The following is a 55,294-nucleotide window of genomic DNA, read 5'->3' as shown; positions in this document are numbered from 1 at the left end:
AGTGGCGGGACAAACGCAAGGCGGTGTTCTTCCTCGATGAAATCCAGGTCGTTCCGAACTGGGAACTGTTCGCGCGCCGCCTGCTGGACACCGAGAAGATCGATTTGTTCCTGTCGGGCTCGTCGGCCCGGCTGCTCAGCCGCGAAGTCGCCACCAGCATGCGGGGACGGGCGATGGAAGCGCTGGTGCATCCCTTCAGTTTTCGCGAGTATTTGAGATACCATGGCCGCGAGCCTGAGGGCAACACTACGAGGGAGCCCAAAGCTTCCCGATCCAAATTGGAGCGAGACCTGCGTGAGTATCTCAGTAATGGGGGATTTCCGGAGGCGATGGGTCTGGGGGGGCGGGATCGATTCGCGCTTCTGCAAAACTACATAGATGTGGCAATCCTTCGCGATGTTATCGAGCGATACGATGTAAGCAACCCGCAAGCGTTACGCTGGATGGTGAGGCAGCTACTGGGGAACGCCGCGGGCGAATTCAGCATCAGCAAGTTTTACAATGACTTGAAGTCACAGGGCTTGGCGGTCTCGCGAGATACGCTGCATTTTCTGCTTGGGGCTTTGGGAGACGCATTCCTTGTTCGTATTATATCGCTGGCGACTGACTCGGAGCGCAAACGGATGGTCAATCCGCGCAAGGCCTACCCGATAGACATGGGACTTATACCGGTGTTTGATCGGTCCGGCAAAGAGAACCGTGGGAAGGCGCTGGAAACCTGCGTGCTTCTTGAGTTGGAGCGTCGCGGCGCCGAGATTGCCTACGTAAAGACGCAACGCGGGTATGAAGTGGACTTTCTGGCCCGATACCCCGAGGGGCGTCAAGAGTTGATTCAGGTCTGCGCTGAACTGGATGATCCGGAAACGGCCGAGCGGGAGTTGCGGGCGCTGCAAGAGGCCGCAATGGAACACAGACGAGCAAGTCTTCATCTGATCACCCTGTCGCGTCCGACCACACGCGAACTGCCCAAGGCCGTTCGGCTGCACATGGCGGCCGACTGGTTGCTGCAGTTCAATTGAACACTCTCTGCGATGAGTATCTTCGAACTGCATGAAAAGGTGCTTTCCGACTACCGCGACTTTGTGCGGTCGTTCTTCCTGGTGGCCGATGACCGGGCGCGCGCCTTCATCGACAAATCGATCAACGACGATGCCCAATTGTGGCCGGAGTTCCTACTCCAGGTCAGCCCCTCCTATGCCCGGGCGGCCACCATCGATGAATTGTCGCAGCGCGGGACGATTCATTCCGAGACGGCCCGCATCTTCCGCACTGCGACAGGTGAACCCTACAACCTCTACCAACATCAGGTGGAAGGTATCGAGCGGGCGTTCGCGGGCAAATCCTACGTCGTCACCAGCGGCACCGGCTCGGGCAAGAGTCTCACATACTTCATCCCGATTGTCGATTCGCTGCTACGTCAACCCAACACTGGCGACCGGGTGGCGGCGCTGGTGGTCTACCCGATGAATGCGCTGGTCAATTCACAGTACCAGTCACTTCTGACGCTCAAATCCTTGTACGAGTCCCGTCACAGTCGGCCGTTTCCGGTCACCTTCGCCAAGTACACGGGCGATACCACCGCCGAAGAGCGCGAGGCGATGCGCAATCATCCGCCACAGATTCTGCTGACCAATTACGTGATGGCGGAACTGCTCATGGTCCGTCCTGAGGATCTGCGCTTCCTCGACCGTGTCGGGGGCGGGCTGCGATTCCTTGTCTTTGATGAATTGCACACCTACCGCGGCCGGCAGGGAGCCGATGTCGCCATGCTGATCCGCCGGCTGACGGAGCGGTCCGCCGCCAAGGACATGATTTGCGTCGGGACCAGCGCCACCATGGTTGCGGATCGCGAAGCGACCCCCGTGCAGCGACGGGAGGCGGTTGCCACCTTCGCGTCGCGGGTCTTCGGACGGGTAGTCGCGCCGGACAATGTCATCGAAGAGACGCTGATCACATTCACCGAGGGAGGCATTCCCTCTGTCGGCGAGTTGCGCTCGTCGCTGGCGACCCCGGTTCCCGGGACGATTGCGGAGTTCCGGCGCCATCCACTGGCGCGTTGGGCGGAATCCGAGTTTGGCGTTGAAGACGAGTCGGGTGGACGACTCAAGCGGCGACGTCCGCAGGAGATGAAAGGGGCGGCTGAGCGTTTGTCGGCGATGACCGGTGTCGATCACGAGACCTGCGAACGGCGGTTGCGCGAACTGCTCGTCCGGGGCGGTGAACTTGAGCGCGAGGACGGCGGCCGTGCCTTTGCGTTCAAGCTCCATCAGTTCATCGGGCAGGGGCGGGCGTTGTACGCGACGCTTGAAAGCGCCGAGACTCGGGAATTCTCACTTGAAGGACAAATCGTTGGTGGCCAGGGGAAGATCTTCCTGCCGATCCGATTCTGCCGCCATTGCGGCCAGGAGTACTACCATGTCCTGATCGATGACCACATGACCCGACTCCTGCCGCATCCCTTGGGCGTGGCGCCGCTGGATGATGACACGCGTGCCGGCTATCTGATGCTGGCGCCGTCGCCGGATGATTGGACGCCGGACCAGATCCCGGACGAGTGGCGTGATCGCAAGGGGCGGATCAAATCGACCCACAAGGATCGAATCCCGCGCGAGGTCTGGGTCGCTTCTGACGGCACCTGCCACGCCAACGCCATTGAAGGCGCCATCAAGATGTGGTTCCAGCCGGCGCCATTCTCTCTCTGCCAGTGTTGTGGGGAGTTCTACGCGGCGCGCGGGACAGAATTCGCAAAACTGGCGTCGTTGTCCAGCGAACAGCGCAGCAGCGCCACCACCGTTCTGGCAACAGCGCTTCTGCGGCATTCCGGAGCCAAGGGTCTGCCGCAGGACAAACTGCTCACCTTTACGGACAACCGTCAGGATGCGTCGCTTCAGGCCGGGCACTTCAATGACTTTGTACACATGGCGCTGTTGCGATGTGCACTGCATGCCGCCTTGGTGGAGCATCGAGAGTTGGGATTTGATCGTGTGGCTCGGGAAGTGGTCAGCCACAGCGGTCTGACGGTCCGCGACATTGCCAGCAATCCGGACCTGGATCCGAGTGCCCCGGCCGCAAAAGACGTCTGGCAGGCGTTCACGGAGCTCACCGAATACCGGCTCTATGAGGATTTGCGACGGGGTTGGAGGGTTGTCCAACCCAACCTCGAAAACGTCGGGCTGTTGCAGATCGTCTACCGGGGGCTGGATGCGGTCTGTGCCGACGACGATCCATGGCGATTTGACGCCACACTGTTGGCCATGAAGCCGGAAGAGCGACTCGTCATAGTGCGGACAGTGCTCGATCACTTTCGCCGGAAGCTGGCCATTTCCTGCCAGTGCCTACACGAGACGAACCAGCAGCAGATCCGAAAGCGGGCCGAGCAGCATCTCAATGAATTCTGGGGCTTGGATGAATCATCACCCGGAATGCGGACGGCAAACTGTGCCGTCCTCTGGGGGCAATCGAATCGGGATGTGAAAAACGCCGTGAGTCTTGGCAGTCAGGGGAAACTCGGGAGATACCTGGCGGAGCAACTGAAGTTGAAGGGGGCTGCGTATTCGGCCACGCTTGATGAGTTGCTGGCGTTGCTGGTCGGCCAAGGCTTCCTGGTGCGTCTCCCGTCAGTGGATGATCATCAGCTGTTTCAACTGGATGCGGCGTGTCTGATCTGGCGTCACGAGGACGGCGCCCCGCCTCCGCCGGATCCCCTCTACTCCAAGAAAGCATCGGGTAAGTCGTACCGGACCGCTGCACCGCCGGTGAACCGCTTCTTTCAAGCGTTCTATTCCGGTGACGCGAGTGTCCTCGCCGGTATGGAGGCGCACGAACACACGGCGCAGGTGGTCGAACCGGGCGAACGGGAGCGACGGGAACGGAGATTCCGCTGGGAGGAATCGGACGTGAACAAGGTGCGCGATCTTGGCCGGCGGCTTCCGTACCTGGTCTGCTCCCCGACCATGGAGTTAGGGATCGACATCGCCGATCTCGATCTGGTGCATCTGCGAAATGTCCCGCCGACGCCGGCGAACTACGCCCAGCGCAGCGGCCGCGCAGGGCGGCAAGGTCAACCCGGGCTGATTGTCACCTACTGCGGCGCAATCAACAGTCATGACCAATACTTCTTCAACCGTCGTGAGGAGATGGTCGCCGGGAGCGTGCGTCCCCCGCGACTTGATGTCACGAATGAGGCACTCGTTCGGGCACATGCCCATGCTGTGTGGCTGGCTCAAGTGCGCCTGCCGTTGGGCGACTCCATCGAGCGCGTCATCGACACGGGTGTGGACGATCTGCCCCTCAACACCCATGCCTCAGCGGCGATCCAGTTGAACGAGGCCGGGATCCTTGAAGTCTGCGAGAGACTTCGCGCAATTCTGCAACATGATCTCGACGATCTGATGGCAGCGGGGTGGTATTCGCAAGCGTGGATCGAACAAACGGTCCGAGACGCGCCACGACAATTCGATCGGGCATTTGATCGTTGGCGGGAACTCTTCAAAACGGCGACGAAACAGTTGCAGGAGGCCCAGCAGGATAGATTCCGGGCACGCCGGCCAGAGGATCAGGAGCGGGCGAGACGTCGCGAGAGTGAAGCCGAACGGCAGAGGAATCTTTTATTGCAGATCAGCACGAGTAGAGAGGAAGGGGACTTCTATCCGTACCGTTACCTCGCCAGTGAGGGGTTCCTGCCGGGATACAACTTTCCAGCCTTACCGGTGAGGGCATGGGTTCCCCGCCGACGCAAGGGCGGGGAGTATATCTCCCGGCCCCGTTTCCTCGCCTTGCGTGAGTTAGCTCCCGGAAACATGCTCTATCACGAGGGGGCGAAGTGGCAGGTCGATGGATTTCAATCTCCACCCGGAGGATTGGAAGAGCGTCGGAGCCAGAAACGCATCTGCAGCACCTGCGGGGCATTTAATGACACATCTTGCGATCTGTGTCTGCATTGTCACATCCGCTTTGACGGCAGTAACAGCCAGTTGGTCAAATTGTTGGAGATGCCCAATGTGCGCTGCGTTCGTAGAGAGAGCATCACCTGCGATGAGGAAGAGAGGATACGTCGAGGGTATGACCTTTCGACCGCCTTCCAGTTCGCCCAAGGGGAAGGTGGCGCGCTTCGGATTAAAGAAGCCGATGTCTACTGTGGCAGTGATGCTGTGCTGAGATTGATTTACGGTCCCGCGGCAACTCTGCTGCGGATTAATCATGGATGGCGGTCAGCCAGCCAACCGGGATTCCTTGTCGATTACGAAACTGGAGACGTGCTGACTGCTGGCTTGCCGGCAGCTTCCGGACCGGCCCAGCCCCGCCGTATTGAAAACACCAGGCTATTTGTGCAGGGAGCTCAGAATCTATTGCTGATTCGCCTCGTACGGCCTGAACTTCGTGATCCGCAGATCGAGTCCACCATCCAATATGCCATTCAGCGCGGTCTTGAAACAGTCTTCCAACTCGAAGAGGCCGAGATCTCTGGCGAAAGAATCGGCGCCGGCGAGCAACGATCGATCCTGCTCTACGAAAGTGGCGAAGGTGGCGCCGGAGTGCTGCAGCGGCTGGTGTCGGATTCTGCTACCATGTCCAGAATTGCAGCGAAGGCGCTTTCACGTTGCCACTATGACGCCGCAGGCAATGATCTGCGTCCGGAGTGTCACGCGGCCTGCTACCAGTGTCTGATGAGCTATGGAAACCAGCATGAAGCGCTCCTGCTGGATCGTAAGCGTGCTTTGGCACACTTACTCGATTTGGCGCAGAGCAGGACGTTATCGCGGATCAAGGGCCGCGATTGGTATGCGCATCTCGAATGGCTCCGCTCACTGACAGACTCTCGGTCGGAACTTGAGCGCACGTTCTTGAAGACGCTCGCCGACGGTTTCCACCGGTTGCCCGATGAGGCTCAGAAGCACATCGAGGAGCCGAACTGCATTCCCGACTTCTTCTACGAGCCGAATGTCTGTGTGTTCTGTGACGGGACGCCTCACGACGAAAGGGAGCAGCGCGAGAAAGATCGAACAACTCGTGAAGCACTGGCGAACCGCGGATTTCAAGTGGTGGTGATGAGGTATGACAAGGATCTGATTGACCAGATAATGACTCATGCAGCCGTATTTGGCGCTCGCAAAGTTGCAGAGGGTGCCCCATAGCTCTTGGATGGTGGAGCAATTGAGGCTCCTTGGGCGAAGGGCACGACGGGCCAGTTCAGCAATTCGAGGCGAGGGAGAAGAATGACCACCGTTGATGGCCACTTGCTCATTCGCGATCGACTGGTGAAGCGTGGTCGCGAGTTGTTCGACGCTCCCAAGAAGCCGATCGATTTCACGGTCGTGCCGGAGGCAAACGCACTTCTCAATGACATTGCGACCTATCCTCATGCCTTTGTGCTGGCCTGCGTGATGGATCGGCAGGTGAAGGCGGAGCGGGCGTGGCTCATCCCGTACAAGATCAGTCAGAAGATAGGCGGGTTCTCGATGGATCGGCTCCGGCGGCTATCGGAATCCGAGATAAGAAAGCTGATGACGAAGCCAGAACCGCTCCACCGATTCGTAGACAAGATGCCCGTTCTACTTCACGCCGCGATTAAGCGAATTGACCAGCAGTACGAGGGCGATGCATCCAGGATCTGGCACGGCAGGCCCTCAAGCTCGGAAGCCGTGTATCGGTTCCTTGAATTCGACGGGGTCGGGCCGAAGATCGCGACAATGGCAGTCAACATTTTGGCGAGAGAGTTCAAAGTACCCTTTAGCGACTACTACTCGATTGACATCTCCGCAGACGTGCACGTCCGTCAAGTATTCGCTCGGCTGGGGCTGACCGGATCCGATCCGACCGTGGAGCACGTGATCTACAAGGCAAGAGCACTCTACCCCGACTTTCCGGGGATTATGGATCTCCCTTGCTGGGAAATTGGCAAGAACTGGTGCAGACCGACGAGGCCGGCGTGCGGGGAGTGTTGCATGAACACGATCTGCCCAAGTGCGCCGAAAGCTTGAGCGTCTGTCGCACGGAATGGAATCCGCGCTTATTGATAGTTGTGAGTGGTTACGCAGCTTAGGATTTAAAGGGACATACCAGAGCATGAATCTCAGGATAGTCGTCTGGAATTGCGCCATGGGTCTCCATCGAAAGTGGGATCGTCTGCTTGGGCTACAGCCAGATCTCGCAATCACTCCGGAGTGTGCCGAGCCAAGTCTAACCTGGTCGCGTCGAAAGTCGGGGCCGGAGTGCGAATCACGGTGGGCGGGCGACAATCCGAACAAGGGGCTCGGCGTGTTTGCTTTTTCAGGACTGCGATTGGAACGTCACCATCTATTCAACCCGAATCACAAGTATCTTCTCCCAGTCGTGGTATCGGGATCCCTCAACTTCTCGTTGCTTGCCATATGGGCCTTCGGATGCCGCGCCCCGGGCTCGGCGAAGCGATTGGGGATACCGACGGCTGTGCTGCTTGAGGATTACGAGCAATTGATGTCGCAGGGCCACGTGGTTGTCGCTGGCGATTTCAACAACTCGGTTTGTTGGGACAAACCAGGAAGACAGGGTAACTTCTCCAACATCGCATCGCGTTTGGAGGGACATGGCTTCACGAGCGCATACCACTCATTCGTCGGCTCGCCGTATGGAGCGGAGCCTCACCCGACCTTGTTCTGGCTGACGGGGAAGGGCGTGTACCATATAGACTACTGCTTCCTGCCGCAGTCATGGTCACTGACGTCAGTCGTGGTTGGGAACGGCAAGGAATGGACGCCAGTCAGCGATCATGCGCCGTTGATTGTGGATTGTGTGCCGACGTAGGTTTACCCCGCTCCGGCGACGAGGGGTGGTTGACTCCTCGATCGAAGTGAGCCAGTGCTATGCCGACCCTGAATCGCACCGCCATCGTCCTTCGACCAAAGCAGCCATTCGTCGACTGGATCAATGAGACTGAGCCCGACGATCGGCCGGTGACGCTCGAAGAGGTCGCGGAGGACAATGTCGTCTACCTGATTCCCGAGAACCGGGACGATGATGTAGATCGTGCAGTGAGGAAGTACTGGCGGGAGATCTTCGAGGAAGAGCTGTTCGGCTGGTGCACCGATGAGTCCCTGTGGCCGACACGGCTGACGTTTGCGATGTTTAGGGAGTGGTTCGACATTGAAGCGCATTCCGTCGTGCGTGATGTCGGTGGGGATGATCTGGTCATCGAGGATGAGTGAGACACGCGGTGACGAGAGGGGGCGGGAGGCAGTTGAACTCAGGAAACGTGTCTCTTAGCCTTTACCATCAACTTGTCAAACTTGCTTGCCGACGTGCAAATTGAGCTGACATGTGTGAACAGCAACAAACATCGCCGAACCAGTTTGTCGACCAGCTTTGTGAGAGGAGGCATCAAGCCTATAAGGCCTCTCCCGGTGACATTCGAGAGCACTTCGGGATTGAGCAAGTCGTGCTTGCTGGCGGGTACGGCTATCGTCAGATTTTGGAGCTTGTACAAAACGGTGCGGACGCAATTTTAGAAGCACATGAATGCGGCACGGATCTTGAGGTCCCCTGTAAGATTGAAGTGCTTCTCGATGGTTCAAATCTCTATGTAGCCAACACCGGAGCACCTTTTAGCGAGGATGGCATTGACGCATTGTTGCGATCTCATTCCTCGCCCAAGCGAGGCATGCAGATCGGACGGTTTGGTCTCGGATTCAAATCTTTGCTCCGACTTGGTGGGAGGATCGACATCACCAGCGGAAGTTTCGCATTTGGCTTCGATCCCGAGCGATGCCGGACAGAGCTGAAAGATCGATACAAGGTGCAGGAGGCACCTGGGCTGCGTCTCGCCTGGTCACTTGAGGAAGACCGAGCAGAGGAACTCAGAGGCAAATTCCCATGGGCGACTACTGTAGTCTGCGCTGAGATTCTCTCCCGAGGATTCCGTGAGCACTTGGGAGAGGAGATCGATGGCTTCCCAGCTGAATTCCTACTCTTCCTGCCGGTTCCGGTTCAACTTATGCTCGCGAACAGCGATAGTCCGGAGTCGAAGAGAGAAATACATCGCGTAATTGAAGGGCAGGACGTAGTACTCCACGAAGGTGAGTCGAAGTCACGCTGGAGAGTAGTGGAACATGTCGTCCCAATTACCGACCGACGTGCCAGGGAAGACGCGACTCATGTACATAGCCGCGATAAGGTGCCTTTAGCTTGGGCGATGCCCGTTGAAGGTAAGCGTGAAGAGGCTGGGGGATTTTGGGCATTCTTTCCCACGCAGACACCGACGTATCTGGCTGGCATCCTCAATGCACCCTGGAAGCTGAACAGCGACCGCAACGCCATCATCTCCGGCGAGTGGAACACCGCCCTCATGCAGGAGGCTGCCAAGCTAATCGCCGACGCGCTGCCAGAGCTGAGTACTATGGATGACGTCGGTCGGCCGCTGGATGCATTTCCGCGCCAAATTGACCGTTCGGATGAGATCGCCAAGCCTTTGGTCGAAACGCTGTGGGATGCACTGCAGGAATCTGCCGTGATTGCGGACAGCTTGGGCACTCTGCGTCGACCACAAGAGCTATGGCGGCATCCGCGAGACAATGCAGACCTTGCTCGTCGCTGGTGCCTGCTCGCTAACAGCGATAGCCTTAAACAAGTGGTTCATCCTTCATGCCTTGAAGGGCTGCGTGCCAGCCGGCTGCGGGCACTTGCGGAACGGATTGCGCACAAGGAGAAAATGGGCTCAGCGCTTCCGCGACTTGAGCAATGCGATGCAGAGAAGTGGTTCGCCGAGATCTCATCACTGGAGATAGACAGAGCCGTTCAGGTCCTTCGGCTTACCGCCGCATTCGCAGATGACTGCAAGCCAGGAGAGTGGTCGCAGATTCGCCCAAAACTCGCACTCATTCCATCCGACGAAGGCAAATTGTTGACGCCGGATCAATCGGTGTTTGCGCCTGAAGGCACGATTGTTCCTGATGGTCGTCATGCAGTTGACAGTCGACTGTTCGCAGTCGCAGATGCAAGGCGAATTCTCACGGATGTGCTGAAGGTGAAGCCTCTAGACGACAATGTGTGGGTAGTCGTCTTGAACGAAACTCTGCCTCGAATGCAACTGTGGCAGACACCCCCCGACGGATTATGGTGCGCATTTTGGAATCTGCTGCGATCGGCGCCTGAAAAAGCCCGAGCGCAATTCATGTCACAAAACGCCGCACGAATCCGGGTCAAGCGGCGAGATGGCAGATGGGCCCTACCCTTCGAGGCGCTAATTCCGGGTGCACTTGTAAGTTCCGACGATGCATCTGACAATCGAATGGTCTTGGTGGACGATGTAGTCCACGCTGACGACGCGGAGCTGTTGGCCGAATTGAAAGTCTGCGAATTCCCTCAGGGTGTGGTGTCCGTCGACAACCCCGACGGACTTGGCGATTGGCTGAGCCATTGGCGATCCCATTATAAGCGGAGCGAGAATGAGCGGGCGTCCTGGAAGTACCTCAAGCCTTACAATCTGAAATTACCAGCGGGATGGCACTTTCTGGCGCAGTTGGCAGGCCTTCCAAATGCAAGGCTCACCGAACACTTCTTGTCCTTGCTGGGAGAGGACGGGTTGCCTGTGACAGTCCGGTTCGGACATTCCACCGTGTCCACCTATTCCAGAATTTGCGTCTCTCATCCACTTCTATGGCTCATGCTCCGCCACGGAACATGGAATATCGAAGGCACGACGATTCCACTCGTTGCCATAGTAGACCGCAGGGACGAGCCGTCGATTGTCCAGATACTGGGCCAACAATTTCAGCCTGCGTTCGACAAGCTGGGGGATGCGATTCCGAAGGTCACAGCTACAACAGATGACATTCGCGAAATGTGGCAAGCGCTGATCAGGATGTCTGCAACGCCCGCAGTATTGCGGGATGATTCCTTGCGGGATCTTTGGTTGGGTGCGGCACGGGACGGAGTGGTTCCACAGTCATTGCCGACAGATCAGGGCGAGATCCCATTAGCGCACGTTTTCGTGACTGAGTCTCAAGATCTTGCCAGCCGAGCTCGAGCGCAGGGAAATATTGCCATTACTCTCGATGCTCAGGCACTATCGCTATGGTTGGCAAACGGAGCTCGTGACCTTGCAGAGTTAATGAAACCGGAGTGGATTCAGCCGACAGGCCCGGCTGAACTCTTGATCTCTGTATTCCCTGAGATGTCCGAAGTGTTGAAGCCTGAGATCAAGGATTCCGCCCGTTGTCAGCCCGTAGCTGGGCTGACATTGATGATAGCGGGGGCCTTCAGCCCGCTGTACTGCTTGTTGTGGGAAGGAATTCTATTTCTCGACGGTCCGCAACTTGCATTGCTGTCTCGAGCCGAGAGGTTGCAGCATCTCTTGTCTGAGGCGGGGTCGGCAGGGTGGCTGAGTCACGACCCTGAGGAGTGCTTGTCTATACTTGGCGACGTTGAATTGGAGCGACGTCGCAATCATGTTTCCCAAGGAGCGTCCCTCGCCGAGCGACTTTGGCGTGCCGTAGGCGAGCGAGAGGAACCTTTGAGGCAGGCACTTGGCTACGTTGGGGGATTGGATTTTCTTCAGGGAGTGACAGCGCTTCGACTCGCCGAACTGGTTCTCGCACAAATTGGCCCAGCGACACTGGCCACCCTCAAGGAGACCCTGGAGAGTGAGGGACTGAAACCTCCTATACGCTGGAACACCACAGGTGCGCGCGCATTTGTTGCCAGCATCGGTTTTCCGGCCGAGTTTGCCGCGTCTCCAGAATTGCGTCGAGAACCGGAGGAGTACATCAGCGGACCAATCGAGCTACCCGCTCTCCACGACTTCCAAGATGAGGTCGTTCGAGGCATTCGCGACCTGATTGCTAGCGGTTCAGGGCGTCGACGAGCAGTAGTGAGTCTGCCAACGGGTGGAGGCAAGACACGAGCCACAGTACAGGCCGCGGTTGAATTTGTTCTCAAAGCGGAAGACGTGAATCGTAGCGTCATTTGGGTCGCACAGACTGACGAACTCTGCGAGCAGGCTGTTCAAGCGTTCCGACAGGTTTGGCTTAACCTTGGGGCTAAACAGACCGATTTGCGTATCGTCCGACTGTGGGGAGGCAACCCGAATCCAGCATTCCAAGAATCGGGTAAGCCGATCGTCGTTGTTGCGTCGATACAGACGCTGAACCACCGGATGGGAACTGAAGGGTTGACTTGGTTCCAAAGACCGGGCTTGGTCGTGGTGGACGAGTGCCACTACGCAATCGCCCCGAGCTACACCAACCTTTTGCGGTTTCTCGATGCAGCAACCCCGCGGCAGGGAGCCCCATCAATAGCCGAACCCCCCATTCTTGGACTCAGCGCGACCCCGTTTCGTGCGGATGACGAGGAGAGCGAACGGCTGGCGCGTCGCTTCGACAGACGCTGGCTGCCTAAGGGGCAAGCAGATCTCCACCGACATCTTCGGAGTCAGGGCATTCTGGCTGAAGTATGCAGCGAATCATTGGACAGCGGAATCGGTCTGACTGCTAAAGAGATTGAACAACTCTCCAACATCCCTGACCCATGGGAGGGAGTTGACTTCGAGAACATTGTCGAGACCATCAACCAACGATTGGCCAAGAGTCAGCAACGTAACGAGAGGATAGTGGAGTTCATCCGCGGCGCCGCTCAGAAGGCAATTCTCCTCTTTGCCAACTCCGTGGTCCACGCACAGGAGATGGCAGCCAGATTGAATCTCAAGGGGGTGTCGTCAGCTGCGATCGGCGGAGAGACCCCGATGACATCACGACGTTTCTTCCTGTCGCGATTCCAATCTGGCGATATCCGTGTCCTCTGCAACCACTCGGTTCTCAGTACTGGTTTCGATGCTCCAAAGACCGATATGGTGCTCATTTCTCGTGCGGTATTCAGCCCTGTTCGCTACATGCAAATGGTCGGCCGAGGCTTGCGAGGCGAGAAGAATGGAGGGACAGCCAGCTGCCGAATTGTCACTGTTCTCGACAACCTCGGTCGATTCCAAGAAAGACACCCATACCACTACTGCGGTCGGTACTTTATGGATCATCCAGCCAACCTGCCATGACCCTATCGAGCACGCCTCCCGCCCAGAGTGTGCATCGACGACCTATGAGTTCGTACACCGTTTCACTTGCCCCACCATTTAGATTCGGTTACAAAGACTTACGCAGTGACGGACGGGGCTGACCCATGGAACGGGTCGGTCCTTTTCGCGAAAATGGGGGTGCTTGCTAAAGTGAATGGCGGGCGGCGGACCGATGGCTGAATTCCCGGCGAACGACTGAACGTAATCCTGAACACTCCATCGCCCATTCGATGGCTCAGGATCTGCCAGCGTATCCTCGATCCCGTGGCGCTGGGCAAAGTGCATTAAGACAACACCCGGCCCCGTGGGCCCGCCGCTGCCCCTGCTCACACAGATCGATTACGGGCAGGGATCGACATACTGGGTCAAGCGATCGGCGCCGCGGAACGCGACGTTCACAATCCGAACCACATCGGTCACGCTGGTAAAACCGTTTCCATCGACATCCGTCCTCTCGATACCGCATCCAGGATCGATGATTCCGGATGCCCCACGGAAGGCCACATTGACTGTGGTCACGACATCCTGCACGTTCGAGATCACGCCGTCGCACGCCGGATCGTACTTGCAGGGGCATGTACACGCCGCCGCAGAGAACTCCACGTTGATGACCGTGTCTCGTGCGATAGCGACGCTGCTCAGCACAACCGTATCGGCCGTCGGGCCCGTGGCTCGAATGAACCGCAGAGTGTAAGTGCCACCCGGGATGAGAGTCTCGTAGTACCCGTCGGCCCGCGAGACGCCATCCGTCGTCGGAACCCACGTCGGACCGGACTCCGCGCGCAGCGTCGCTCCGCTGACGGGGGCGCCGCCGGTCTGGGTCACCGTGCCCGTGACCAGGAATCCTGTGCCCAACGCGACATTCAGAGTGTGGTCCCCGCCGGGGTTGATATTCGTGAACGACTTGGCGGCATAGCCGGACGCCACGGGTGGGAAGAAGACCAGCGTGTGCGGCACAAAACCGATGATAATCTGGTAGAATCCCGCCGCGTCCGTACGGTCCCCGGGCTGGAACGTGCTCACTCCCGAACTCTGCAAGATGGCATCGACATTGACGCTGTCAATCGGCGTTCCGCCGCCTGTGACCGTACCGCTCACCGACAGTCCCGTATCCAGGGTGACGGGGAAATTCACATTGGACGTCACCGCCACCGAGGTGAACCGTTTGGCCTGCAGGCGACGCGTCTTCGGAGCCTCGAACTCCAGATCGTAGGTGTTGCCCACGACGACCATCTCATAATTGCCGAAGAAGTTCGACTTGTCGCCCGATGCGAGCACCGTCGCTCCCGTGGAGCTGAGGAAGACATCGATGTCGCAGGCATCGACATTGGCGCCGGTGCCGCTCTGAATATGTCCGCTCAGGATCACGCCCGCCGGCACGGCGGCGTTGACGATCGTATCCATGGCTACGTGGATTCCCGTTTTGATGACGGATGCCAAATGTGTGGCCACCGGCGGCTGGAAGTGCATTTCATAGTTCCCCACAGGGACAATAACTTCATAGAAGCCGGCGCCGTCGGTTCTGTCGCCGGGCGTCACGAGTTTGGCGCGTGTGCCGGCGTCGATCACGTCGATGTCGCAGCTGGCCACGGCTCCTCCCGGACCGCTCACGCTGCCGGACAAACTCAGGCCCGCTTGGAGCGTGAAATCGATCGTCGTATCCTTGTTGACTGGGATGGAAAACCGACGCTCCGCGACCAGGCGGTCGGCGACGTCCGGCTCGACGGTGATATCATAGGTGCCGCGCGGCACGGTCACGATGTAATCACCATTATTATCGGTGTTATCGCTGGGTGTCGTCAGGCGGGTCTTGGTGGCGGCATCGTCGAAGTCAAGATCGGCGCCCGTCACGGGTTGCGAAAACCCATCCCATACCGTGCCGTTCACGAAGACGCCCGCGGGCAGGGACACATCAATTGTCGAGTCGTTGACGATATTGACATTGGTCAGGGACCGGGCGGCCAGCCGCGACCCGGCGTTCTGATCGGCGTAGACAATGTTCTTCAGTCCGGGAGCGATCATCACACCGTAGTTGCCCGAGGCGTCGGTATTGTCATTCGGCGTAAACTCCAGCGTTCCGGTGAGGGCATCGATCACATTGAGATCGACGTTTGGCACCGCGGCGCCCAGCGTGTCGAAGACCGTGCCATCGAGGACCTTGCCGAAAGGCCGCGACACATTCAACGTGACGGTTGTATTGATGGTGACCGCGGTGTAACGCGCCGGCACTATGCCACCCGGCGCCACCGGGGTGACGAACTCGACGTCGTAGGTGCCGTTCGGGACCAGCACGCCGTAATTTCCGCCGGCGTCGGTCAGATTGCCCGTGACGACGATTGGATTACCGGTCGACGACTCAAAGAAATCGACCTTTACGTTGGCGACACCGACATTGTTCGGGTTGGTCACCTTTCCGGTCAGAATCCCTGCCTGCGCGCTCTCGGCGACCGCGGTGAACAGGATTGCGCCGGCGATGAGGAACCCCGAACGGACTTGACGCGGCTTCATTATTCACTCCCTCTCTCAGATGCCATGACACGAACGCTTGACGGGCTGAACATCCGGGCGGTCCAGGGCATCCGCTCCGGCCGCCGCAACGATTTAGAATCTGTATTCCAAGTTGATCTGGCTGAGAAACGCGGCGTGTTTCCTGGATTTGAACGGTAATTCCTCCCAGAAGGGCGGAAATAGCGCCTCCTGCGGTTCGAAGTAACCAAGGACCCCTTTGACGTCCAGCACGCCGAGCAGGCCTGTCATCCCAATGATCACATCGATCTCCCAGCCGACGTGCGGATAGGGAAACAGTTCCTTGACCGGGCGGTTGTTGGACGGATCAATACCGCGGCCGCCAAGATCGTAGAGCGTCAGGTCGGTGCTCTCCAGATCACGCGACACCGTTGGCGAGTATTCCGACTGCCGATATCGGTGATAAACCACATCGACTGACAAGGAAGGGGTCAAGCCCACGCCGGCCCCATAGGTGAGGATGTCGAGGTTTGCCAGTTCGGGATCAAAGATCTCGCCGTAGTACTGGAACGAGACGACGCCGCCGAAGGCGCTGGTGTTGTCCTCATAGCCGGTCTGAATGAACTGGTGGTCGACTCCGGTTGCCTTGGGATCGTCTGAGTTCCCGGAGCCGCGCGCATGAGCCACGGTGACGGAGACGCGACGCGAACCCAGCTGCCTGGAGGCGGTGAGTCCCAGGTCGGTTGCATGGGCGTCGAATCGCCGCCCCTTGTCCCATCCGCCCAGCCAGGCAAGTTCTCCCCACGGACGAAAACCGAAGTAGTTCCCCCGCCACCGCACCCCCGTCCAAATGGGTTCACGGCCGCGCGCATCGGTATCCGTCCGCCAGAGGCGGTACGCTCCGAGCTCGGTGGATGCGTTCACTCGACAGTGCAGGTGGATCAGATAGTCTTTTGTCGTGCGGTATTTGTTGCCGGTGGAATTGTCGAGCGAGTTTATGTAGGCCGCTTCCGCGACGACAGGGTACAGCGGATACGCATAGAACCGCAGCGCGTCCAATTGATCATCGAAGATCCACTCTCGGTATTCGTCGAAATCCTGCCGGCCAATTTGAACGGCGAGCGGCAGAGAGAACGCATCGCGCCAGAGGACAAACGCCTCGTAGAGTTGAATGACTTTCTCTTTTGGCCTGCGGCGCAACGGCGCATCTTCGATGACCGCCGTCTGCCGGGCGCGGAGCTTGGCAAATGCCGTAAGCCGGGCGGGCCCGCGCGCGGTCAATTCAAGCCGGACACTTGGCTCGGCTTCACGATACCGATCGCCGGTTGAATCGCCCGCGGTGAAATCATTCTCGATGCGCTGAATGACTCCCAGCTTGCCGCGCGACCAGATCCAGCCGGCGTTCCACCACGGCCCCGGTTGCCGCGGGTCGCGCGCGGTGACCAGTTCGTCGAACAACCGTTCAGAAGCGGAACGCATATGATCATCAATCCGCGTTGTCGGGGAGACCGCCACGACAAGTCCCGCCACGGATACGGAGTCGATCGCGCCGTCGCGGCCGCGCCACAGACCGGAGACGGGGCCCTCAATCTTGCGGCGGCGGTCGATGTTTTCCGTCTCAATGCGGAGGGCCGACCAGTGTTCCGGGTCGGAGGTGTCAATCTTCACCTTCACCCATTGTCCCCGCCGCAAATTCGTCACACTGCGCAGGCCGGCCGGGACGCGGGTCTGCGATGAAATCGCGACAGTCCGTCCGGCGATACGCATCTGGGATTCCTCTGTCGCGATCCCTTCGATCGGGGCGCGGAGGCTGAGGGATACGGTTTCCCCTTCATCGATTGGCTGGCCGGTGATCAGGAGTGTGCGCGCGGTCAACGGCACACGATGCTCGTACGGCTTGATTGCAACGATCGTACCAGGGGGCAACTCCGGGACCGTCGCCGCCGGAAGCGGCGACGCGCTCAGCAGGAGGATGATCAATATCCCCGCGGAACCAAACGCCACCGTGTCCCGCAGGGCAGGGCGGGTCATCGGTTGATTGCGCAGCGGGGGGAACGCGGTCGTCACGACGTCATTGCTCCTCGGACATGCCGGCGGTGTCCGCGGCTTCGGCGGCGCCGCCCAACGTGCGGAACACCTCCGTCCGGTCCGTCACGATGATCTTCAGTCCTTCGATTTCCAGCGTGTCGGGTGAGCGGCCGTCATACGCCGTCCGGGAAATCGTACCCTTGATCTTGTCCGATGACTTGACACCCTGAGTCCGCAGGTGGCGCGCGCTCCAGTTCCCAAGGCTGTCGACTTTGCAGCTGACTTCGACTCTTGTGTCGGGTTTCAGGCTGCGGAATCCGATGGGCGTGTCCGTCTGGTCGAGAAACTGTGTCTCACGGGTGACCGTGATCCACTGGCCAAAGACGCGAATGGCCTGTCGGATGCTGTCGACCGCCTCAATCGCGCCGCGCAGTTTCGGGCGGCGGGCCGAGGGAAGCAGTTCGAGCTCATCGGCGCGTAGGGCGCCCTCTTTCTCGCGCTCAATTTTAATCTCGGCGGTACTGCCCGCAGTGGCCTGCATGTACGCGGGCGGTTCACCGGCGATTGTCGATCCGACGACGACGCAAAGACAGAGGATGAGGACAACCGACCGAGTCATGAACACCTCCAAGTTAGATGACTGCAACTCGACGCTGGAACCGGCGCGATCGCATCAATGCCGGCACCGAACTGCGCCAACGGGGGCGCCAAAGGTATAAGCAAGCCAGACGCAAGAGCGCACTCGAAGTCCACCATGCGGCGCGCGCGGCAAACTCGGCATCCGGAATGGGATATTGGCTCTGGAACGCCTCGGCACCGCGTTGGAGGCGTCCGCTGTCGCCGGGAGACTGGTGCATTCGCCATTGGAGATGAGCCAGGAAGTTGCCGTAGTCGAGCGCCGGGTCCGCCAGTGACAGGGTGTCGCAATCCAGAAGCACGGCCCGCGTTTCGGAGTACAGCAGTTGCTTGTCGTAGAAGTCCCGGTGGCTTGTCGCCATCGGCGGATTCTCGACGCGCACGCTCCCGGATTGCACATCCGACAGCGCGGCGCGCAGTCCAACCTCCAGGCCGGGATAGAACCGGGTGGTAACGCTCACCAGCCACTCAAGATGTGTCAGTTCATCGTTGGCGGAATACAGGGGGAGCCCGAGGAGACGTGTCGCGTGCAGCTTTTGAAGTGTCCTGCCCGCCAGACCGCAACCGCGCACGAATGCCTCGGTGTCGATCAGATCGTGCAATGATTCGCCCGCCTCATACCGTTGGAACAGCGCGCCGGTCTCCTGATGCAGAAACAGCCCCTTGGGGATGCTGATCCCATCCGATGACTTCTCCGCAAAGCCCTCGTGCGCCAATTGCCGCATGCGAGTCCACAGCGGGAGGGCTTGACGTGTCCGGCACATCTTGACCACGATATTGCCTTTGGAGGGTGTCTTAACCGGAGCGGAGTCGCCTGGCATCCATTGGACCTGCGCCACACAACGCCGACCCAATCGATACCCAAGGATCGTGGCCGGAGTTCCCATTCTTTCGCGTCCATATCCGACGTTTTCCAAAGTCGACTCGTACACGGAGTGAAACTGCTTCGGATCGCAGATCAGATGCAGATACCTCAATTGGGGATCGTGCGGGTAGAGCCACAGCCGGAGCGGGAGGTGCTCCAGCCAGACCGTGTCCGGGAGCCGTTCGGGGCTGTTCGGTTGGTCCGGAGCGCCGTCCGGGAAAAACTCGCCAAACAGGACCGGCGGAGTCAAGGATTCGCGGCTCCGCTCCGCATAGGAAAGGTGGTATTGAATGAGAATCTCGCCGGTCGAGCGCGGCATGACGCGGGGCACGTCGACCGATGCCAGTTCAGCCGCATACGCCGCGCGGACAATGGGCGTTAGGAGCGCTTGCATGGCATCCGCCTGCAGAGAACGTTCCAGCAGCGGGGAGGCGGTCGTGAGTTTCATTGCAGGCGCTCCTGCGCCGCCGCGAGAATGTCCTTCATGGCGGCCCGCCAGTTGGGCTGGAATCGACCGAGGGGGATCACGCCGGCACGGAGGAGCGCGAAGGCAATCCAGCGGGACAGTGCGTGTTGGTCGATCCTGCGGCTGGTGCTCCGCTCATATGCGCTCAGGAACCGCGATTGAACCGTGTCCGGATCCCAGAGCGGACCACCCGGCGGGCCGAGGCGAAGCTGCGCGCAGAAGTTGCCGATGTCCTCGAGCGGGTCACCGTAGCGGGTGCGATCCAGATCGACCAGAGTGGTCCGCGCGTCGGACAGCAGGATCTGCCCAGGATGGAGATCGCCGTGTATCACGGATCGGTTCGCACCTGATATCAGTCCGTCGCGTCCCAATTGATCGGCTATTTCACGCGCCGTGCGCAGGCAATCCGGCGCAAGGCGGCCGATCAATTCCACGGTTTCGAAGAGGCGCGCTTCGTGTCCCGGGTTTGCAGGGATATCGCTTCCCGCCGCGACGCGATGCAGGCGGGCGATCGCGTTGGCGGATCGATTGATCGCCTCCGCTGCGAACGCGGTATTCTCCGACAACAGCAACTGCAGTGTGTCGCCGGGGGCCACCTCGGACACCAGGAGTCCGGCGTCGGGCACGCAGGCGATCGTGCGTGGCAGCGACAATTCCGTCGCATTGTTCAGCCGCTCCGTCAGCCGAGCGATTAATCCGGACAGCTGCGCCGCGCGCACGTCCTCATAGACGCCGAGGAAGACAAACAACTCGTGTTGCTCTGCGGTTCCCAGGCGATGCGCGCGGAAGCGGCACCGCAACACGGCGCGGCGCTCGGGTTTGTAACGAAGCAGCGACAACCGGATGCTGCGGTCGGAGATCCGCCAACTTGCGCTGGGGAAATCGCTCAGATTCTGATAGAAGAGTCGCTGCAATTTTCTGGGCGCGGCGATACCGCGCAGCCCGCTGAGCCGCTCATCATTGGGATACCAGTAGAGGACAGCGTACAGCTCGTCCAACATCTGGACGCTCGTTCCGATTGCGGAAACCACCCAACGAGAGCTCAGCGCCTTGTGACGGGCCTGGGGATATGCCGCCTGCGAGTAGGCCCGCGCGTAGGCATGCACCGTCACGTCGCTCGGCGCTCCCTCGACATGGGCCGTCAGCTCGTAGGCGATTGTGCAATTCGTCGGAGTGCGGAAGCGGAAGTTGGTGATGTGGCAGGCAGTGATCCGCGTCGGGCCGGCCGGAAGTGTCTGCTCCAGGCGTTTGCGCATCGCGCCGGCATCGAGCAAGATCGACAGTCCCGGAATATCGAGCCCGTCCGGAATGTCGACGAAGGAGTCGGTCACAGCGGAGAGGGAATTCATACGGGATTCACCGCCGGGTAGTCGGACGTGTGCCGTGGGTGCTGCGCGTCGTACCAGTTCTGCACGAAGGCCTGGAAACGCCCCGGCTTGCCGGACAGATCAACGGGATCACCCTCGTCGGTGACGCGCCCGTCCTCGACGACGATGACATGATCGGCCAGCTCAAGAAAGTTGAGTCGGTGCGTGATGATCACAAGCGTGCGTCCGTTCCGCAGGGAGAGAAGCGCCTGCTTGGCATGACGCTCGGCGTCAGCATCGAGTCCGGTGGCCGGCTCATCAAAAATCATGATGCGGGAGTCGCGCAGCGCGGCGCGGGCGAACGCCAGTCGTTGTCGCTGGCCTCCCGAGAGTGTCAAGCCGCCCTCGCCGAGCACCGTGTCGTAACCGTTCGGTAGATCCATGATGAATTGATGCGCGCCGACCGACTGCGCCGCGGCGACAATCTGGTCATCCGTTGCCTTGGGCCAACTGAAGGCGATGTTATCGCGCACGCTGGCGTGGAACATCGTCACATCCTGAGTCAAGCTGGTGATCTGTTTGCGGAAACTGTGCAACTGGTACTCCCGGTAGTCCCTTTCGTCGATGAGAATGCGGCCCGTCTGCGGTTCGTAAAGCCGCAACAGCAGTTTGGCGATCGTCGATTTGCCCGATCCGCTCGGTCCGATGATGGCCGTGGTCTTGCCGGCGGGGATTGCAAACGACACATTGTGCAGGACCGGGTTGCCGGCGCTGTATGCGAACGTGACCCCTTCGAACCGCGTCGCTCCCTGGAGGCCGAAGGCCGACACCGCGCCGGGATGATCCTCAATCGGCGCCTTCAGATCGAGGACTTCCATGACGCGCTGGGCGGCGACAATCGCCTTCGATGTCCGTGTCGCCAGACGCGCGGTATCGCGGACCGGCCGGTATAATTGACGGATATAGGACATAAAGATCAGCAGGTCGCCGGCGGACAGTTCCTGGGCCAGCACACGTCGCACCCCGAACCAGAGCACCAGGCACAAGCCCAGCGCCGTGACGATCTCGACGGTGCGGGAGAAGGAGGCCTCCAGTCGACGGATCTTCAAGCCCGCCCGCACGTCGCTGGAGATGCCCTTGCTGAATCGCTTCTCCTGCCTTTTCTCCTGAGCGAAGACTTTGGTCAGCGTCATTCCGGCGAATGACTGGTGCACCGCGTCCGCCAGCATGCCCTCCTTGCGCCGCTGTCGCCGTGATTCGGACTTGATGCGGGTCGAAAAATGCGTATTGGCCGCCAGCAAGACGGGCACGATGGACAGAGCGATCAGGGTCAGCTGCCAATCCATCCAAAGCATCGCCACCAGCATTCCCACGACAATCACGATCCTGCTTCCCAGGGTGATGACGATCGAGACCAGAAGATCCTTGAGCAGGTTCAGGTCTCCGGTCAACCGCATCATCAGATCGCCGGTCTCGCGTTGATCGTGATAGGATTGCGGCAGCCGTTGGATGTGCGAGAAGAGCTGCAGTCGGATGCCGCCGACGACGCGATGCCCGACCGCGCCCAGCAGCATCGTTTGTCCGTAGGTCAACAAACCGGAGATGACGGCGATGGCCAGGAGCCCGATGCTGGCCAGAATCAGAATCTGTGTCGTGGACCAATCGCGCAGGGCTGTGCCGCCCCAGCCCACGTGGGCCTGCTGGGGCAACAGGATGTGGTCGAACACGAGCTTCAGCGGCCACGGGCGCGCCATCTCGACCAGCGCAATACCCATGAGACAGGCCGCGCCTCCCAGCAACGCCGGCCTGTGCTCGCGCAGGTGGCCGCCGAAATAGCCGTACACGCGGCGCAATTCGCCGAGCGGAAATCGGGGCCAGCGGAGACGCACTTTCACGCGCCAGACTCCTCGCGCATTCTCGTTTCCGACAGCTGGTTGAACATCGCGATCCAATCGACCATGCGGCGGCGCCACGAGTGCGACGTGAAGGCGTCGTGCCGCGCGCGTTGGGCCAGCCGTCCGGCCAGGTCGGAATCGCCGCGCAGCCGCTCGATGGCGCGCGCCAGGGGCAGCGCTTTGCCCGGTTCGGACAGCAATGCGTTTTCCTCGTGTGTCAGAATACTGGCAATCTGCCCGATGCGCGAGGCGACGATCGGTCGACCCGCGGCCATGTATTCATACACCTTGAGCGGAGAGAAGTAGAAATTCTCCATGCTTGGATACGGTGCGACCAGCACGTCGCAGGCCTGAGTGGCGGACGGGATTTCTTCATGGGGGATGGCGCCCGTCATGACCACCTGCGCCGCGAGGTTCCGCTCCTGCACTTCGCGTTCGAGGGCCGGACGCAGCGGACCGTCGCCGATCAGCAGCAGCCGATAGCGGCTGCGGCTGGGTTCGAGTTGCGCGAAGGCGTCCATCAGGATGTCCAGTCCGTGCCAGGGTTTCAGACTGCCGATGAAGCCGATGCAGAAATCCCCATTCCTTGTCAGACCGCGTGACTCCCGCCAGTCGGAGGCGGAGGCGACCGATTCAAACGCGTCGACGTCGACTCCGTTGGGGATCACGGAGACCGACGCCGCGGGCGCGATGCGTGAAACGTGTGTGGCCAGGGCGGCGGAGACCGTGACGACCTGATCGGCGCTCGCGTAAAGATACCGCTCGATCGCAAGCGCCAGCGGCTCCAATATCAACTGCCGGTGTTCCTTGGCTTCGCGCGCCAGCGGCGCGTTGACCTCCAGCACAAACGGTAGGTCATGCCAGCGCGCGCTCTCACGTCCGGCGACACTGAACAGTGAATAGCGCTCACAGATGATATCGTACCGCTCGTGGGCCAATAGGTCGTTCATGACGTCCTGCGCCGCACGATTCTGGGAGAACTGCCGGGCCTCGTACAGAAGCGTCGCCTCGTCCGCCGCGCTGTCCGGTCGCGGCGCGAAGAATTGCTCGCTTTCCGCGGGAATCTCGACGACACGCACCCCCTCCGGCAGCGTCCCGTGCGGTTTTCCCGCGCGCGCGATCACCACGGTCACTTCCTGTCCGGCGGCAACCAGCGCGCGGGCGAATGCCCGGACATGAATCGACGCTCCCTTTGTCCCCCAGTAAGGGACGCCCGGATCCGCGCAGAGATAGAGGATGCGCATCACGACCGGCCTCGCTGCGGCGGGATCTGAACATCCGCGCCGGCTGGGATCGAACGGCCGCGCTCTCCGGCGCGTTCCTTCAGCCAGCCATGGAGCACGGAGACGTTACGCTGAATGTCGAAACGAGCGGCCGCCTTGCGGAGCCCGCCCTCCCGGAGCCGCGTCCACCGATCGCCGGCGTCGAGGATGCTCTCCAGCGCATCGGCGACCTGCGTCGGCGATTCTGGATCGACCAACAGGCCGTCGGCCCCATCATCGATGATCTCCGGAATGCCCGACAAGCGCGTCGATATCACGGGCAGTCCGCAAGCCATCGCCTCGAGGAGCACCGTTGGCAAAGCGTCTTGATTCCCATCGCTGTCGCGCCGGCAGGGGAGGCAGAGCACCGTGGCAAGGCGCATCAGATCGCGCACCTCCTCTTGATGCCGTGCGCCGGCAAAACCGACCCGGTCGTCAAGTCCCAGCGCGGAAACCAGTTCGCGCAACGCGGCTTCTTCGCGCCCCTGGCCGACGATCAGGCAGCGAAAGTGGAGGTTGCGGCGCTTCAGTTCGCCGCAGGCGCGGATCAGGTCCGCGAACCCCTTTTTTGCCACCAGACGTCCGATCGACAGAATCAGCGCCGGTTGCTCGCGCGGAGTGGCGTTTGCCGGCGAGAAGAACTCACGATTGATCCCATTGTAGAGCACGCGGATGCGCTCGGCGGACACGCCGGGGTGTTCCTCGATGAGAAACCGGCGGTTGAACTCGGACACGGTGACAATGAAGCGCGCCGCGTTGATCTTCGTTGTCAGGAAGTCGCGATCAATCGACTCGGTGAAAATGTCCTTCGCATGCGCCGTGAAGCTGTAGTTGATGCCGCTGATGCGGTGGGCGTAGTAGGCCAAAGAGGCGGCCGCCGAGGCGAAGTGGGCATGCAGGGCATCCAGCGCCAGCGACCGCGCCTTCGCGGCCAGCAGCGCGCCCCAAAAGACCAGATCCAACTCGCTGCCGTTGCCCCGCAGCGTGACCTCCTCCACCAACGTCCACAGCCGATCGCGGTCGGAGGCCAGTGCCGGCCACTCCTCCGGCAGCCAGGTCCACCACCGCTTTGCCTCGCGTTCATCGAGATAGATGACCCGGGCGCGCAGACTCGACAGCGCCGGGTGAAACCGCCCTTCGTTTGGCTTCAGCATGGAAAAGATCGTGACGTCGGCGCCCTGCCGCTCCAGTTCGAGGATCTCCTGCAGCACAAACGTTTCGGAGAACCGCGGGAACATGCGGACGACGTAGCCGATGCGAAGCGTATCGCTCACTGTCCGTCCCCTTTTCCAATGGCGATGGCTGACTCCAGCACAATGCGGACAGCCTGCTTCGCGCCGTCGGTGCGCACGTGGCCATCGCGACGGGCGGAGTCCAGCGCTGAGGCGGGCGCGTCGAGAATGCCGCGCGTCGCGCGGTAGAGATTCTCACATGTCAAGTCCGACACCCTCAACATACGCACGATGCCCATCTGGTGGAGGCGATGAGCGCGGATCAACTGCTCGCGCCGGGGGGATTCGCGGGGAATGATCAGCGCGTCTTGCGCATACGCGAGCAACTCCGCGACGGCGTTGTACCCTCCCATCGACACGACACAGGAGGCTTTTTTCATCAACGCCGGGACATTGTCCACGAATGAGCGGACTGTCACGGGCAGCCCTTGTGCGCACTGTTCGATTTCAACGATAGCGTCCGCGGGGAGCAGGGGGCCGGGCAGCAGAACGGTGTCAAAACCGACGTCGCCGCGATGGCGGCGCAACATCTCCAGGAACGCATCGACAATGTGCCGTCCATCCTCCCCGCCGCCGACGGTGACGAGAACGTACGGCCTGGCGTCCGAGTCGACCGTTGCTCCCTCGGCCGCGGGGTCGGCGTCTCCGGCCAGGTAACCGCAGTACTGCGCCGATGGCGGCAGGCAGTACTCGCCGACCGTGTCGAAGATGTTGGAATGCCCATACACAATGATCCGATCGAACAGCGCGTCCAGCGCCTCATAGGTGCCGTTGTGGCGCCATTGCGCGCGTATCCAGTCCGGCTCATCGATCACATCGCGCAGTCCGAGCACCGCCGTCACGTCGGCACGCTTCCGGAGCCGTTTCAGGGTCGGGAGGATTTCGCCTTTCAACCCCAGGGGCGCATGGTCGACGAGCAGCACGGTGGGCCCGAACTGTCGGGCCGCGGTTTCGATGAGCGAGGCGCGCAACCGTATGATGTCGTCGATATCCGCATGGAGCGAACGCGCCGCGTACTCGTCCACGCCGGTCTTGACCACCGCGGGCAGCTTGATGTAATCGGCGCGGTCGGGCAGGGAGAAGCGGTGCGCCAACGGCGAGCCCGTCATCAGCAGGGTCGTGCTGTCGCCGGCCTGCCGGCTGAATTCGCGGGCCAGCTTCAGGCAGCGACGGAAATGCCCCAGCCCAAACGTATCGTGCGAATAGATCATCACACGAATCGCGGGCCGGGCCTGAGGCCGCGCAGAGATCGCCTGATGGGCCGCCGCGGGAGCCGGAGAATCCGTTTGTATCAACGGTGCGCTCATTCGGGTATTCCCTGGCTCTGAATCAACGACGTCCCATCCCGATGTATTCAAAACCGGCGCGCTGCAGCGTTTCGGGGCTCAGGTGATTGCGCGCGTCGACGATCACCGGCCGAAGCATTCGATCGTGCACCAATCGCCAGTCCAGCAGCTGGAATTCGGGCCATTCGGTCATGACAGCGACGACGCTGGCTCCGCTGGCGACATCTTCGGCCCGATGGCACAGCGTGATTTGGGGCAGAACCCTGCGCGCCTCGTCCATCGCCACCGGATCGTAGGCTTGAACGAGCGCCTGCTGTTGCAACAGCATCTCGATGATGCTTTTGGCGGGTGAGTCGCGCATGTCCTGTGTCTGGGCTTTGAAGGACAGGCCGAGTATACCGATGCGTTGTTGGGCGAGACTCCCGCCCGCGGCGAGTCGAATCTTCGCCAGGACCCGCTCCAGCTGCCGCTCATTTGCCGCCTTCACCGCGGGGGCCAATTCGAGTTTGGCGCCGTTACGTTCCGAGAAGGAAATGAACGCGTCGAGGTCCTTGGGCAGGCAGGAACCACCGAATCCCGGGCCGGCGTCGAAGTATTCCGCGCCAATACGGGGATCCAACCCCATCGCATAGGCGACATCGCCGATATCGATGGCGAGCGCATCACAGACCGACGATAGCTCATTGACGAAGGAGAGTCGGGTCGCCAGGTAGACATTGGATGCGTACTTGATTAGTTCGGCCGTTTCATTGCTCGTCACAACGATGGGCGCGGGGCGCGCCAAGCCCGCCCGGTACGTCTGCACGACGCGGTCGGCGGCGTCGGGACACGACGCCCCCACCACAACGCGCTGCGGGTGGAAGAAATCATAGACCGCCGTGCCTTCGCGCAGGAATTCGGGATTGCTGACGACGGGAATCGGCTCCGCTCCATCGTCATGGGGGTTCAGCATGCGGCGGACACGCGCCGCCGTGCCGACCGGAACCGTGCTTTTGATCGTCACGATTTGCCCGGCGGCGAGGATCGGGCCCAGGTCACTTATCAAAGTATCCAGGGCCGTCAAGTCGGCTCGGCCATCGGCGCCGGACGGGGTGCCCACGGTGATAACCAGAATGTCCTGCCCGGCAACGGCTTGGCGGAGATCGGTCGTGAAGCGCAACCGGTCACGCTCGAGATTGGCGCGCACCAATTGCGGCAAACTCTGCTCGTAGATCGGAATTCGTCCCGCCGAGAGATCCGCGGCTCTCTGTGCGTCCTTTTCGACGCAGACCACGCTATGCCCGGTCTGCGCCAGGCAAGCGGCCGTCACCAATCCCACAAATCCGCCGCCGATGACGCAGACGCTTGTGCCGGTCGAGGGCGCGACATTTTCTGCCCGGGTCAACCAGCTTAGTTCCGTCACACGCGACTGCGTGCCGGCGATGTCGATTGCACCGATTCCAGAGGTGGCATTTGACCGCATGTGGTCCTCCACAGCGTCACAGCCATGGCAAAGGACGTGCCAATCGTGGACCGGCCAGATTGTGCCATAACCAGTTGTCCGACAACAAACGGTGAGACCGGGTCAATCTTGAGTCGAGAGGTAGTATTTGCTGTAATCAACCAACTGGTCGATTACAACCATCGGCGTCGTCCGCTGACGGAAGCCGACTAACCGTTATCGAGTCGGTGTTTCTGGATGCGATAACGGAGGGCTTCGCGGCCGATTCCCAGAAGTCGCGCGGCTTCGCTGACGTTGCCGCCGGAGACTGTCAGGGCTTGAATGATGGCCTCACGCTCCAGTTCATCCAGCGTCTTGCGCTGCGGGGAAGCGGAATCTCCGGATGCTTTCACCGTACGGCTATCGTTGGGGAGGCCCAGGTCTTCCGGTGTGATCTCAGGGCCATGACTCAAGGCAACAGTGCGGTCGATGACGTGGTCAAGCTCGCGGAGATTGCCCGGCCATCGGTAGCAGACCAGCAAATCTTTCGCGGCCTGCGAGAATGCCAGCGGCCCGGTTCCGTATTTGCGCCGCGACCGTTGCAGAAAGTGATTCGCCAGGAGGATCACATCATGCCCGCGATCCCTGAGCGGCGGCATGACAATGGAGAAGTGATGCAGTCGGTGGTAGAGATCCTCGCGGAATCCGCCGCGTTGAATCAATTCGGGCAGATCGCGGTTTGTCGCCGCCATGATGCGCACGTTCACCGGGACGTCGCGCAGACCGCCAATGTGACGCAACGTCCGCCGCTCGATCACTTGAAGCAGCTTGACCTGCGCCTCCATCGGAAGATCGCCGATTTCGTTCAGGAAGATCGTGCCGCCCTCGGCGGCTTCGAACAGCCCGCGTTTGGACTTGTGCGCCCCGGTGAAGGCGCCGCGCTCATACCCGAACAACTCGGCCTCCTCCAACCCGCGCGGCAGGGTCGGACAATTGACGTCGATGAACGGCTGAGAGGCGAACTTGCTCCGGTAATGGATGTAGCGGGCCAGCGTGTCCTTCCCGGTTCCCGTCTCCCCGGTGATGAGGATGGCGGGGCACTCTCCGGCGCGGGATATATTCAACTGACTCAGACGGTTGGCGATTGCCAGCAGGCGTTGCATTGCCTCGCTGTCGCCGAGCATCTGGTCCGCCGAGGACAGCTCGACATCACGCTGCTCGTAGTAACGGAGGCGCTCCCGCAGGCGCGCGTTGGACAGCGCGCGCTCGATGGTCAGCCCGACCTCTTCCAGGTCCAGCGGTTTGCGCAGGAAGTCCGCTGCGCCGGCGCGCATGGCCTCCACCGCCGAAGCCACCGTACCGTAAGCCGTCGCAATGATGACCACCATCCCCGGGTCAAACTCCATGATCTGCGCGAGCGCCTGTAACCCCGACATGCCGGGAAGCTGAAGATCGAGAAGCACCACATCCGGCGGAGAAGACTTCAGCAGGCGCAACCCGTCTTCCGCGGTGCCCGCCACCGAACAGTCGTGGCCCTTCTGCGTCAGCGAGCGGGCCAGCGCCTTTGCCAGCAGCAGTTCGTCGTCAATGATGATTATCTGTGCCATGCTCGTCCTCGGGAATCGGACAACGAATCGTGATCGACGTTCCCATGCCGGTCCGGCTGCTCACGTCGATTTCCGCCAGATGCAGATCGAGGATCTTCTTGGCTTGGGCGAGTCCCAAGCCGCTGCCGCCGGGCTTGCCGGTCACGAATGGCTTGAAAATGTTCGGTTGCAGCGGCTCCGGGATTCCAGGACCGGCATCCGTCACGGTCACCGCGGCCCAGGCGCGGTCCTCGGCCGGCCGGCATTCGGTCGTCAATCGGATGATGCCACCGTTCGGCGAGGCCTCGATGGCGTTGGCCACCACGGCATGCAGCGCCTGCTCGAACAACGCCTCGTCCGCCGACACCACCGTCTCACCGGCGCGATACGAGCAGGCGAACCGGATACCGCGGGCGGCCGCCTGTGGCTGCGAAGTCTCCCGCACGGAATCGACCAGCGCGTCGAAGCGAACACGAGACGGCGTGAGGGACATGGGACGGGCAAAATTCAAAAGCCCCGCAATCCACTGCTCCATCTTGTCGACGCAGCCGATAATGTCTTTGAGTGTCGCTTCGATGCCGGGGTTGCTCGACGTTTCGCCCAGGGCAACCTGTGCGGTCATCCGAATACTTGCCAGCGGGTTACGAATGTTGTGCGCAGTAAAGGCCGCCACTTCTCCGATGGCGGTAAACCGCTCATTGACACGCAATTGCTGTTGCAGGGTCGAGAGCGACCGCGCCATTTCGTGGACGGCCCTGGCGACCGTCTGCCATTCGCGCTCCGAGCGTGGCCGGATGCGCACGTCCAGGTGCCCCGCGCCGATCCGCTCGGCGGCATGTTCCAGATCCTCCATGGGTTTTGTCACCCAGCGACGCAGCAACACCACCATGATAACAAACTGCAGGACCGTCAGAGCGGCGGCGGCTCCGGTCATGGTAACGGCCAGGGATCGGATGTCGTCGGCTTCGGCCAGGTAGCGGCGGTTGTTGTCACGGAAGTACTGTTCCATCGCGAGCGCCGCATCATCCACTTCATCGCGAATTTCCGTCAACCGGGCCTGCGGCCTCTCCGCATCCCCCGCGGCGGCGGCCAACGAATCCGGTTGGAACTGTTGCTGGAGGATGACCTGGAGCTCCCGATACACTTCAACGAATCCGTTGATGTGATCGAGCTCCAGGACGCTGTCGGCTGACTGCGCCGCCTGGTCCCGCAGGGTGCCGATGAATCGCTCGATGAGATCAGGCAGGGCGCGCGATCGTTCGGCGTCCGGTCCCGGATCACCTTCAGCGAGTTCACGAATGGCCCAGCGGAGGCGTTCGGCGACGACCCCCTGTTCGTAGGAGCGCGCCATCTCCTGCGCCGTTCTCCGCCAGCGCCGCGCCGCCCCATGCCCTACAACGACCAGCCCAATGACCACCAACAGCATGGTCGCGTAGCTGCCGAGGAGTTTTGTGCGAAGCGTCATATTGCGGTGTATGCCCGTTTTGCCCACGGCCGAGCGGCAATCGGGTATCCAGTCACGGCCTGCCCCGCCGGACAAAATCGCTGTCTTGACCGCGCCCGGTCCAGCAAAACATCGAAATCCGCGCAAGACGGTTGACTTCAGGGCCTCCGGTTGCCTAAGGTGCCCGCCACGATGCCTGGAGAGCGCTGCCTGGTAACCGGAGGCGCCGGATTCATCGCCTCACATGTTGTCGATCTGCTGATCGCGGAAGGCCATGACGTCGTTGTGGTGGATGATTTGTCCACCGGACGCTCGGAGAACGTCAATCCCAAAGCCGAGTTTCATCAGGCGGATGTGCGGCATTTGGACCGGATACGTCCGCTCTTCCGCGGCTGCCGCTGGATCTTCCATGGGGCGGCCTGGCCGCGCATTCAACCGTCGTTTGACGATCCGGACACACACGAGCAGATCAACGTCATTGGCACGATTAACTGCCTGCGGGCCGCGCTGGAGGCGGGCGCAACGCGCTTCCTCTATTTTGGATCATCGGCGGTGTACGGCACCCCCGACGAGATACCGACCACCGAGCAGGCCCCCATCCGCTGCTACAACCCCTACGCCTTGCAGAAGTACACCGGCGAGCAGTACAGCCTGATCCTCGGTCGGAATTGGGGTGTGCCGGCCGTCGGGCTGAGGATGTTCAACGTCTACGGACCGCGATCCTATAATGTAGGCAGGCCCAACTCGGCCTACAGCCCGGTCATCGGCATCTTCCACCACCAGCGCCGCCAGGGGAAGCCCCTGACGATCACCGGGACCGGCGAGCAGTCGCGCGATTTTGTTCACGTGTACGATGTTGCCCGCGCCTTTTACCTGGCGGCAAGATCGACTGTCAGTTATGAGGTTTTCAACGTCGGAGCGGGCGAGACTTACAGTATCAATGCCATCGCGACATTAATGTCGGACCAGAAGGCCTACATCCCTGAGCGGCCCAACGAGGCGCTCATAACGCATGCTGATGTCTCGAAGATCAGACGCATGCTCGGCTGGGCTCCGCAGATTCGGCTGGATGACGGACTGACGATGCTCGACGACGATCGGCCATCCCCCGGGTGATCCGCATGATTCCGGTCGATGTCTCAGCGTCGGCCCTCGGGGTCGTTTCCGCCTCAAGTTGAGCGCTTGAAGGCCTAAGTTCGAATACTCGCCTGACAACTCGCGATACCAAGCACTGTGGACTCACCCCGCCACGTGATCCTTTTTGGATTAAGCCCAAAGCAACGGACGTGGCCGACCCATGGAACGGGTCGGCTCTATTCGCGTTTATGAGGGCGCGTGGCAAAGGGTTAGGGGAGAGGTGGCTTTCCCCCATCGTTGGGCCAGTCATAACCTCATAGTGTCGATCATGCGTTCATACCCGTTCATGGTTGTCTGCCAACGCCACAGGCGACTCTTGACGTTGTGATTTGTGTGACGATAGGCATTTGACTTTGTCTAAGCCAAGACGTATTCTAAATGCATGACCGACGCCATTGCGATCCTGCGACAGGGCGGGATTCAGCCGACGCCGCAGCGGATTGCCGTTGCCAAGTGCGTGCTGGGCAGCCGGGCGCATCCGACCGCCGAGGATGTGCTGCGCGCCGCGCGGAAGGCGTGCCCGACCGTCTCGCGCGCGACTGTCTACAACACGCTGAATCTGCTGGTCGAAAAAGGCCTCGTCCGCATGCAGACGATCACCGAAGGGGCGGTAGTCTTTGATCCCAATGTGCGGAAGCATCATCACTTCATCGATGCCGACACCGGCGAGATCCACGACATCCCGTGGGATCAACTGGATGTCAAAGGGAAGGACAAACTGCGGGATTACGAAATCCTGGAGTTCCAGGTGATCTTGCGCGGACGACGGAAACGGAAGAAATGAACCTGTCTACTGCCAGACGCTTCCCAGCGAAGCGCGTTTTTTGGTTGTTCATAATGCAGAAGGAGCGAATGAGTCATGGAAAGCACGGGCAAGTGCCCGGTCATGCATGGGCCGTACGCCCACCGGGCCGGGGCAAGCGCGGCCAACCAGCATTGGTGGCCGAATCAGTTGAATCTCAAGATCGTCCATCAGAATCCGCCGATGATGAATCCCCACGGGGAGAAGTTCAATTATGCCGAGGAGTTCAAATCACTCGACTTTCCGGCGCTGAAGCGGGATCTCCGCGAGCTGATGACCAAGTCGCAGGACTGGTGGCCGGCCGACTTTGGCCACTATGGGCCGCTTTTCATCCGCATGTCCTGGCACGCGGCGGGGACCTACCGCATCAGCGATGGGCGCGGCGGCGCCTCGGCGGGCACTCAGCGTTTCGCGCCCCTCAACAGCTGGCCCGATAACGCCAACCTCGACAAGGCGCGCCGGTTGCTCTGGCCGATCAAGCAGAAATACGGGCGGAAGATCTCCTGGGCCGATCTGCTGGTGCTGGCGGGGAACGTGGCGTTGGAATCGATGGGGTTCAAGACCTTCGGGTTCGGCGCCGGGCGTGAGGATGTCTGGGAACCGGAGGAGGACATATACTGGGGACCGGAGACCGAGTGGCTCGGCGACAAGCGTTACAGCGGCGACCGTGAACTGGAAAACCCGCTCGCGGCGGTGCAGATGGGATTGATCTACGTGAATCCCGAAGGGCCCAACGGCAACCCGGACCCGGTGGCCTCAGGACGCGACATCCGCGAGACTTTCCGCCGCATGGCGATGAACGACTACGAGACGGTGGCGCTCATCGTCGGCGGACACACATTCGGAAAGTGCCATGGCGCCGGCGACCCAGCGCTGGTGGGACGCGAGCCCGAAGGCGCCGGCATGGCGGAACAGGGGCTTGGCTGGAAGAGCGCCTACAAGAGTGGCAAGGGCGGCGACACGATCACCAGCGGTCTGGAGGGCGCCTGGACCAGCAATCCGACAAAGTGGGACAATGAATACCTCGAGAATCTGTTTGGCTATGAATGGGAGTTGGTGAAAAGCCCGGCCGGGGCGCATCAATGGACGCCCACCGCGGCTTCAAAGGCGCGCCGGGCGCCCGCCGCGCATGATCCATCGAGAACCGAGCCGCTGATGATGACGACCGCGGATATGGCGTTGCGGATGGACCCGATCTACGCGCCGATTGCGAAGCATTTCCTGGAACACCCGGAAGAACTGGCCGATGCGTTTGCCAAGGCCTGGTTCAAGCTGACGCACCGTGACATGGGACCGATCGCGCGTTACCTGGGGCCCGAGGTTCCCTCCGAGACTTTGATCTGGCAGGATCCGGTGCCGCCGGTCGATCACGAATTGATCGGCACAGCCGAGATCGCCGAACTCAAGCGGAGGATCCTTGCGTCGGGATTGTCGATTGCGCAGTTGGTCACTACCGCGTGGGCGTCGGCGTCGACATTCCGTGGCAGCGACAAACGCGGCGGCGCCAATGGGGCGCGTATCCGGCTGGAGCCGCAACGGAATTGGGCGGTCAACGAACCGGCCAAACTGGCGGCGGTCCTGAAAACGCTGGAGGCGATTCAACGCGAGTTCAACGGGGCGCAGCGGAACGGAAAACGGGTCTCGTTGGCGGATCTGATCGTGCTGGGCGGGTGCGCCGCGATCGAGAAGGCCGCGACAAACGCCGGGTTTGACGTGACCGTGCCGTTTGCGCCGGGACGCACCGACGCGTCGCAGGAGCAGACCGATATCGACTCCTTCGCGGTGCTTGAGCCAAAGGCCGATGGGTTCCGCAACTACCTGGGCAACGGACACAAGCGGATGCCGGAGGACTTCCTGCTTGATCGGGCGCAGTTGCTGACGCTCACCGCGCCGGAGATGACGGTGCTGGTCGGCGGCCTGCGCGTTCTGAACGCCAACTTCGGGCAGTCCCCGCACGGCGTCTTTACCCGGCGGCCGGAATCGCTGACCAACGACTTCTTCGTCAATCTGCTCGACATGGGCACGACCTGGAAGGCAACTTCGGCGGCGGAGGAACTCTTCGAGGGGTATGACCGTGCGAGCGGACAGCGGAAGTGGACCGGGACCCGTGCCGATCTCCTCTTCGGCTCGAATTCACAACTGCGGGCGGTGGCGGAGGTCTATGCCTGCGACGACGCGAAACGGAAGTTCGTCGATGACTTCGTGGCGGCGTGGGTCAAGGTGATGAATCTTGATCGCTTCGATTTGGCCTGAGCCGGCCAATCACACAGACAGCCGGGAGGTCGGACGCCGCGACCTCCCGGGTATTCTTGCTGTCGATGTCAGTGTAAGCAGTCCGTTGAGCGTCTGTCGCAAAGTGGCGGCGACGATCCTCCGGCGCAGACCCGCGCCCGTCTCTAGTCGGGTTCCATAGCGCGGGGATTCCTCCAGCAAAAGGTGGCCCTCGAATTCGGCCGAGGCGGATTCGAACCGGACGTGGCACGTGCGGTGTTGAAGCTGCCCGCTGGTGAAGATGTGATGGCGGCGCCCCGGTGGGGCGACGGCCATGACCCGATGGCGAATGACACTATCACCGTTGCGGAACTGTCGGTGCGATGGCAGATTGCGCGGCAGGGATTCGTCTGTCAAAATCGATCCTCTTGTCGCATAATTGGTTGACTGTGGCCGGAGCGAAGGGCAACGATGACGTCCGGTCCCCACGGGGACACACAGCGAAAGTGCGCCGGCTGCGCCCATGGCGCGGGCCGGAGATGATCAGAAGGAGTTCGTGGCGATGAGCATCAGTCAACTGGCCCGGTCGATTGCCGAGTCCCCCACCCTGCGGCTCAACGAGCAGGCGCGCATCCTGCGCGAAAAAGGGGAACCGGTGATCCATCTCGGCGCCGGCGAACCAAAAAGCAAGATCCCGATGGAGGCCATCCGCAACGCGGCAGCGCAGATCACTTCCGGCGAGGTGCGCTACACCCCCACCGACGGGATCCCGGAATTGAAGAAGGCGATCATCCGGTACATGGAGGAGAACTACAACAAGGTGGTCGGCCCGGAACATGTGATCGTCTCCGGCGGCGCCAAGCAGGCGCTCTCCGTCTTGCTGACCGTGTTGATCAACCCCCAGGACGAGGTGATCATCCCGGCGCCGTACTGGGTGAGTTACCCGGAGATGGTGAAGATGGTCTACGGCGTGCCGGTGATCGTGCACGCCGAGGACGGCCGGTTTCAGCCGCGCGCGCAGGACATCAAGGCCGCGGTCAGTTCGTACACCAAGGCGATCGTTCTCAACAGCCCGAACAACCCCTCCGGGGCGGTGTACGCCGATGAGTTCATCGCCGAGATGGTCGATTTCTGCGAGACCAAGGGCATCTATCTCATCTGCGACGACATCTACCACAAGTTGATCTTCGACGGCCGCGCGTTCACGCCGGCCTATAAGTTCGCCAAGGCCAACCTGGAAGAGTCGAAAGTGATCGTCATCAACGGGGTCTCCAAGCTTTACGCGATGACGGGGTTCCGGATCGGCTGGACGGTGGCGCCGAAGAAGATCATCGAGGTGATGATCAATGTGCAGGCGCAGACGACCTCGTGTCCCTCGACCATCTCGCAGGTGGCGTCGGTCGGCGCGCTCAACGGGATTCAAAGCGGGATCGAGAGTCTGCGGCTGACGCTGCAGAACAACCGCAACGTGATGGTGCAGGAACTGCGCACGCTGGACGGGGTGCGCGTGACGGTGCCCGAGGGCACCTTCTACTGCCTGCCGGACTTCCGCGCCTACAACCAGAACTCGGTGGCGCTCTCGGAATTTCTGCTCAACAAGGTGCGGGTGGTGAGCGTCCCGGGCAAGGAATTCGGGATGGAAGGGCACCTGCGGCTGAGTTATTGCGGCACCATCAAGGACATCACCGAGGGCGTGGCGCGCATCAAGTGGGCGCTGGATCCCAACGCGCCCAACGAACTGTTCCTCGGCGACCGGAAACTGGTGAGGGATTGGCTATGAAGTTCTATATCGATATCAAGACGCCGGCGCAGGACATCGCCACCGAGCGCGCCAGCGACTTTCGTCTGAAGGACCAGGGCTTCGGCAAGCTGCATCGGGTCTACTGGAATCTGCGCACCGCGCCCCTGTACGAGGAGGCGGTCTTCCGCCGCGAGGGGCAGATTGGCTACCGGGGGCCGTTCATCGTCAACACCGGCAAGCACACCGCCCGCGCCGCCAACGACAAGTTCATCGTGCGCGAAGCCTCCACCGACGCCCACATCTGGTGGGGGAAATACAACCGTCCCTTCAGCCCCGACAAGTTCAGCGCGGTGATGAACCGTCTGCAGGCCTACTTGCAGGACCGCGATGTCTTCGTGCAGGACTGCTATGTCGGCGCCGACCCCAACTGGAGATTGCCCATCCGCGTGGTCACCGAGCTGGCCTGGCACAGTCTGTTTGCGCGCAACATGTTCATCCCGGTCAATTCGCTGGAGGAACAGCGCCGCCATGTCCCCGAATTCACCATCATCTCGATTCCGTCGTTTAAGGGCGCGCCGGAGATCGACGGCACGCTCAGCCCGACCTTCATCCTGCTGAGCTTCGAGCAGAAGCTGGTGCTGATCGGCGGCACCGGCTACGGCGGCGAGATCAAGAAGTCGGCGTTTACGATTTTGAATTACCTGCTGCCGCTGCAGGGCGTGTTGAGCATGCACTGTTCGGCGAATGTGGGCAAGAACGGCGACTCGGCGCTGTTTTTCGGGTTGTCGGGCACCGGCAAGACCACGCTGTCGGCCGATCCGCGGCGGCGGTTGATCGGCGACGACGAGCATGGCTGGAGCGACGACGGCGTGTTCAATTTCGAGAACGGATGCTACGCCAAGGTGATTGCGCTGTCGCCGACCGCCGAGCCGGAGATCTTTGCCTGCACCCGCCGCTATGGCACCATTCTGGAGAACGTGATCTTTGATCCGGTCAGCCGGATTCCCGATCTGGACGATGACAGCCGCACCGAGAACACGCGGGCCTCCTATCCGCTCGACTACATTGACAACGCGGTGCCGGAGAAGATGGCGGGTCATCCGAAGAACATCGTCATGCTCACCTGCGACGCCTCCGGCGTGATGCCGCCGATCGCGCGCCTGACTCCCGATCAGGCGTTGTACCATTTTATTTCCGGCTACACCGCCAAGGTCAGCGGCACCGAAATTGAGATGGGCAAGGAGCCGGAGATCACCTTCAGCGCCTGCTTCGGCGCGCCCTTCATGGTGCACCATCCGTACTACTACGCCGACCTGCTCAAGCGCAAAATCCTGCGCTATAACGCCTCCTGCTGGCTGGTCAACACCGGCTGGACCGGCGGTCCCTACGGGGTTGGCAAACGGATCAGCATTCGCTACACGCGCGCGCTGCTGGATGCCGCCCTGGAAGGCAAACTCGACAACGTCGAGTATTACCAGGATCCGGTCTTCGGCTTTTCGGTGCCCAGGACCTGTCCCGAGGTGCCCGATCAGGTGCTGCGTCCGGAGAGTTCCTGGGCGGACAAGAAGATGTACCAGCAGAAGTATCGCGATCTGGCAATGCGCTTTGTCGACAACTTCAAGCAGTTCAAGGATGGCTGCCCGCCGGAGATTGTCGCCGCGGGCCCCAAAGTCTGACCCCGCGCCCGCTGATTCCCCAGGGGCCGGTCCGTGCGGACCGGCCCCTCCGCTTTCCGGAATTGCCTCTTTTGCGGCATTGTGTATCTTGGATTCAACTCTGCCCCCATCCGGGGGACGTCGACAGTTTGTGCTGACATAACCCAAGGCGGCATGTCGCCGCCGGGACAGGCGTGTGTGCCTCCCTGGTCACGCACGGTCCTCCGTGTTGCGGCCCGTTGAGCACAGCCACGCAACAATCGGGAGGCAACCGGTTGCGATGACAAGCGGCGCGACGGCACCGGCGAACGGAACATATGGCGATCTGCGCGTCTGCCAGTGGATCATCATGTTGGCGGCCGCCGGCGTGCTGATCCTGGAAGTGGCGATCACGCGGCTGTTCTCGGTCTTGATGTACTATCACTTCGGCTTCATGGCCATCTCGCTGGCGATGTTCGGCCTGGGTGCGTCGGGGCTGTGGCTGTTCGGATTTGAGGATCGCTATCCGGAGCGGCGCTTCCGCGGCAGCGTGGCCTTCTGGTCGATGGCGGCCGCAGTGAGCGCGGCCGCGGCATTGGCGGTCATTCTGCGCATTCCCATCACGTTGGAGTACTCCAACGCCAATGTCGGACGGCTGCTGTTGATCTACGCCGCGTTGCTGGTGCCCTTCTTCTGTGCCGGGATGGCGATTGCGATCATTCTCTTTCGTCGCACGCGGGAGGTGTCGCGGCTGTACTCCTGGGATTTGGTCGGCGCGGCGATTGGGGCGGTGCTGACAGTGGCGCTGTTGAATGTGTTCGGGGCCATCGCCACGTGCCTGATCGCGGCGGGAATCCTGGCGGCCGCGGCGCTGCTGGCGGGTTGGAGCAGCGGCCGCCTGCGGCTGACGGCCGCGGCGCTGTTGGTGCTCGTCGTGGGCGTGACGGTGGTCAACCAATGGGTCGCGGTCTTCCCGTTGAAGTATCTCAAGGGCCGTCCCAAGGAGCCGGTCGCCTTTGAGCGCTGGAACGCGTACTCGTATATCACGGTGCAGAATCCGCCCGGCCGCGGTGATCTGGCGCGGATCGAAATCGACGCCGACGCCGCCACCTTCATTCTCAAGGACCCGTTTGCGGCGATGACGCCGGAGCAGATCCGTGCGTCGGTGGCGCGCACCTGGGCCTCGTCGCTGCCGCACGAGTTGGCCGGCACCGGACGGGTGCTCATCATCGGGCCGGGCGGCGGGCTGGATGTGGTCTTCGCGCTGGCTTGGGGCGCGCGGCGGATCGACGCGGTGGAGCTCAACGGCATCATCGCTGACGACATCATGCGCGGGCGCTACGCCGGCTTTTCCGGCCGCCTCTATGATCGTCCCGACGTCAATCTGGTGGTGGCCGAAGGCCGCTCGTTTGTGCTGCAGAGCCGCGCGCGCTACGATCACATCCAATTGACGCTGGTCGATACCTGGGCGGCGACCGCGGCGGGCGCCTTCAGTCTCACCGAGAATCATCTCTACACGGTGGAGGCGTTTGCCGACTACCTCGCGCATCTTGAAGACGACGGCATCCTATCGATCACGCGCTGGAACTTTCCCAAGCCGCGCGAGGCGCTGCGGCTGATGACGACGGCGTTTGCCGCCGCCGAGCGTCAGGGAATCGCCGATCCCGCGCGGCACATCATCATCGCGTCGATTCCCCTGCCGGGCGCCGGGCTGGAGATGGCCAGTTTCATCTTCCGGCGCGCGCCGATATCACGCGCCGATCACGAAACGGTGATGAACCGCCTGACGGCCACCGGCGGGCATTTGCTCTACTCGCCGTTTGAGCGCATGTGGAACGCCTACGACGATTTCGCCCGTGCCGCCGACCGCGCCGCCTTCATCGCCGGGTATGAGTACAACGTGACTCCGGCGACCGATGATCGGCCGTTTTTCTTCAACATCATCCGCGCCGGCGATCTGCGCGGTCTCTTCGCGCTCGAATTGGAGTCGCGGAAGAACAATCTTGGTATTCTCAATCTGATTGTGGTCGCGGCGGTTTCGGTCCTCCTGGTCGGATTGTTCTTCCTGGGGCCGCTGTTGACATTGCGTCGCGGACGCGACCTCTGGCGAATGCGCGGCGGCGTGCCGATGATGTCATACTTCATTGCCATCGGATTGGGGTTCATCCTGGTCGAAGTTGGATTGATCCAGACTTTCGTCCTCTATCTCGGTCATCCGGTGCATGCGCTGACGGTGATTCTCAGCGCGCTTCTGGTCAGCGCCGGCGCGGGGGCGTTGTACAGCCGGCGGCTGTCGGTGGAGCGCTGCCGACGGTATCGCGGCGGGCGATTGGCGGCGATCGTCGGCGCCATCCTGCTGGCGCAGGCGCTGCTGCCCGCACTGTTGAGCGCGACCTTCGTATTGCCATTGGGCGCGCGTGTGGCGATTACAGTTTTGCTGCTGGCGCCTCTGGGCTTCCTGTTGGGGCAGCCGTTCCCGATCGGGCTCAAGCACGTTGAGAGCCGCCGCCATGACATGGTGCCCTGGGCGTGGGGCCTCAACGGCGCGGCTTCGGTGCTGGGGTCGGTGGCCGCCATCGCCTTGGCGATGCTCTGGGGGTACCGTGTGGTGGTCATCGTCGGCGCGGGCTGCTACGCGCTGGCATGGCTGTGTCTGTGGCGATCGCCGGGGGAGCCGGATGCAATGGCTGCGGAGGGCGCACCGAGCGATGTCATTCTCACCGCGCTGCGACGACACGCCTGACAAAACTTTGCCGGTTGGCGATTGCGGCGTGACTCCCGCGCCGGGAGCGGTTGCTATCTTTCCCCTCGCAGGCGGGCACCGCGGCGCTCTGCCGTCCTCGCGTCTGCGCCCGGCGCTGTGACGGCGGCGGGATCAACGGGTAGCGCCATTTCAGGAGTTTGCCGATGACACTCGCCTCACTGCAGGAGCTGGCCAAACGCCACCGGACCGAATTCCTCGATTTGAAATTCTGCGATCTGAGCGGTAGCTGGCATCATGTAACGCTGCCGATCGCGTCGTTGGGCAAGGGGCTGTTTGAATCGGGCGTGGGCGTCGATGGGTCATCGATGCCGGGATTCGCGTCGATCGAGCGCGGCGACATGATTCTGCTGCCCGATCCCGCCACGGCATTCATGGATCCGTTCTTCGAGCGGCCGACGCTGTCGCTCATCGGCGACATCATGGAGTCGGGCGCGGCGATCACGCCATACTCGCGCAATCCCCGGCGGGTGGCCTCCGACGCCGAAGCGTATCTGCGCAAGACGGTGAAGGGGGCCGATGCCATCCTGGGGCCGGAGTTCGAATTCTACGTCTTTGACCGGGTCGACTTTTCGCAGCGGCCGGAGCATGCGTTCTATGAATTGCACGCCAACGAGGCGATCTGGAACGCCGGCGTGGAGGAAGAGTCGCTCGCGTACAGGATTCCATACAAGCGCGGCTACCATGTCGCGCCGCCTCTGGACCGCACCTTCAACCTGCGCTCGGAGATCGCGGTGCTGATGGCCGCGGCCGGGATCGGTATGAAGTACCATCACCACGAGGTTGGCGGCGCGGGACAGCACGAGATCGAAATCGAGTTTTCGCCGCTGCTGAAGGCGGCCGATCAGACGCTGTTGGTCAAATACATCATCAAGAACCAATGCTTCCGCCTGCACAAGTCGGCGACGTTCATGCCCAAGCCGCTGTTCAACGAGCCGGGTTCCGGGTTGCACGTGCATCAGTATCTGGCTGACGCGAAGGGATCGCTGTTCTACGACGCCAAATCGCCGTCACGGCTCTCGCGCCTGGGGCTGCACTACGTTGGCGGTCTTTTGGCGCACGCCGATTCGCTTTTGGCCTTCACCAACCCGTCGACCAACTCGTTCAAGCGGCTGGTGCCGGGCTTCGAGGCGCCGGTGGCGGGCACGTACGGCACCGGCAACCGCACCGCCTGCGTGCGCATCCCCGGCTATCAGCGCGATCCGAAAAAGATGCGCGTCGAGTTCCGTCCTCCTGACGGCACGATGAACGCCTACCTGGCCTACGCGGCGATGTTGATGGCGGGACTGGACGGGATCAAACGCAAGATCGACCCGGGCACGCCGCTGGAGAAAAACGTCGAGACACTGACCGCACGGGAGCGTCACCAGATCCACCAGTTGCCCACGTCGCTCAACAAGGCGCTGAACGCGCTCATCGATGATCATGCATACCTATTGCAGGGCGGCGTCTTCACCGAGGATCTGCTGATCAGCTGGATGAATCTGAAGCGGACGGATGTCCAGGAAATCCGCAGCCGGCCGACGCCGTACGAGTTTGAGATGTACTACGACTGCTGATCCGGCGCACGGCCGGGCCGACGGCTGCGTAACAACGCGTTGCCTGGCGGGACTAAAATATTGGGGGAAGCGCCGGCGCCATGTCCCACAGAATCGCGCGACGGTCGCTATTTTTTTCGATGGGATAGGTCGACGTGATCGGTCGTTGCTTCCCGCGCTGTGCCATGGTGATTTCTAACTTCGGCTTAAACGCCCCCTGTGAAGGTCCGGTTTTCTCTCGGTCAGCGGAATGGTTCGTCGTCAAGCATCGAGATAGTTTTTGTCATATTTGCGAAGATTGCCGCGATAGTGGCTTGACATCTCGCCGGGGAGTGGTTTAATACGGCCAGTTGTAGACATTGCCGTCAGCAGAGACGCTCGTCGGCGCCTTTGTGTCGGTTCGCGGCAGGGTTGGAATGTTGATGACAACTGCTAAGGTGACGTTGTTGCCCCGATGTCGACGGGGGAGAGAGTGACGGTGCCCACGATCAGTATTCAGGGTCGAGCGGGCACCCCAAGCTTACGGAGTCTGCCTATGAGTGTGTTGCCTTCCTGACGGTTTTTCTGCTGTAGATGTCGGTCTGATCCGTTACACGCGCGCAATTCACAGTTTGACACAACTTCATCGTTCACCGGAAGCGGGCGTTGTCGTACGTCCGGTTCCAGCATGTCAGCGGAGGAGGAGATATGCGCAATGTGAAGTGGTGGTGGTTTCTCGCGGTGGCAGTGGCGGTCGTCGCGGCAGCCGGCACGTCGGCACAGGCGACGACGTACAACCTGACCTTTGGCGCGCCTTACGCCGCGGCCTCGTTCATCACGCCGTCCACCGCAGCCCAATACCTGGGAGCCGGTTCGTGGTATGAGCAATATCCCAGCGGCAAGACCGAGATCTACGTCGATCCCGCGGCGCAATTCGGCGCGTCGTTCACGATCGACCAGATCCAGAGCGTGGTCTACCACACGCTCAACGACGCCACCAATCCGAGCGGCGTCGACTTCTACATGTTGATCTACACGGCGCTGGAAAGCAGCGACAACGACGCCTCGTGGTACAACAAGCGGTTGAACGCCGAACCGTACCTGAGCAACGGGTATGTGCCGCCGACCGCGGGCGTGTGGAACACCTGGACCACGGATGCGCCGACCAACCAGCTCACATTCTTCGACGCCAACAACAACGGCGGGAATTTCGGGTTCTATGGCCAGCCGACGCTGGCGGACCTGCAGGCCGGCGCGATCAACTGGTCCACCTGGCCCGGCAATCCCACTGCGGGCTCGGCCGATCCGAATCCGATCGATTACGGCGCCAAGACCGTCAAGTATCTCAACTGGTCGACGGGCAGCGGCTGGGCCGCGTTCGCCGGCTACATCGACGCGATCGAGATCAATCTGACCACGGGCGACAGCTACGTGATCGATCTCGAAGCGAAGACCGATCCGGTCTATGTCGATGACGACTGGGCGGGCACGGCGCCGGGCGTGGAAGTCGAGCCCGGAAAGTTCTTCGGCTGGAACGCTTTTGCCACCATCCAGGATGGCATCAACAACGTGAGCGGCTCGACGGTCTACGTCGCCGCTGGCACGTATGTCCTGGCCAGCACGATCAACGTCAACCTGCCGAACCTGGTGCTCGAAGGCGCCGGCGCCGGCAACACCATCGTGCAGGTCTCCAAGGCGGTCGGCTACGCGTTCAACGTGACTGGCGCCGGATCGGTGATCCGGGGCTTCACGGTGGAAAAGACCGACCTGCTGTCCGTGCACAACCTCGCGCTGATCAACGCGAACAACGTGACGATCGAGAACAACGAGTTCTTCGGTCCCGATCCGGGTTCGCCGTGGTCGGTCAACGGCCTGGTCAGCCGGGCGATGGAAGTCGCCGGCGGCCTCAGCGGGCTGGTGATCCAGAACAACACGATCCACACGCTGCGCCAGCCGGCCTACATCAATCCGGGCACAGTGGGCACGGTGACCGGCAACCACGTGTACGGCACGCGCGGGTGGGTCAACGACGGCGGGCAGATCACGTTTACCGGCAACGACTGGCCCTGCCCGGGCAACCAGGGCGCGGACATCGCGCTGCTGGCGAGCGTGAATCCGGTCTGGTATCCGGATCTGTTCGCGCTGTCGGTGGGCAACGATGACGCCTACATCTCGGCGCAGTACGTCGGCGGCAAGAGCGGCCGCGCGTACTCCTACGTCGACATCGCCGCCGCCCCCGGCGGCAACGGCCACTCCTGCCATCCGTATCAGTCCGCCGCCACCGGCGCGCTCAACACGCTGCCGACCGGCACCTGCTACGTGGCTTCGGGTGTCTACGAGGAGCAGGTCGAGATCAAGGAGAACATCACGGTGCAGGGCGACGGGATGGGCTCGACGATCATCCGCTGCCCGGTTGCGTTGACCAAGTTCTTCTTCTCCGCGCCCTATAACAACTACCCGGTCGTGTATATCCATGACGTTGCGTCCATGGCGATCCGCGATCTGACGGTGGACGGCTATGGCCGCGGCAACGCGCACTACCGCTTCATCGGCGTGGGCTTCCGCAACGCCGGCGGCGTGGTGGATCACGTCGAAGTGACCGACGTGCGCGATACCCCGTTCAGCGGCACACAGCACGGCGTGGGCGTCTACGCCTACAACGTCGACGGCGTCGCGCGCAGCATCGAAGTCGGGAACTGTTCGATCCACGACTTCCAGAAGAACGCGATGGCGCTCAACGCCGCCGCGGGCACGTCGCTGACCACCAATGTCCACGACAACACGATCGTGGGCTACGGCGCGACGACGGTGACGGCGCAGAACGGCATCCAGATCTACACGCCGGGCAGCTCCGGCAGCGTCACCAACAACACCGTCTCGGCGATCGCCTACGATAACACGTTGTCGAGCACGAAGTGGGTGGCCACCAGCATTCTGAACTTCTACACCGACCTGCAGATTGTCGGTAACACGATCTCGCAGGCGCACATGGGCATCTACAACATCGACGGGAACGCCACGATCGCCGAGAACGACATCACGATCGAGAAGATCGGCGTGTACGCCTTCGGCATCATCGCCAGCGATCCGCCCAAGGCGGTTCCCTCGCCGGTGGACGAGATCACGCCGTTTAGCGCGGCGCCCTCCGGCGACCGCATGGCGGCCTCCGCCGCGGCGGTGGTCGCGGTCGATGTCCTGCGCAACGAACTGACCTTCAGCGGCATGGACAACACCGCCACCTACGCGATCGAAGCCGACGCCGGCTACGGTCCCAATGACCTGGCCTTCTACGCGGCCGAGAACGTCGTGACCGGGTTTGAAGTCGGCGTGGAGGTTTATCAGTGCCAGTCCGGCTGCGACGTGGGTGTCTTCACCTCCGCGAAGGCCTACTCAAACAGTCTGGCCGGAAACACCTTTGGCATGCGCTCGAATTGGTCGAGCGTGGCCGATGGATCGGGCAACTGGTGGGGCAGCACCGATCCGCTCGCGGTGGCCGGTGAAGTCAGCGGCGTGGTCGACTACTCGCCCTGGCTGGACGGCAACGACATCGACGGCGTCACCATGGGCTTCCAGGGTGACTTCTCGGCGCTCTGGGCCGATGACGACAGCCCGGTCGCCGGCGCCGATCACCACTTCCAGGAAGCGGTGAACATGGTGAGCGGCAGCACGATCTACCTCATGCCGGGCACCTATGTCGGGCAGACGGTGATCAACGGGTTTGCCGATCTCGATGTCATCGGTTCGGGCGTCGGGGTGACGATCATCAATCCGCCGGCGACGACGATGGCGTACAACTACACCACGCCGTCGAACAACCGCGCGGTAATCGCGATCGTCAATTCCGATGATGTGGCCATCTCCGACCTGACCGTGGACGGCCTGGGGAAGGGCAACATCAACAACCGCTTCGTCGGCATTGCGTTCTTCGAATCGGGCGGCAGCGTGACCGATTGCGAAGTGAAGGACATCCGCAACACGCCGATCGACGGGATCCAGGGCGGCAACGCGATCTATGGCTACAATTTTGCCGCGCCGGCGCGCACGGTGTCGGTCAGCGGTTGCCACGTGATCGGGTTCCAAAAGGGCGGCATCGTGATGAACGGTGACTACCTCACCGCCAACGTGGTCGACAATGACGTGGATGGCTACGGTCCGGCGAATTTCATCGCCATGAACGGCATCCAGATCGGCTGGAACGCGGCGGGCGTCGTCGACAACAATCGCGTCTATGGCTGCTCGTACACGGGCCCGAACTGGTCGTCGGCGGGCATCCTCATCTACGGCTACCCGGTCAGCTACGAGGCGGTGCAGGTGGTCGGCAACGAAGTCGACGAGTGCCAGACGGGCATCTACTTCGTGAACATCGGCGGCAACATCGACAACAACACCGTGACCAACACTTCGGCCGGCACCGGGACCTACTACTGGGGTATCATCGCCGACCCCGGTGACATCAAGGGCCGCAAGCCGCAGCCATTCGAAGAGACCGTCGCGGCCTCGTCGTTGGGCAGCATGGCCGCCGGCGTCAACGCCATCGCGACGTCCGCAACCGGCAACGTCCTCGACGGTGACGGCGACGGAGTGGGCATTGGCGCCTACAGTTGGTCGGTGGCCAACGGTGGCGAAGGCACGCTCAACTTCTCCGCCAGCAACAACGTCATCACCGAGTTCGGCGTCGGCATGGAATTGTATGAAGACAACGACGCGGTGTTGACATCGACTCTGACCTACAACAAGATCTTCTACAACGAGCTGGGTCTGTACAACGGGAACGGCACGGTGGACGCGCAGTTCAACTCGATCTGCTACAACACCACCAACGCCGACGACAACACGGCGGGCAACTACTACAACGCCAACTGCTGGAGCGATTGGAACGGCGTGCAGCCGTACGCGGTCGGCGGCGCCGGCGCCAATGTCGACAATGCCGCGACCAGCGGTTGCGGGTTTGACCTCACGCCGGATGCCATCGCCTATGATTGCGAAGGCACCTTCAGCGTCGATGTCACAATCGGCGAGTCGGTCACAGGCGTGTCGCTGGCCGATGTCATCCTGATGGTTCCTCCGTCTCTGACGCTGGTGAACATGTCGACGCCGCAGCCGGGCTGGTTGTTGTCCTACTCGACCCCGGGCGGCGGGCAGCACAATTTCACGCTGCAGAACGCCAGCGCGACGCTGGACGGCCCGGCGGTGCTGTTCACGGTCACGTTCAGCGGCTCGGAAAGCTGCATCAACTCCGTGATCGACATGACCTACGGCAGATTGTATGAGGATCTCGGCCGCACGATGCAGATACCGGCGTCGCTGGCCCCGTCGGTGGCGTTGACCTCCGATTGCGCCGATCCGTCGGGCATCACGGTCAACAGCCCGGCTCCGGGCGCCTGCTATGGGCCGGCGCCGGTGCTGGACATCTCCGCGACCGATGATTGCGATCTGGATGCGGTCTACTACCAGATTGACGGCTGCGCCGGCACCTGGCAGCCGATCGCGACCGGCTTGACGGGCACGGCGTACAGCAATGCCGCGTGGGAGATTCCAGGTTATGCGGGCCTCTCCGGCGGCGAGCATTGCGTGTACTTCTTGGTGGTCGACGACTTCGGACGCAGCAACGCGGATGCCTGCACCTTCCAGTGGTGCTTCACCCGCGACCTGACCGGTCCGGAGATTGTCTGCCCGGCCGATTTCACGGTGGAGTGTGAAGCCGATATCCCGGCCTGCAATCCGAACAACGCGACGGCGACCGACGCCTGCGGCGGCCCGGTGACAATCACCTGCTCCGATGGCGTGTTCACCGGCGATCCGTGCGGCGGCACGCTCACCCGCACCTACACCGCGACCGACCAGTTCGGCAACACATCGTCCTGCGACCAGGTCATCACGGTCCTCGACACGCAAGCGCCGGTCATCACCTGCCTGCCCGACATCTCGGTGCAGCGTCTGCTTGACCTGCCGCCGTGCGATGAGGGCGATGTGACGGTGACCGACAACTGCGGCGGCGCCATCACGGTGACCTGCGAGCGCTCGAGCCTGGGTGGCGTGGGTTGCAGCGACGTCCCGGCGCTGGTGTACTACACGTACACGGCGACCGACGTGTGCGGCAACAGCGCGACCTGCCAGCGCGTGGTCACGGTCCTGCGTCCCGACTGTCCGTTCGCGGTCAGCGCCGGTGACGGCAGCGGCGTGGTCAACGCGTTTGCCGGCCAGACGCTGACGCTGCCGGTCAACGTCGACGAGATCTCCACCGAGGTATCGTCGTTTGATCTGGCGCTGCGCTATGACAAGAGCGCGGTCACGGTCCAGAGCGTGGACCGCGGCGAGGCGCTGGCGGCCTGGGAGTACTTCAGCTATCGTCTGGAGACCAGCGAATCCGACGGTTCGGGCATCGTCCGCCTGATCGGCATGGCGGATCTCAACAACGGCGTCAATCCGCCGCTGTCCGCCTACATGCCGTTGGGCGCGATCGCCAACATCCGCCTCAGTGTCAACGCCGATCCGAGCTACATCGGCCGCTCGATCAACCTGGAGCCCTGCCTCAACGGTTGCACGGACAACACCGTGGTGACCCGCAGCGGGGCCAAGACGATCGTCATGGCCGAGTCCGATGTCGAGGGTTGCACGTCGTCGCTGTCCGGCACGGTGGTGACAGGTGTCCGGTTTGCCGGCCTCCGTCTCGATGTGGCCAAGCCGCAGAGCACGACGGGCGACATCAACCTCAACGGCATGGGCTATGAGGTGGGCGACATTGTGGTGCTGACCAACTACCTGGTCAACGGGTTCTCGGCGCTGTCCGAGGATGCGTCGCTGCGTGAGTTGCAGCTGGCGGCTTCGGATGTCAACGCCGACGGCGTGCTGATGACCGTAGCCGATCTGCGGTACCTGTTGCGGGTGGTGGCGGGCGAGGCCGCGCCGATTCCGGGCGCCAAGCTGTCGCCGTATGCCCCCAACGCCCAAGCCGAGTACCGGATTGAAGACGGCCGTCTGACGGTCTCGACGAACGCCGCGGTCGATCTGGGCGGCGCGCTCTTCATCTTCCGCACCGAAGGCCTGAGCGTCGGTTCGCCGGCGTTGTCGGAGGCGGCGGCGGGAATGAACGTCCGCGTCAACTCGGGCAACGGCGAGTGCCGGGTGCTGGTGTCCACGACGCTTGAGAGCATGGCGTCTGTCAGCGCGGGACACCGCGAGTTGTTCAGCGTTCCGGTGACGGGTGATGGCACAGCCGACTTGATCGAGGTTCAGATGTCCGACGCCGACGGCGCGCTGCTGGCGGTGACGGCGTACAAGAGCGTTCTGCCGACCGACTACGCGTTGGAGCAGAACTACCCGAACCCGTTCAACGCCGGCACGGTCATCCCGTTCGCGCTCAAGGATGCCTCGGAGTGGACGGTCACCATCTACAACGTGATGGGCCAGGTGGTGCGGACTTTTACGGGCCGCAACGACGCCGGCCGTGTCACGGTAACGTGGGATGGCGCCGATCATAACGGCGCGGCGGTCTCCAGCGGCGTCTACTTCTATCGCGTGCAGACTGATAACTGGCACGCCACGAAGAAGATGACGCTGGTCAAGTAAGTCCGCTGTCGTAGCCATCGTAAGTCCGGAAGCCCGCGGCCAATCAGGCCGCGGGCTTCTCTTTGGGCTCCCCGAGGTAAGCCGGCGAACGCTGATGGCGGAAATTGCGCTTGACTAAACCGCCTGTCGCGGATGAAGTTAAAGGCGCTGGAAGTCTGTACGCACACGTGGCAGGAGCAATTCCATACTCATACCGAACCTGAGGGCGCGTCTTGCCTGCCTCAGGGTGCCAACAAACGGAGATTCTGTTCGGAACACGGGTGCGGTAACCCGCAGCCCGGTTGTGTCCGCATCATGACGGATCGCTCGTGGTGCGCTGGCGCATCCCGCCAAACAGGGAGGTGTCCCAAACACGGTCGGCACGGATCGCCCCGACGCCTGACTCACTGCGCAATTCATGGATGTATCGGTCAGTTATTTCCTGATGCCGAATCGCGTCGCTACGCAGTATTCGACTCAGCAAGGAGGGAAGTGGGATGACAGATCGACACGGGATCTACACACGGATGTTTCTCGGGATTATCGTCGCGCTCGTTGTCTGGGCTGCCGGCGCCGGTTCGGCGCTGGCCGAGCCGGACGCCTGCGTTCTGACGATCACCTGTCCCCCGAACAAGACCATCGAATGCAATCAATCCACCGAGCCGTGGAACACGGGAACGGCCTCGTTTACGGCCAACGCGGATTGCGGTCCGGTGACGCTCACGCACAGCGACGCGGTGACGCCGGGCGCCTGCCCGGCGGCGCGGACGATCACGCGCACCTGGACGGCGACGCCCTCCAGCGGGGCGCCGGTGTCCTGTGTGCAGACGATCACGGTTGTGGACACGCAGGGACCATCGTTCTCGGCCGGCTGCAATCGGAATGTCACGTACCAGTGCGTCGCCGAAGTCCCGCCGCCCGGCCTGGGCGGGATCGGCCCGATCGACAATTGCGACCCCTCGGTGACGCTGACGAGCGCGCGCACATCCAACGGCGGCGCCGGCTGCGTCGGTAATCCGCTCATCATCACCGACACCTACACCGCGACCGACGACTGCGGCAACTCCTCGCAGTGCGTGCGCACTTACACGGTGATCGACAACACGCCGCCGACGATCTCCTGTCCGCCGGCGTTGACGATCAGCGGTCCGATTCCACCGTGCAATCCCGGTGACGCGACCGCTGCGGACAACTGCGGTTCGGTGACGGTCACGTGCACGGACGGCCCGATCACCGGCGACCCCTGCTCCGGCTATTTCACGCGGACCTATACGGCCACCGACAACTGCGGCAACACCGCCTCGTGCGGTCAGCTCATCACCTTCACCGACAACGAGCCGCCGACGATCGTCTGTCCGGCTGATTTCGCGGTGGAGTGCGTGGAAGACGTGCCGCCGTGTAATCCCGCCGATGCGACCGTGACCGACGGTTGCGGACCGGTCACCGTCCTCTGCGACCAGGGACCGCTGGTCGGCGGGCCCTGCGGCGGGACGATCACCCGGACTTATACCGCCACCGACGCGGCGGGAAATACCGCCTCCTGCACGCAGACGGTCACTGTCGACGACACCACGCCGCCGGTCTTTACCAGTTGTCCGCCCACACTGACGGTCCAGTGCCTCAGCGAAGTGCCGCCCTGCGCTCCGACGGATGTGACGGTCACGGACAATTGCGGGGCGCCGGTGACGGTGACCTGCACCGACGGGGCGCTCTCCGGCGATGCCTGCGACGGCACCATTGTGCAGACCTACACGGCCACCGACGCCTGCGGCAACGTCGCGGTGTGTGAGCGGCTGATTGTGATCGCCGACGAGACGCCGCCCGTGATCTCCGGTTGCCCGGCGACGCTGACCGTCGCCTGCATCGGTGACATTCCGCCCTGCAGCACCGCGGTCATTTCGGCCACCGACAATTGCGGCGGAGTGGTGACGGTTACCTGCAGCGACGCGCCTCTCCAAGGGGAACCGTGCGGCGGCTCTGTGCTGCGCACCTACCTGGCATCCGATGCCTGCGGGAACACCGCGTCCTGTACGCAGATGATCATTGTGGACGACAACACACCGCCCACGATCGTCTGCCCGCCCTCGACGACGGTCGAATGCGGTTCCGAAATTCCGCCGTGCTCGCCGGCGGACGTCAGCGTTTCCGACAATTGCGGCGGCCCGGTGACCGTGACCTGCTCCGAGTCGCCGCTGACTGGCGATCCTTGCGCGGGTTCAGTGATCCGGACATACACCGCCACCGACGAATGCGGCAATTCGGCGTCGTGCACGCAGACGATCAATGTCGTCGACAACACGCCGCCGACGATCACCTGCCTGCCCAACATCACGGTGCAGCGGATCCTCGATCTGCCGCCGTGCAACGTCAATGACGTGACCGTGACGGACAATTGCAGCGCCGACATCACGGTGACGTGCAGCCGTCGCGGGCTGGGCGGCATCGGTTGCACCAACATGCCGATTCCGGTGACCTATACGTTCAAGGCCACCGACGCCTGCGGCAATGAGGCGCAGTGCGTGCGCATCGTGACCGTGCTGCGTCCCGACTGCCCGTTCTCGCTGGTGGCCGGCGACGGCGGCGGCGTGATCGATGCGCTGTCCGGCCAGACGTTGACGGTTCCGATTCGTGTCGATGAGGCCGCCAGCGAGATCTCGTCATTCGAGTTGGCAGTGCGTTACGACGGCGAGGCGGCAACGGTGCTCGGTGTCGAACGCGGCGCGGCGCTGGCCGGCTGGGAGCATTTCAGCTATCGGCTGGAGACGGCGCTGGACGGCGCCGGGATCATCCGGCTCACGGGCATTGCGGACTTGAACAACGGGGCATCGCACCCGCCCGTCACGGCGTTCTTGCCGCTGGGGGCCATTGCCAATGTCCGGCTGGCCATCAACGCCGATCCGGCCCACGCCAATCGGGCCTTCGCTCTGACGCCCTGCCTGGACGGGTGCCGCGACAACACGGTCGTCAGCCGTGACGGCGAAATGACCTTCGTCATGGCCGAGTCAGACATCGAGACCTGCGAGCCGACGTTGTCCGGCGCGGTGCTCACCGGGGTGCGGTTTGAAGGTGTGCAGTTGAATGTTCGCCGCCCGCAACGCATGACCGGCGATCTGAATCTGAATGGATCGGCCTACGAGGTCGGCGACGTGGTCCTGCTGACCAATTACCTCATTTATGGAATGGCGGCCCTGGCCAACGAGACGACGCTGCGCGAGGCGCAACTGGCGGCTTCGGATGTCAACGATGACGGCATCCGGATGACGGTGGCCGATCTGCGCTACCTGCTGCGTGTGGTTGCCGGCGACGCGCAGCCGCCTGAGTCGGGCGCCAAACTGTCGCCCTTTGCGGCTGAGGGCCGCGCGCAGTTCAGCGTTGACCATGACCTGCTGACAGTGGCGACGGATGCGAGCGTCGACCTGGGAGGCGCGTTGTTTGTCTTCCGCGCCCGCGGCCTGTCGCTCGGAGCCATCCTGCCGAACGATGCGGCTTCCGGCCTCGCCTTCCGTTCGCATGCCACGGATGGCGAAATCCGCGTGCTGGCGGCGCCGACGGAAGGCCTGGGCACGATCGCCTCCGGACAGCGGACGCTGTTTACGGCGCTGGTGAGCGGTTCTGGGTCGATCGAGCTGGTCGAGGTGCAACTGTCGGATGCGCAGGGCGCGCTTTTGTCGACCGCGGCACACAAGGGGGTGGTGCCGGCCGACTACGCGCTCGAGCAGAACTACCCGAATCCATTCAACGCCGGCACGGTGATCCCGTTCGCGCTGAAGGAGGCGTCCGACTGGTCGCTGACCATCTATAATGTGATGGGCCAGGTCACGCGCAACTACACCGGTCGCGGCGAGGCCGGTCGGATCACGGTCGCCTGGGATGGCGCCGATCAGAACGGCGCGGCCGTCGCCAGCGGCGTCTATTTCTACCGTTTGGAAACCGCGCAATGGAGCGCGACGAGGAAGATGATCCTCGTTAAGTAATCCGCGCCGGATCATGACAACACGACGCCCGCGGCCGGTCCGGCCGCGGGCGTTGTTTCATTTGGTCGTTCATTGGACTACAGGCAGGGATCGCAATACTCCGTGGCCGGCGAACCGCCGCGGAAGGCGACGCTGATGATCTTGACAACGTCCACGATGTCGGTGGTCCCTGAGCAGTTCACATCGGTATTCTCGCGCGGGCAGGTGGGCGAGGGATCGATGACCGCCGCGCCGCCGCGGAAGGCGACGCTGATCGTTTTGACGACATCGAGCACATCGCTGCGGATGCCGTCGCAGGCGGGATCGGCGGCGCAGAGGCACAGGCAGCCGCCGCACTCGTTGACGCCCATGCCCGAGAGAATCGCGAGGACGCCGTCGTTGTTGCCATTGAAGGAGCCGTCATAGGGTGCGGCAACGGGGAAATCAGACGAACTGGTCACGCCGGCGACGTAGACGCGTCCGCCGCGCAGCAGGATGGCGTTGTTGAACTCAAAGTCCGCGCCGCCCAGAAAGGTGGCGGCAACCAGCGCGGAACCGTCGGCGGAAAGCCCGGCCACGACCAGGTCGGAGCCGCCGTTGTGGGAATCGTCGAAGGCCTGCGCTGTCGGGAAATCGGTCGAGTAGGTGTAGCCGGAGACATAGACCTGGCCGCAGAGATCCACCGCCGCCAGGCCGTTGAAATCTTCCGCCGAGCCGCCCAGCAAGGTGCTGAACCGCAGCGACTGGCCGCTGGAGTCCACGCGCATGACGAAGAGGTCTTGCAGCCCGTCGATCGTGTTGTCATAGGCGTTCTGCAGCGGGAAATCCTGCGAGCGGGTTACCCCGCCCAGATACACAAATCCCGAATCATCCAGCGCCAGCCCGACGCCATAATCGCTGTCGTCGCCGCCGAGGTAGGTGCTGTACTCGAACGCGGAGCCGGCGGGATTGAGGCGGGCCAGAAAGACATCGCGATCGCCGCCGTTGAAGCTGTTGTCCATGGCGTTGACGGCGGGGAAATTGGGCGAGGTGGTCCAGCCGCGCACGTGCGCGCGTCC

28 protein-coding genes are annotated in these 55,294 nt (G+C 62.0%); 15 read left to right on the top strand and 13 right to left on the bottom strand.

What is annotated here, in order from left to right; all coding sequences use genetic code 11:
- The 6 genes from VNN55_08200 to VNN55_08175 all read left to right on the top strand — a co-directional run.
- Positions 1-1,019, top strand: a 1,019-nt coding sequence (locus tag VNN55_08200) for an ATP-binding protein (protein ID HWO57533.1), incomplete at its 5' end; no start/stop codon positions are given.
- A 12-nt stretch (positions 1,020-1,031) separates the two neighbouring features.
- Complete coding sequence (locus tag VNN55_08195) at positions 1,032-6,134, top strand: DEAD/DEAH box helicase (protein HWO57532.1); 5,103 nt, start codon at positions 1,032-1,034, stop codon at positions 6,132-6,134.
- An 81-nt stretch (positions 6,135-6,215) separates the two neighbouring features.
- Positions 6,216-6,980 (top strand): iron-sulfur cluster loop, encoded by a 765-nt coding sequence (locus tag VNN55_08190; GenBank protein HWO57531.1) that lies wholly within the window; start codon positions 6,216-6,218, stop codon positions 6,978-6,980.
- Positions 6,981-7,281: 301 nt separating this feature from the next.
- A complete protein-coding gene (locus tag VNN55_08185) occupies positions 7,282-7,782 on the top strand; it encodes an endonuclease/exonuclease/phosphatase family protein (GenBank protein ID HWO57530.1) in 501 nt (166 codons plus the stop codon).
- Positions 7,783-7,841: 59 nt separating this feature from the next.
- On the top strand, positions 7,842-8,183 hold the full coding sequence (locus VNN55_08180) for a hypothetical protein (protein ID HWO57529.1): 342 nt from the start codon (positions 7,842-7,844) through the stop codon (positions 8,181-8,183).
- Between the two features lie 110 nt (positions 8,184-8,293).
- Entirely contained in the window at positions 8,294-13,018 is a 4,725-nt protein-coding gene (locus tag VNN55_08175; GenBank protein ID HWO57528.1) for a DEAD/DEAH box helicase, read from the top strand.
- Positions 13,019-13,378: 360 nt separating this feature from the next.
- On the opposite strand, the gene VNN55_08170 is transcribed toward VNN55_08175, so the two are convergent.
- The 12 genes from VNN55_08170 to VNN55_08115 form a co-directional block, all read right to left on the bottom strand.
- Positions 13,379-15,547, bottom strand: coding sequence for a carboxypeptidase-like regulatory domain-containing protein (locus tag VNN55_08170; protein HWO57527.1), 2,169 nt, complete (start codon positions 15,545-15,547; stop codon positions 13,379-13,381).
- A 93-nt stretch (positions 15,548-15,640) separates the two neighbouring features.
- A complete protein-coding gene (locus tag VNN55_08165) occupies positions 15,641-17,572 on the bottom strand; it encodes an alginate export family protein (protein ID HWO57526.1) in 1,932 nt (643 codons plus the stop codon).
- Between the two features lie 4 nt (positions 17,573-17,576).
- Positions 17,577-18,152: a DUF5666 domain-containing protein gene (locus tag VNN55_08160; protein ID HWO57525.1), complete on the bottom strand. Its 576-nt coding sequence runs from the start codon at positions 18,150-18,152 to the stop codon at positions 17,577-17,579.
- 13 nt (positions 18,153-18,165) lie between these two features.
- A complete protein-coding gene (locus tag VNN55_08155; protein HWO57524.1) occupies positions 18,166-19,482 on the bottom strand; it encodes a phosphotransferase in 1,317 nt (438 codons plus the stop codon).
- Complete coding sequence (locus VNN55_08150) at positions 19,479-20,849, bottom strand: aminoglycoside phosphotransferase family protein (protein HWO57523.1); 1,371 nt, start codon at positions 20,847-20,849, stop codon at positions 19,479-19,481. Before VNN55_08150 ends, VNN55_08155 begins: the two co-directional genes overlap by 4 nt.
- Positions 20,846-22,702, bottom strand: a complete 1,857-nt coding sequence (locus VNN55_08145) for an ABC transporter ATP-binding protein (protein ID HWO57522.1) — start codon at positions 22,700-22,702, stop codon at positions 20,846-20,848. Before VNN55_08145 ends, VNN55_08150 begins: the two co-directional genes overlap by 4 nt.
- Positions 22,699-23,946: a glycosyltransferase family 4 protein gene (locus VNN55_08140; protein ID HWO57521.1), complete on the bottom strand. Its 1,248-nt coding sequence runs from the start codon at positions 23,944-23,946 to the stop codon at positions 22,699-22,701. The genes VNN55_08145 and VNN55_08140 overlap by 4 nt, the downstream gene beginning before the upstream one ends.
- Positions 23,946-25,238, bottom strand: coding sequence for a glycosyltransferase family 4 protein (locus VNN55_08135; GenBank protein ID HWO57520.1), 1,293 nt, complete (start codon positions 25,236-25,238; stop codon positions 23,946-23,948). The genes VNN55_08140 and VNN55_08135 overlap by 1 nt, the downstream gene beginning before the upstream one ends.
- Positions 25,235-26,407: a glycosyltransferase gene (locus VNN55_08130; GenBank protein HWO57519.1), complete on the bottom strand. Its 1,173-nt coding sequence runs from the start codon at positions 26,405-26,407 to the stop codon at positions 25,235-25,237. Before VNN55_08130 ends, VNN55_08135 begins: the two co-directional genes overlap by 4 nt.
- 118 nt (positions 26,408-26,525) lie before the next feature.
- Entirely contained in the window at positions 26,526-27,944 is a 1,419-nt protein-coding gene (locus VNN55_08125; GenBank protein ID HWO57518.1) for a UDP-glucose/GDP-mannose dehydrogenase family protein, read from the bottom strand.
- A gap of 188 nt (positions 27,945-28,132) precedes the next feature.
- Positions 28,133-29,509 carry a sigma-54 dependent transcriptional regulator gene (locus tag VNN55_08120; GenBank protein HWO57517.1) on the bottom strand — a complete coding sequence of 459 codons (1,377 nt, stop codon included), beginning with the start codon at positions 29,507-29,509 and terminating at the stop codon, positions 28,133-28,135.
- A complete protein-coding gene (locus tag VNN55_08115; GenBank protein HWO57516.1) occupies positions 29,487-30,839 on the bottom strand; it encodes an ATP-binding protein in 1,353 nt (450 codons plus the stop codon). Before VNN55_08115 ends, VNN55_08120 begins: the two co-directional genes overlap by 23 nt.
- Before the next feature lie 285 nt (positions 30,840-31,124).
- Between VNN55_08115 and VNN55_08110 the strand changes: the two genes are divergently transcribed.
- The 9 genes from VNN55_08110 (at position 31,125) to VNN55_08070 (ending at position 54,257) form a co-directional block, all read left to right on the top strand.
- Positions 31,125-32,048 carry an NAD-dependent epimerase/dehydratase family protein gene (locus tag VNN55_08110; GenBank protein HWO57515.1) on the top strand — a complete coding sequence of 308 codons (924 nt, stop codon included), beginning with the start codon at positions 31,125-31,127 and terminating at the stop codon, positions 32,046-32,048.
- A gap of 403 nt (positions 32,049-32,451) precedes the next feature.
- On the top strand, positions 32,452-32,853 hold the full coding sequence (locus VNN55_08105) for a Fur family transcriptional regulator (protein ID HWO57514.1): 402 nt from the start codon (positions 32,452-32,454) through the stop codon (positions 32,851-32,853).
- 75 nt (positions 32,854-32,928) lie between these two features.
- Positions 32,929-35,124, top strand: coding sequence for a catalase/peroxidase HPI (katG, locus tag VNN55_08100; protein HWO57513.1), 2,196 nt, complete (start codon positions 32,929-32,931; stop codon positions 35,122-35,124).
- 481 nt (positions 35,125-35,605) lie between these two features.
- Complete coding sequence (locus tag VNN55_08095; GenBank protein ID HWO57512.1) at positions 35,606-36,862, top strand: pyridoxal phosphate-dependent aminotransferase; 1,257 nt, start codon at positions 35,606-35,608, stop codon at positions 36,860-36,862.
- On the top strand, positions 36,859-38,499 hold the full coding sequence (gene pckA, locus VNN55_08090) for a phosphoenolpyruvate carboxykinase (ATP) (protein HWO57511.1): 1,641 nt from the start codon (positions 36,859-36,861) through the stop codon (positions 38,497-38,499). The genes VNN55_08095 and pckA overlap by 4 nt, the downstream gene beginning before the upstream one ends.
- A 259-nt stretch (positions 38,500-38,758) precedes the next feature.
- Complete coding sequence (locus VNN55_08085) at positions 38,759-41,200, top strand: hypothetical protein (protein HWO57510.1); 2,442 nt, start codon at positions 38,759-38,761, stop codon at positions 41,198-41,200.
- A gap of 164 nt (positions 41,201-41,364) precedes the next feature.
- The gene (glnA, locus tag VNN55_08080) at positions 41,365-42,777 is read left to right on the top strand and encodes a type I glutamate--ammonia ligase (GenBank protein HWO57509.1); all 1,413 of its coding nucleotides are present in this window, start codon (positions 41,365-41,367) and stop codon (positions 42,775-42,777) included.
- Positions 42,778-43,443: 666 nt separating this feature from the next.
- Positions 43,444-50,304 carry a T9SS type A sorting domain-containing protein gene (locus VNN55_08075; protein HWO57508.1) on the top strand — a complete coding sequence of 2,287 codons (6,861 nt, stop codon included), beginning with the start codon at positions 43,444-43,446 and terminating at the stop codon, positions 50,302-50,304.
- 476 nt (positions 50,305-50,780) lie between these two features.
- Complete coding sequence (locus VNN55_08070) at positions 50,781-54,257, top strand: HYR domain-containing protein (protein ID HWO57507.1); 3,477 nt, start codon at positions 50,781-50,783, stop codon at positions 54,255-54,257.
- Between the two features lie 77 nt (positions 54,258-54,334).
- Here the strand turns inward: VNN55_08070 and VNN55_08065 are convergent.
- Positions 54,335-55,294 (bottom strand): SBBP repeat-containing protein (locus VNN55_08065; GenBank protein ID HWO57506.1); only part of this gene is annotated, 960 nt, incomplete at its 5' end.

It is taken from the genome of bacterium, from assembly GCA_035559435.1.
Lineage (GTDB): Bacteria > Zixibacteria > MSB-5A5 > WJJR01 > WJJR01 > JACQFV01.
Note: the sequence above shows the minus strand (reverse complement) of the source record. Positions and strands in the feature narration are given on the sequence as shown.

Coding starts and splice junctions, on each gene's coding strand:
- glnA (HWO57509.1), top strand. CDS start 41,365: ATGACACTCGCCTCACTGCAGGAGCTGGCCAAACGCCACCGGACCGAA.
- VNN55_08130 (HWO57519.1), bottom strand. CDS start 26,407: ATGATCTATTCGCACGATACGTTTGGGCTGGGGCATTTCCGTCGCTGC.
- VNN55_08110 (HWO57515.1), top strand. CDS start 31,125: ATGCCTGGAGAGCGCTGCCTGGTAACCGGAGGCGCCGGATTCATCGCC.
- VNN55_08105 (HWO57514.1), top strand. CDS start 32,452: ATGACCGACGCCATTGCGATCCTGCGACAGGGCGGGATTCAGCCGACG.
- VNN55_08120 (HWO57517.1), bottom strand. CDS start 29,509: ATGGCACAGATAATCATCATTGACGACGAACTGCTGCTGGCAAAGGCG.
- VNN55_08115 (HWO57516.1), bottom strand. CDS start 30,839: ATGGCGCGCTCCTACGAACAGGGGGTCGTCGCCGAACGCCTCCGCTGG.
- VNN55_08140 (HWO57521.1), bottom strand. CDS start 23,946: ATGCGCATCCTCTATCTCTGCGCGGATCCGGGCGTCCCTTACTGGGGG.
- VNN55_08170 (HWO57527.1), bottom strand. CDS start 15,547: ATGAAGCCGCGTCAAGTCCGTTCGGGGTTCCTCATCGCCGGCGCAATC.
- VNN55_08155 (HWO57524.1), bottom strand. CDS start 19,482: ATGAAACTCACGACCGCCTCCCCGCTGCTGGAACGTTCTCTGCAGGCG.
- VNN55_08075 (HWO57508.1), top strand. CDS start 43,444: ATGCGCAATGTGAAGTGGTGGTGGTTTCTCGCGGTGGCAGTGGCGGTC.
- VNN55_08160 (HWO57525.1), bottom strand. CDS start 18,152: ATGACTCGGTCGGTTGTCCTCATCCTCTGTCTTTGCGTCGTCGTCGGA.
- VNN55_08175 (HWO57528.1), top strand. CDS start 8,294: ATGTGTGAACAGCAACAAACATCGCCGAACCAGTTTGTCGACCAGCTT.
- katG (HWO57513.1), top strand. CDS start 32,929: ATGGAAAGCACGGGCAAGTGCCCGGTCATGCATGGGCCGTACGCCCAC.
- VNN55_08070 (HWO57507.1), top strand. CDS start 50,781: ATGACAGATCGACACGGGATCTACACACGGATGTTTCTCGGGATTATC.
- VNN55_08150 (HWO57523.1), bottom strand. CDS start 20,849: ATGAATTCCCTCTCCGCTGTGACCGACTCCTTCGTCGACATTCCGGAC.
- VNN55_08190 (HWO57531.1), top strand. CDS start 6,216: ATGACCACCGTTGATGGCCACTTGCTCATTCGCGATCGACTGGTGAAG.
- pckA (HWO57511.1), top strand. CDS start 36,859: ATGAAGTTCTATATCGATATCAAGACGCCGGCGCAGGACATCGCCACC.
- VNN55_08180 (HWO57529.1), top strand. CDS start 7,842: ATGCCGACCCTGAATCGCACCGCCATCGTCCTTCGACCAAAGCAGCCA.
- VNN55_08085 (HWO57510.1), top strand. CDS start 38,759: ATGACAAGCGGCGCGACGGCACCGGCGAACGGAACATATGGCGATCTG.
- VNN55_08095 (HWO57512.1), top strand. CDS start 35,606: ATGGCGCGGGCCGGAGATGATCAGAAGGAGTTCGTGGCGATGAGCATC.
- VNN55_08125 (HWO57518.1), bottom strand. CDS start 27,944: ATGCGGTCAAATGCCACCTCTGGAATCGGTGCAATCGACATCGCCGGC.
- VNN55_08195 (HWO57532.1), top strand. CDS start 1,032: ATGAGTATCTTCGAACTGCATGAAAAGGTGCTTTCCGACTACCGCGAC.